The 54,622-nt window shown below is 33.8% G+C and carries 54 protein-coding genes, 1 pseudogene and 1 riboswitch (1 of these 56 running past the window's edge); of the genes and pseudogenes, 14 read left to right on the top strand and 41 right to left on the bottom strand.

Translation table 11 applies throughout. The annotated features are described in order from the left end of the window. The 18 genes and pseudogenes from QZN33_RS01115 to rfbD all read right to left on the bottom strand — a co-directional run. Positions 1–319: pseudogene (locus tag QZN33_RS01115) on the bottom strand (disulfide reductase); the annotation flags it as partial. A gap of 298 nt (positions 320–617) precedes the next feature. After that, positions 618–1,523: an AEC family transporter gene (locus QZN33_RS01110; protein ID WP_296788640.1), complete on the bottom strand. Its 906-nt coding sequence runs from the start codon at positions 1,521–1,523 to the stop codon at positions 618–620. An 83-nt stretch (positions 1,524–1,606) separates the two neighbouring features. Next, the gene (locus QZN33_RS01105) at positions 1,607–3,103 is read right to left on the bottom strand and encodes a transposase (protein WP_296788636.1); all 1,497 of its coding nucleotides are present in this window, start codon (positions 3,101–3,103) and stop codon (positions 1,607–1,609) included. A gap of 304 nt (positions 3,104–3,407) precedes the next feature. Next, positions 3,408–4,343, bottom strand: coding sequence for a DNA repair and recombination protein RadA (gene radA / locus QZN33_RS01100; protein ID WP_292738638.1), 936 nt, complete (start codon positions 4,341–4,343; stop codon positions 3,408–3,410). Between the two features lie 26 nt (positions 4,344–4,369). Then, entirely contained in the window at positions 4,370–7,030 is a 2,661-nt protein-coding gene (locus QZN33_RS01095) for an OB-fold nucleic acid binding domain-containing protein (protein ID WP_296788633.1), read from the bottom strand. A 146-nt stretch (positions 7,031–7,176) separates the two neighbouring features. Next, the gene (locus QZN33_RS01090) at positions 7,177–8,580 is read right to left on the bottom strand and encodes an undecaprenyl-phosphate glucose phosphotransferase (protein WP_296788630.1); all 1,404 of its coding nucleotides are present in this window, start codon (positions 8,578–8,580) and stop codon (positions 7,177–7,179) included. A gap of 57 nt (positions 8,581–8,637) precedes the next feature. Next, a complete protein-coding gene (locus tag QZN33_RS01085; protein ID WP_296788627.1) occupies positions 8,638–9,489 on the bottom strand; it encodes a glycosyltransferase family 2 protein in 852 nt (283 codons plus the stop codon). Between the two features lie 3 nt (positions 9,490–9,492). Continuing rightward, entirely contained in the window at positions 9,493–10,452 is a 960-nt protein-coding gene (locus QZN33_RS01080) for a glycosyltransferase family 2 protein (protein WP_296788624.1), read from the bottom strand. Position 10,453: 1 nt separating this feature from the next. Next, a complete protein-coding gene (locus QZN33_RS01075; RefSeq protein WP_296788623.1) occupies positions 10,454–11,413 on the bottom strand; it encodes a glycosyltransferase family 2 protein in 960 nt (319 codons plus the stop codon). 7 nt (positions 11,414–11,420) lie between these two features. Continuing rightward, a complete protein-coding gene (locus QZN33_RS01070; protein ID WP_296788620.1) occupies positions 11,421–12,503 on the bottom strand; it encodes a CDP-glycerol glycerophosphotransferase family protein in 1,083 nt (360 codons plus the stop codon). A gap of 21 nt (positions 12,504–12,524) precedes the next feature. Beyond that, on the bottom strand, positions 12,525–12,809 hold the full coding sequence (locus QZN33_RS01065; RefSeq protein WP_296788616.1) for a hypothetical protein: 285 nt from the start codon (positions 12,807–12,809) through the stop codon (positions 12,525–12,527). Position 12,810: 1 nt separating this feature from the next. Continuing rightward, positions 12,811–13,077: a hypothetical protein gene (locus QZN33_RS01060; RefSeq protein WP_296788614.1), complete on the bottom strand. Its 267-nt coding sequence runs from the start codon at positions 13,075–13,077 to the stop codon at positions 12,811–12,813. A 219-nt stretch (positions 13,078–13,296) separates the two neighbouring features. Next, positions 13,297–14,304, bottom strand: coding sequence for a dTDP-glucose 4,6-dehydratase (gene rfbB, locus QZN33_RS01055; protein ID WP_296788612.1), 1,008 nt, complete (start codon positions 14,302–14,304; stop codon positions 13,297–13,299). Positions 14,305–14,308: 4 nt separating this feature from the next. Further along, entirely contained in the window at positions 14,309–14,869 is a 561-nt protein-coding gene (gene rfbC, locus QZN33_RS01050) for a dTDP-4-dehydrorhamnose 3,5-epimerase (protein ID WP_296788609.1), read from the bottom strand. Positions 14,870–14,873: 4 nt separating this feature from the next. Then, positions 14,874–15,740, bottom strand: coding sequence for a glucose-1-phosphate thymidylyltransferase RfbA (gene rfbA / locus QZN33_RS01045; protein ID WP_296788606.1), 867 nt, complete (start codon positions 15,738–15,740; stop codon positions 14,874–14,876). 67 nt (positions 15,741–15,807) lie between these two features. Then, complete coding sequence (locus QZN33_RS01040) at positions 15,808–16,038, bottom strand: barstar family protein (RefSeq protein WP_296788603.1); 231 nt, start codon at positions 16,036–16,038, stop codon at positions 15,808–15,810. A 1-nt stretch (position 16,039) separates the two neighbouring features. Beyond that, positions 16,040–16,489, bottom strand: a complete 450-nt coding sequence (locus tag QZN33_RS01035) for a ribonuclease domain-containing protein (RefSeq protein ID WP_296788600.1) — start codon at positions 16,487–16,489, stop codon at positions 16,040–16,042. Then, positions 16,486–17,325, bottom strand: coding sequence for a dTDP-4-dehydrorhamnose reductase (rfbD, locus tag QZN33_RS01030; RefSeq protein ID WP_296788598.1), 840 nt, complete (start codon positions 17,323–17,325; stop codon positions 16,486–16,488). Before rfbD ends, QZN33_RS01035 begins: the two co-directional genes overlap by 4 nt. A gap of 71 nt (positions 17,326–17,396) precedes the next feature. Here rfbD and QZN33_RS01025 point away from each other — a divergent pair, with 71 nt between their 5' ends. Further along, entirely contained in the window at positions 17,397–18,635 is a 1,239-nt protein-coding gene (locus QZN33_RS01025) for a nucleotide sugar dehydrogenase (RefSeq protein ID WP_296788596.1), read from the top strand. A 65-nt stretch (positions 18,636–18,700) separates the two neighbouring features. Here the strand turns inward: QZN33_RS01025 and QZN33_RS01020 are convergent, their stop codons facing one another. The 3 genes from QZN33_RS01020 to QZN33_RS01010 all read right to left on the bottom strand — a co-directional run bounded on the left by QZN33_RS01020 (position 18,701) and on the right by QZN33_RS01010 (position 23,216). Continuing rightward, on the bottom strand, positions 18,701–19,954 hold the full coding sequence (locus tag QZN33_RS01020; RefSeq protein WP_296788594.1) for a UbiD family decarboxylase: 1,254 nt from the start codon (positions 19,952–19,954) through the stop codon (positions 18,701–18,703). Between the two features lie 11 nt (positions 19,955–19,965). Continuing rightward, complete coding sequence (purE, locus tag QZN33_RS01015) at positions 19,966–20,991, bottom strand: 5-(carboxyamino)imidazole ribonucleotide mutase (protein WP_296788580.1); 1,026 nt, start codon at positions 20,989–20,991, stop codon at positions 19,966–19,968. Positions 20,992–21,062: 71 nt separating this feature from the next. Further along, entirely contained in the window at positions 21,063–23,216 is a 2,154-nt protein-coding gene (locus QZN33_RS01010) for a Tex family protein (RefSeq protein WP_296788578.1), read from the bottom strand. Between the two features lie 269 nt (positions 23,217–23,485). Here QZN33_RS01010 and QZN33_RS01005 point away from each other — a divergent pair, with 269 nt between their 5' ends. Beyond that, the gene (locus tag QZN33_RS01005; protein ID WP_296788576.1) at positions 23,486–25,198 is read left to right on the top strand and encodes a glycosyltransferase; all 1,713 of its coding nucleotides are present in this window, start codon (positions 23,486–23,488) and stop codon (positions 25,196–25,198) included. Between the two features lie 37 nt (positions 25,199–25,235). Here the strand turns inward: QZN33_RS01005 and mmp11 are convergent, their stop codons facing one another. The 5 genes from mmp11 to hacA form a co-directional block, all read right to left on the bottom strand. After that, on the bottom strand, positions 25,236–26,174 hold the full coding sequence (mmp11, locus tag QZN33_RS01000; protein WP_296788574.1) for a methanogenesis marker protein 11: 939 nt from the start codon (positions 26,172–26,174) through the stop codon (positions 25,236–25,238). Between the two features lie 8 nt (positions 26,175–26,182). Beyond that, the gene (gene ribH / locus QZN33_RS00995) at positions 26,183–26,599 is read right to left on the bottom strand and encodes a 6,7-dimethyl-8-ribityllumazine synthase (protein ID WP_296788572.1); all 417 of its coding nucleotides are present in this window, start codon (positions 26,597–26,599) and stop codon (positions 26,183–26,185) included. Between the two features lie 147 nt (positions 26,600–26,746). After that, the gene (locus QZN33_RS00990; RefSeq protein ID WP_296788568.1) at positions 26,747–27,754 is read right to left on the bottom strand and encodes an isocitrate/isopropylmalate family dehydrogenase; all 1,008 of its coding nucleotides are present in this window, start codon (positions 27,752–27,754) and stop codon (positions 26,747–26,749) included. Further along, complete coding sequence (locus tag QZN33_RS00985) at positions 27,729–28,208, bottom strand: 3-isopropylmalate dehydratase small subunit (protein WP_296788565.1); 480 nt, start codon at positions 28,206–28,208, stop codon at positions 27,729–27,731. The genes QZN33_RS00990 and QZN33_RS00985 overlap by 26 nt, the downstream gene beginning before the upstream one ends. 4 nt (positions 28,209–28,212) lie before the next feature. Then, entirely contained in the window at positions 28,213–29,457 is a 1,245-nt protein-coding gene (hacA, locus tag QZN33_RS00980; RefSeq protein ID WP_296788563.1) for a homoaconitase large subunit, read from the bottom strand. A 98-nt stretch (positions 29,458–29,555) separates the two neighbouring features. Between hacA and QZN33_RS00975 the strand changes: the two genes are divergently transcribed. Beyond that, positions 29,556–30,788 carry a DUF2264 domain-containing protein gene (locus tag QZN33_RS00975; RefSeq protein ID WP_296788648.1) on the top strand — a complete coding sequence of 411 codons (1,233 nt, stop codon included), beginning with the start codon at positions 29,556–29,558 and terminating at the stop codon, positions 30,786–30,788. Between the two features lie 547 nt (positions 30,789–31,335). On the opposite strand, the gene amrS is transcribed toward QZN33_RS00975, so the two are convergent. The 5 genes from amrS to QZN33_RS00950 form a co-directional block, all read right to left on the bottom strand. Further along, the gene (amrS, locus tag QZN33_RS00970) at positions 31,336–32,208 is read right to left on the bottom strand and encodes an AmmeMemoRadiSam system radical SAM enzyme (protein WP_296788645.1); all 873 of its coding nucleotides are present in this window, start codon (positions 32,206–32,208) and stop codon (positions 31,336–31,338) included. Then, positions 32,195–33,118: a thiamine-phosphate kinase gene (thiL, locus tag QZN33_RS00965; RefSeq protein ID WP_296788560.1), complete on the bottom strand. Its 924-nt coding sequence runs from the start codon at positions 33,116–33,118 to the stop codon at positions 32,195–32,197. Before thiL ends, amrS begins: the two co-directional genes overlap by 14 nt. A gap of 63 nt (positions 33,119–33,181) precedes the next feature. After that, positions 33,182–33,691 carry a sirohydrochlorin nickelochelatase gene (gene cfbA / locus QZN33_RS00960; protein ID WP_394347038.1) on the bottom strand — a complete coding sequence of 170 codons (510 nt, stop codon included), beginning with the start codon at positions 33,689–33,691 and terminating at the stop codon, positions 33,182–33,184. A 93-nt stretch (positions 33,692–33,784) separates the two neighbouring features. Further along, on the bottom strand, positions 33,785–34,705 hold the full coding sequence (gene cfbA, locus QZN33_RS00955) for a sirohydrochlorin nickelochelatase (RefSeq protein ID WP_296788557.1): 921 nt from the start codon (positions 34,703–34,705) through the stop codon (positions 33,785–33,787). After that, positions 34,677–35,075, bottom strand: a complete 399-nt coding sequence (locus QZN33_RS00950) for a Zn-ribbon domain-containing OB-fold protein (RefSeq protein ID WP_296788554.1) — start codon at positions 35,073–35,075, stop codon at positions 34,677–34,679. Before QZN33_RS00950 ends, cfbA (QZN33_RS00955) begins: the two co-directional genes overlap by 29 nt. Before the next feature lie 170 nt (positions 35,076–35,245). Here QZN33_RS00950 and QZN33_RS00945 point away from each other — a divergent pair, with 170 nt between their 5' ends. Continuing rightward, positions 35,246–36,190 (top strand): hypothetical protein, encoded by a 945-nt coding sequence (locus QZN33_RS00945; RefSeq protein ID WP_296788551.1) that lies wholly within the window; start codon positions 35,246–35,248, stop codon positions 36,188–36,190. Next, entirely contained in the window at positions 36,183–37,049 is an 867-nt protein-coding gene (locus tag QZN33_RS00940) for a hypothetical protein (RefSeq protein ID WP_296788548.1), read from the top strand. Before QZN33_RS00945 ends, QZN33_RS00940 begins: the two co-directional genes overlap by 8 nt. Here QZN33_RS00940 and QZN33_RS00935 read toward each other — a convergent pair. The 4 genes from QZN33_RS00935 to QZN33_RS00920 are packed head-to-tail and all read right to left on the bottom strand — an operon-like array spanning position 37,046 to position 40,528. Beyond that, complete coding sequence (locus QZN33_RS00935) at positions 37,046–38,308, bottom strand: magnesium transporter (RefSeq protein ID WP_296788545.1); 1,263 nt, start codon at positions 38,306–38,308, stop codon at positions 37,046–37,048. The genes QZN33_RS00940 and QZN33_RS00935 overlap by 4 nt on opposite strands. A 31-nt stretch (positions 38,309–38,339) precedes the next feature. Further along, positions 38,340–38,939, bottom strand: coding sequence for a potassium channel family protein (locus tag QZN33_RS00930; protein ID WP_296788542.1), 600 nt, complete (start codon positions 38,937–38,939; stop codon positions 38,340–38,342). Between the two features lie 10 nt (positions 38,940–38,949). Further along, a complete protein-coding gene (cobJ, locus tag QZN33_RS00925) occupies positions 38,950–40,023 on the bottom strand; it encodes a precorrin-3B C(17)-methyltransferase (RefSeq protein ID WP_296788538.1) in 1,074 nt (357 codons plus the stop codon). Positions 40,024–40,030: 7 nt separating this feature from the next. Beyond that, positions 40,031–40,528, bottom strand: coding sequence for a hypothetical protein (locus QZN33_RS00920; protein ID WP_296788536.1), 498 nt, complete (start codon positions 40,526–40,528; stop codon positions 40,031–40,033). Between the two features lie 172 nt (positions 40,529–40,700). On the opposite strand from QZN33_RS00920, the gene QZN33_RS00915 reads away from it, so the two are divergent. Both QZN33_RS00915 and QZN33_RS00910 read left to right on the top strand, forming a co-directional pair. Beyond that, positions 40,701–42,446 (top strand): DNA-directed DNA polymerase II small subunit, encoded by a 1,746-nt coding sequence (locus QZN33_RS00915; RefSeq protein ID WP_296788532.1) that lies wholly within the window; start codon positions 40,701–40,703, stop codon positions 42,444–42,446. A 9-nt stretch (positions 42,447–42,455) separates the two neighbouring features. Further along, the gene (locus QZN33_RS00910) at positions 42,456–43,040 is read left to right on the top strand and encodes a class II aldolase/adducin family protein (RefSeq protein WP_296788530.1); all 585 of its coding nucleotides are present in this window, start codon (positions 42,456–42,458) and stop codon (positions 43,038–43,040) included. Here QZN33_RS00910 and QZN33_RS00905 read toward each other — a convergent pair whose 3' ends face one another. Beyond that, complete coding sequence (locus QZN33_RS00905) at positions 43,041–43,208, bottom strand: Met repressor (protein ID WP_296788527.1); 168 nt, start codon at positions 43,206–43,208, stop codon at positions 43,041–43,043. It lies immediately after the preceding gene. 144 nt (positions 43,209–43,352) lie between these two features. Here QZN33_RS00905 and QZN33_RS00900 point away from each other — a divergent pair, with 144 nt between their 5' ends. Further along, entirely contained in the window at positions 43,353–43,598 is a 246-nt protein-coding gene (locus tag QZN33_RS00900) for a UPF0147 family protein (protein ID WP_296788524.1), read from the top strand. 21 nt (positions 43,599–43,619) lie between these two features. Here QZN33_RS00900 and QZN33_RS00895 read toward each other — a convergent pair whose 3' ends face one another. Together QZN33_RS00895 and QZN33_RS00890 are read right to left on the bottom strand one after the other, a co-directional pair. Continuing rightward, positions 43,620–44,633, bottom strand: a complete 1,014-nt coding sequence (locus QZN33_RS00895) for a cobalt-precorrin 5A hydrolase (RefSeq protein ID WP_296788522.1) — start codon at positions 44,631–44,633, stop codon at positions 43,620–43,622. Beyond that, entirely contained in the window at positions 44,630–45,604 is a 975-nt protein-coding gene (locus QZN33_RS00890) for a cobalamin biosynthesis protein (RefSeq protein WP_296788519.1), read from the bottom strand. The genes QZN33_RS00895 and QZN33_RS00890 overlap by 4 nt, the downstream gene beginning before the upstream one ends. A gap of 98 nt (positions 45,605–45,702) precedes the next feature. On the opposite strand from QZN33_RS00890, the gene QZN33_RS00885 reads away from it, so the two are divergent. Then, positions 45,703–46,185 (top strand): DUF2299 domain-containing protein, encoded by a 483-nt coding sequence (locus tag QZN33_RS00885; protein WP_296788516.1) that lies wholly within the window; start codon positions 45,703–45,705, stop codon positions 46,183–46,185. A gap of 623 nt (positions 46,186–46,808) precedes the next feature. Next, on the top strand, positions 46,809–47,978 hold the full coding sequence (locus tag QZN33_RS00880; protein ID WP_296788506.1) for an orc1/cdc6 family replication initiation protein: 1,170 nt from the start codon (positions 46,809–46,811) through the stop codon (positions 47,976–47,978). Here the strand turns inward: QZN33_RS00880 and pyrB are convergent. Both pyrB and hisG read right to left on the bottom strand, forming a co-directional pair. Beyond that, entirely contained in the window at positions 47,971–48,906 is a 936-nt protein-coding gene (gene pyrB / locus QZN33_RS00875) for an aspartate carbamoyltransferase (protein WP_296788503.1), read from the bottom strand. The genes QZN33_RS00880 and pyrB overlap by 8 nt on opposite strands. Before the next feature lie 12 nt (positions 48,907–48,918). Continuing rightward, positions 48,919–49,779 (bottom strand): ATP phosphoribosyltransferase, encoded by an 861-nt coding sequence (gene hisG, locus QZN33_RS00870; RefSeq protein ID WP_296788501.1) that lies wholly within the window; start codon positions 49,777–49,779, stop codon positions 48,919–48,921. Positions 49,780–49,977: 198 nt separating this feature from the next. Between hisG and QZN33_RS00865 the strand changes: the two genes are divergently transcribed. Together QZN33_RS00865 and QZN33_RS00860 are read left to right on the top strand one after the other, a co-directional pair. Further along, positions 49,978–50,184, top strand: a complete 207-nt coding sequence (locus tag QZN33_RS00865) for a histone family protein (RefSeq protein ID WP_296788499.1) — start codon at positions 49,978–49,980, stop codon at positions 50,182–50,184. 41 nt (positions 50,185–50,225) lie between these two features. Beyond that, the gene (locus tag QZN33_RS00860; RefSeq protein ID WP_296788496.1) at positions 50,226–51,530 is read left to right on the top strand and encodes an amidohydrolase family protein; all 1,305 of its coding nucleotides are present in this window, start codon (positions 50,226–50,228) and stop codon (positions 51,528–51,530) included. On the opposite strand, the gene tfrA is transcribed toward QZN33_RS00860, so the two are convergent. Then, positions 51,523–53,166, bottom strand: a complete 1,644-nt coding sequence (tfrA, locus tag QZN33_RS00855; protein WP_296788493.1) for a fumarate reductase (CoM/CoB) subunit TfrA — start codon at positions 53,164–53,166, stop codon at positions 51,523–51,525. The genes QZN33_RS00860 and tfrA overlap by 8 nt on opposite strands. Positions 53,167–53,393: 227 nt before the next feature. Between tfrA and QZN33_RS00850 the strand changes: the two genes are divergently transcribed. Both QZN33_RS00850 and ribB read left to right on the top strand, forming a co-directional pair. After that, positions 53,394–53,768, top strand: a complete 375-nt coding sequence (locus QZN33_RS00850) for a DUF120 domain-containing protein (protein WP_296788490.1) — start codon at positions 53,394–53,396, stop codon at positions 53,766–53,768. Positions 53,769–54,023: 255 nt separating this feature from the next. Further along, positions 54,024–54,155: riboswitch (FMN riboswitch) on the top strand. Positions 54,156–54,206: 51 nt separating this feature from the next. Beyond that, a protein-coding gene (gene ribB / locus QZN33_RS00845) for a 3,4-dihydroxy-2-butanone-4-phosphate synthase (RefSeq protein ID WP_296788487.1) crosses the window boundary here: on the top strand, positions 54,207–54,622 show its 5' portion. The gene runs 268 nt beyond the window's last position; the window shows 416 of its 684 coding nt (coding positions 1–416); its start codon is at positions 54,207–54,209; its stop codon lies off the right edge, out of view.

The following is a 54,622-nucleotide window of genomic DNA, read 5'->3' as shown; positions in this document are numbered from 1 at the left end:
AGTTAGCAAATTCAAATAAGAATTTGTTTAATCCTGCTTCTTCTACACATCTACGGAAAGTAGGTTCGTGAAGACGAGGGGAACAAGCTGCTACAACAATTCTGTTTAAGTTTTTCTCTTTAATGTCTTCTTGGATCATTGCTTGACCTGGGTCAGAACACATGTATTTATAGTCGGTTGCGTATACAACATTTGGTAATGTCTTAGCATATTCTGCTACTTCAGGACAGTCGACTACTCCACCAATGTTAACACCACAGTGACAGACGTAAACACCTATCCTTAATTCTTCATTATTATCTCTATTTTCTTCTGCCATATTATTCACCTTGTACAAGTCGTGAAAAATATCTAATATATATAAAATTGCAATTTTTAAAAAAAGTATATAAAAATTTTTACATAATATTAGATATACATATGTAGTAAATACACATATATAAAGCTTTCTTATGACATGTTGGAGTAAAGTTTATATATGATGAAATAAAATATTGATTAAAATGGCTTTAAAAGGCATAAAACAACAGATTATTGATATTTATTTCAAATAAAGATAAATAAATGTCTTTTTAAAAAATAAAAAATTTAGGTTTGTTAAAAAATTGCAAATTTTACTACAAAATCATGATAATTATCGGGAGTGTAATCAAAGAGATTACAGTGTTGATTAATATGCAGTCAGAGGTCATTTCATAATCCAGTTTATATGTGATTACTAAAAGAAGTGACATCATTCCTGACGGCATTGCGGCTTCAATGACAGATACTGTGTGTTCAAGATTAACAAGTCCTAAATAAGTAGCTAATAGAAATGCTATGAATGGAAAGAAAGCCAATTTCATAATTGATGTAAATGCAATCATTACTCTTGATCTTTTCAATGCAGAAAAGTCAATTGATAAACCTAAAGTAACCATAATTAAAGGAATTGCACCCTGACCAAGATAGTTTACAGTATTATCCAAAACCGGTCCTATTGGGACATTGATGAAATTCAAAATCAGACCCAAAATAACTGCCCATAGTGGTGGGAAAAATGCTATTTTTTTGACTGCGGTTTTGACAGTTCCCCCAAATTTTAAAATCAGAACAAATGAAAGCAATAGAAATGTGCTTAAAGTAGCAATATCACAAAAGATTGCCCTTAAAAATCCGTCTTGGCCATAAATTCCTAAATTGACAGGATATCCCATAAATGCAGTGTTTGCAATCATTACAGTGACAAGAACAGACCATAATGTCTTATCATCCAACTTAAATTGCTTTAAAATGATAAATGAAACTGCACCTGTGGCTAGAGAAGAACCTAAAATAACGATAGGCAATATTCCCATATTTGAAATGGAATTCAAATCTGCCGTATAAATTGCATGAAAAATCATGCATGGCATCAGAATATACATTACTATTTTATTGAAAGGGTCAATGTCCTTTTCGCTTAAAAAATCGATCCGTTTAAGAACATATCCCAAACCAATCATTAAAACAATAGCTATAATAGTATTTTCAATCGCGCTCATACAACTAATTAGTTTGGATTTTATATTATATAATAATTAGGGTGTCCGCCAAAATTAGTTTTTGGCAGACTTGTTGATTTTTTTTAAAATATTGTTACATCGAGTTTTAATTGGTGTATTATTGATTCTCGTTCGCAGAAATTTTCTAAATCTTCTTTTGTATTTTTAATTTCATGAGTAATGTTGTATAATCTGATTAAGTTGTATGCCAGTGCGTCTAGATAGAGTCTTTCTTCTGTTCGTACCATTCCGATGACTACTTCTTTTTCTATTTGGAATTGTTCTTTTAATATTCCAAATGGTCCTTCAACACTTGATCTTTTGGCATATTCGTCTTTATATTCTTGTTTTTCCATTTTATGGTTCATTGCTTTTTGCATTTCCGAACCGTATTCTGTGATGGTTCTGTGTGTTTGTGAGTCGGAATAGCATTTGTTTCGTGCAATACAGTGTTTACATGCTTCATAATTGTTATAGAGTCTTTTTATTTTGTCCGGTTTTTCTGGGTCTTCGTGTGATTCTATGTATTTTGCAAAAAAGTGCAGGTAGTTTCCTTCGGGGCATTTGAATGCGTCTAATTCGTAATTGTATTCAAAATGGTCTTTATGGTATGGATTTTCGTTTAATTTTCCGATTTTTTCTTTGGATTGTTTTCTTGTTGGAATTAAACCATCTATTTTTTTATCTGCTAAGTATGATAAGCTTATTTGATTTAAATAAATTGTATCTGCACTTATATACTTTGGCATGGTTTGTATGTTTTGTATTGCTCTTTCTGCGATTGGTGGTAATTCATAATGGTCTGTAGGGTTTTGTGTGACGTTTATTGCGCAGATTAATTTGGTATCGTAATCGACTGCAGATTGAATATTATATGCAACCATGAAGTTTCCTTTCTTGCCTTTCATAAATCTAGCTTCTATATCGTTCACTGGTATTTTATCTTGTCCTGTGAATGTAAATTGTGTTTCAATGTCATATAATAGTTCTATTTTATCTTCAGTACTCATGTCTTTATTTTCTAATATTTTTTGAGCTGGTTTGTGGAGTTTTTCAAGTGTTTCAGGACTAATTGATAGTCCATTGAAGTAATCGAGCAATATTTGTGTTTCTTTTTTTGTGATGACATTGTTGTTGGAATTGAATGCTTTTTTGATGGTTCCATCAACTGCAACATGATTAAATTTAGTTAATTTTAAATTTGAAGCCTTTTTTAATGTCATTTGAACCAATACTTCAAAATAACAACCATATTCTCTCCTATACCTTTGAACTGAGCGTTCTGATGGTCGTATGTCATCAGAAACAAATTTATACACTTCATGATACCTTGCCATGTCTGCAATATACTTCGCACTCTCTACATGCTCTATTTTTGCATAAACAAGCAATTTTAACATGGAATCAATAGGTAAAGAGGCCCTTCCTTTCTTCTTTTTAGGTTCTTTGATGTTTAACATCGGATAAACTTCATCAATAAAATCCACAACAAAACGAGAAATATGATCTTCTGGAATATTACTATCTAAAGTTACAATGCCCAATTTACTCTGATTCTTATTAATTTTTCTTTTAACCATAAACTACAACTCCAAAGTAATTTATACTTAATATTAAGTATGTATAATAAAGTATATAAAGTTAACTATTATAAAAATACTTTAAATTAAATATAACAATTAATTACATAATTAATGAATAAATAAAAAAATAATAAGGGAATAAACTAAAAATGAAAAAAGTATATGTCCAATTATACGAAAATAAGAAAAAATAGGTCAAAAATTTTTCGGCCAAAAATCAAAAAATTAATTTTGGCGAACACCCATTATTAGAAAAAAAGAAAAGGTTAAAATTTTATTAGAAAAAAAGAAAAGGGTAAAATTAACTAACGATACCTTCGCTAGTAATTTTAAATACACATTCACCTTCAGGCAAATGAGGAGAATCGACTAAACGTGCAATTCTTTTACCTGCAAGACCTTTTTTAAGCCAAATTCTATAAGTGGATGCGTGACCTAAAACGTGTCCACCAATTGCTTTTGTAGGACTTCCAAAGAAAGAATCAGGTTTAGCCTGAACCTGGTTGGTTAAGAATACTGCAACATTGTAGGTATTTGCAATTTGCTGAAGTGAATGTAAATGCTGATTTAATTTTTGCTGCCTTACAGCCAGAGATTCCCTTCCAACATATTCTGCTCTGAAGTGAGCCATTAAAGAGTCAACAATAACTAATTTAATGTTAGCACCACTTTGTATAAGCTCATTGATTTTATCAACCATCAAAATTTGGTGAGCAGAGTTGAATGCACGTGCAACATGGATTCTGCTTAAGACCTGTTCTACATCCAAATCAAATCCTTCAGCGATTTGTCTGACCCTTTCAGGACGGAAAGTGTTTTCTGTATCAACAAATACGCATTCACCATCAAGACCTCCAAGTTCTTCTGGTAACTGAACTGTTACAGCAAGTTCATGAGAAATTTGACTTTTACCAGACCCGAATTCACCGAATACTTCAGTAATGGACTGAGTTTCAATTCCACCACCAATTAAATCATTGAATTCTTGGCTTCCAACAGTAATGTGACCTACATCTTTTCTTCTTTCATCAACTTCCAATGCAGTTTCGAAATCAATGTTTTCAGCTCTACGAGCAGCTTCAATAACTTTTTCAGCGACTCCTTCACCGATTTCTGCTTTAACTGATAATTCTTTTGGAGTAGCGGTTGCTAATCTCATCATATCAGCAAAACCTGCATCTCTTAATTTTTCTGCTGTTTTTTCACCAACACCTGGTAAATCTGCTAATTCTACCATAATAATCATTCCTTTTGTTTATTCATTTAAAAATATTTGTTTAAGAGTTTTTTAGGACGTAGCCTATTTTCTTCATTAAATTCATCAAAACTAACATTAGCTATAATCTCAATAGTTAAACCGTTCAGGTCTTCAAGTTTATCTTCAATTCCATAACCGTCATCTACAAGGCCAATGATTTCATCTTTTTTCATTCCGATAAGCTCTTCAGCTAATTTGTCAAAGAAGGTAACCTGGATATCACCTGTGTCATCTTCAATTCTTGTAGGAACCATAAGAAGATAATCCGGATTATCAAAAGTGTATCCGCAATTGTCACAAATGTATTCATCAATTGATTCCTCTACAGTTGAACCACAGTTAGGACATTTTTTGCGAAGAACCCTTTCTGTATTAACGTCAATGATTGTACCGGTAACGCAAATATTGGTATCATCTTCAAGTAATGATTCAATTGTTTTTGGAACATAGATTGCTTCCATTAACTCATCGATTGAAGGCAATTCTGCCAGTTCACTTTCACTAGGTTCTAAAAGAGTAGTTGCTCTTGATACATTAGCTTCAAGACGATTATCCATATTTAAAGCTAAACGAGGATTTTGTAATTTGATTCCATCACCGATTTGTCTTTCTTTTAAAGCATCTTTGTCCCATAATGCAACCCTTATAGTTCCAGTGTCGTCAGCTATTTCAATATTTCTTACATGACCGCTTTCACCAGTGTCCCTGTCGAATTCACGTACATCATACATTTCAATTATTCTACCGATGATAATTGTATCTTCTTCATCCTCATCAAGGTCTTCGATCTTTTTAGGATTGTATATTGCTTTTTCCAATGTGGATAATTCTGGAATAAACATTGCTGAAGCCTGTTCTTCTGATAATTTTATTACTCTGGAACCGCTTCCGATATTCAAGTCGACACTCATCATACCCATTCTTGTTCGGGCATTTTCAATCTGATATGCATCGCCGACAACATATTCTTCCTGAGCTCTTTCATTCCAGAAAGAAAGCTGCACTTTACCTGATTCATCAGCAAGCATTACTGAACGTACGATCCCAACAGAACCGTCATCACGCTGGAATTCGTTAACATCATTAACAGAAAGTACTCTACCAATAACATCAATTTCTTTGCCCTCATCATCAATTTCCTGTACCTGACCGATTGGTACAGGTCTTAACTGCTCTCTAATTCCTTCGAATTCATCCAATTCTTCAGTTGTTAAATTTTCAGGATTGATTGTGATTTGAGTATTGAAGTTGGTATTCATTGAATAACCGCTTTCAGTATAATCATCAAAACGAACATCTCCACCGATAATTTTGATAATATCTCCCTTATTTATAGGTAAAGCTGTATCATCACCCCAGACAGTTACTCTGATAAATCCTGTTGAATCTCCAACATCGAAGTTTCTTAATCTTCCTTCGGTGTTGTCTTTTTTTCGCAAGAATGTTCTGATATCCTGAAGTCTTATAACAACACCTTTAATAGAAACATCTTTTTCCTCACTTAAATCACCAATTTGGGAGAATTCCTGTTCTATTTCAGGAACGTCAAATTCACCTTTCACAATTCTACCATCCCAATGGCTTAAAGATATTTCCGGATTACCATCCCTGTCTGTTCTTTCACGAGCTTGAGCTGAAAGGATTTTTACAGTATCTCCATCTTCTAATTTTAAATCTTCAATTAATTCAACATTTTTATTCCATAAGGTGTAGGTGATTTTTCCTGTTGCATCCTGTAATTCCAAAGATGCAACTTTTCCTTGTTTTCCATTTTTCTCATAGCTTCTAATGGTAGGGATTCTCAATATTCTTGCAATTATATTCACTTTGGTATCAGGTTCTATGTCTGCGATATCTGTAATTGTTTCCTCATAAACAGGATATTTAGAAGGATCGTCATCCAAATGCGCAATGGTTGATCTAGGTATCAGATTAGCTTCAAGACCTGAATAACCTTCTTTAATATCGACATTCTTAATCTGGATAATATCTCCTTCATGGAACTTGTTTAAAAGAGGCATATTCTGAGTCCAGAAGACACATCTCATTGTACCGGTATTGTCCTGAAGTTCAACATTGCAAACTTCTCCGCTCTTACCTTTACGAGTTTTAAAAGATCTTTTATTGGAAATTGAAATAACTCTGCCTGAAACATTAGCTCCTCTGCTATCCTTTTCCAAATCAGATATAGATTTATTGGAGTATTCAGGTCTGTCAGATATTGTTTCAACTTCTTCTTCCTTATCTTCAAACTCACTGACAACCATTCCAGCAAATGTATCATCAGTGTAAAATGAGATATCTGCATTTTCATTTTTGAGTTCGTTCATACGTGATAAGAATTTTTCTTCTGAAACTTTATCCTTTACCTTATCATAATATTCTTTAAGTTCTTCAGTCATTGTAAATCCGACATCCTCCTGGGAGGTTTCATCATCTGAAGAGATGTCGAACGGCATTTCTTCTGAATCATCATTTGAAGGTTTTGAAAAAATTGATGTGTCAACACCGTTATAGTTCTGAACAACCATTTGGGCTGCCTCAAAATCATCTATAAAGTCAACACCACTGTTATCTTCTTTCATTTTTTCTATTTCTTCTAAAAACTCTTCTTCAGAAAGTTGATCTTTGATTTTTTCATATAATTGTAAAATTTCTTCTTGCATACCAAACCCCTCATAGAAAAGTTAATTATAATTTTATAATTATACTCTATATAAAGTATTAGAGAGAGCATTTGAAAAGTAATATTTTAAAAAAAATTTGATATAAATATAGTTAAAGTGTGACAAAGTGCATTTGTGAAAAAGCATCAATATGCATTTGGATTTTTCTTTAAAGCTGTTTTAATCATTATAGCCAAATCTAAACCCATGTGCCAGTTTTCTACGTATTCAATGTCAAATTCAATACGTTTTTTGATGGAAGTATCTCCACGACATCCATGAATCTGAGCCCAGCCTGTTATGCCCGGGCGCACCTGATGCTTAACCATATATTTTGGAACATCTTTTTTAAATTGCTCAACAAAGTAAGGTCTTTCCGGTCTTGGACCTACAACGCTCATATCTCCTTTCAAAACATTGAAAAATTGAGGTAATTCATCAATACTAGTTCTTCTAATAAAGTTTCCGACAACTGTTTTACGCGGATCATCTTTAGTGGTCCATTCAGATTTTTCATCACTAGGAGCCTGAACCCTCATACTTCTGAACTTATACATGTTGAAAGGCTTTCCGTTGTGGCCTATCCTTTCCTGCTTGAATATAATTGGACCCGGAGAAGTTATCTTAACGGCAATTGCTGTAATTAACATGATTGGAGATGTTATAATTATAGCTATGACTGATATAATCAAATCAGATGAATATTTGAGAAACTTATTGAACTCATCATCCAGCGGAACGTAACGGATGTTGATTATAGGAATATCCTCTATCATATCCACTGACGGCTGGGCAGGGAAATAGCGGATATAATCCGGAATAATTTCTGCCTTGATTCCTACCTTTTCACAGCTTTCCACAAGCTCGTTGATACGATAATAATATCTTAAAGGAATTGCCAAAACCACTCTATCATACCTGTTTTTTTCCAGAATCTTGTCCAGATCTTTAAAGGAACCTATAATCTCAGTTCCTGCAATTTTAGTTCCGACATGAGTTGAACGGCCCAAAATACCGCCGACAGCAAATCCAAGATAAGGATTATCCTTAATTTTAGTAGCAAATGTAAATGCCAAATCATTATCTCCGACAATCAGAATATGTTTGAGATTTCTGTTGTTTACCCTGATTCTCATCAGGAAGCTTCTGACAATGAAACGTTCGACAATGCCTAAAAATGAAGCAGTGACAGCCATAAGGAACAGCATGATTCTTGAAAAGTCCGGTTCGTTAATGATAAATAATATAGACACCAGAACAAAGAATGCAACAATATTAACCTTTAATATTTGAGTTGCTTCGGAAAATATATTTTTATAGGTTCTGCGAGGCTTATACAATCCAAATGCAAAATATAAAATCAGATAAGTTGGAATAACTGCAAAAACCAAAAACAAAACATAACTATGCAACGGTAAATGACCCCCAATAGGGCCAAATATTGTAGTATGGAATCTCAACAAAAATGAACCAAATAAAGATGATACAATGACCAGAACGTCAATTAATACCAAAACTATATTCAATAATCGCTGATTTTCCTTTATCATATTAATTACCAAAAAAACTAGTTACAATTATAATATAGTATATCAACATATTTAACTTTATTTTTTAAACAAATTTAGAAACAGCTTTAAAATGCATAAAAGAGCAATTCCTAAATATACAACTATATTAATGAGGAAAAACGATTCGTGTGCATGATGTTTTTTATAATAGATATACATGGCACGGTAAAATTCATATATTAACTTGTTTTTTTGTTTTTTACTGCTGGCTCCCTTTAAATGGGTGATTGATGATTTGCCGTAATATACTATCTTCCATCCGGCATGCTTAATGCGGTAGCACAAATCAATGTCCTCACCGTACATAAAAAAGGTTTCATCCAGAAGACCTGCCTGTTTTAAAGCGTCATTTCTCATGAACATGAATGCTCCTGTAAGGCAATCTATTTCATAGACCTCATCATCCGGCAGATTTGTCAGATTGTAATTGTCATCTTTGCTTTTGGTCGGGATATGGAATAATCTGAAAAAGGAATTTTTAACATTTGGAAAAGTTCTTTTACAGGCTTTATCAAGCTTGCCGCTCTCAAGTCTTACCCTGCAGCCGCATGCCCCTACATCAGGATGATTTTCCATATAGTTATAGATATTTTCCAGCGTATTTTCCCAGACAATGGTATCTGAGTTTAAAAGAAGCACATAATCAGAGCTTAAATCTTTCAGTGCAAGGTTGTTTCCTGCTGCAAAACCTCTGTTTTCGCCGGAAGCAATGAAGGTTACATCATCCTTGAAATAATCTTTAAGTCTGGCAAGGCTGTCGTCACCGGAAGCATTGTCAACAACAACGACTTCAACGCTGAAAGGATAATCATATCCCAAAACAGAATTGACTGTATCCCTTGTCAGCTCAAATGTCTGATAATTTACTATAACGACTGAAAGATTCATAATTTACCTTTTAATAAATTTGATAGTGTTAATAATTAATCTATATTCCAATTTTAAATAGTTTTTTGTATTTTTTGATTTGAAATCTGTCTTTTTAATTTTACCCCTTGTTTTAAGGCCTTCTTTAATTCCTGACAGATAAACCGGACCAAAGCCTTTCCTTACAAAGAAAATGTACTTAATTAGAAATCCGAAAAATAGAAATATGAAATTTATGATTTTTAAAGGAATCGGAATGTTTTTATATACTACCCAAACATTGTTTCGGGCGGCCAGACGTACCTTAAACTCATTGTAACGGCTGCCACTTGTAGCACTTCCGATATGATAGACAATTGCCTGAGGACAAAGCAAATTATGATAGCCGTTTATCTTTGAGCGTATAGCAAGGTCCACATCCTCCATATATGCAAAAAAGTTATCGTCAAACATGCCAATCTCTTCAAGAAGAGATTTTCTGTAAAGTGCTGCGCCCGCACAGGATGAAAAGATCTCCCTTACCTCAACGTATTCGTCTGAGTGATGATTTTCACCTGTCTTTTTTGTCCATGCAAGCAGATTGTACTCATCTCCAACATCGTCAATCAGGTCTTTGCTGTCATAGCGAAGCATCTTTGCCTGAACTGAAAATATATCATCTCTTGATGAAATCAAATCTACCATATGCCTTATAGAACCTTTTTTAACTTCAGTATCGTTATTTAAAGAAAATATGTACTCGTATTTTGCATTGGAAATTCCCTGATTTACTGCAGGAGCAAATCCAAGGTTTTCGGAGTTTTCAATTATCCTGACCGGGAAATTGAATGAACCTCCTTTTATAAATTCAACGCTGTTATCGGCGGACCCGTTATCTACGATAATGACTTCCCCAATGCATTCACTGTCATTGTTAAGTGATTCGAAGAAAGCTTTCAAAAAGCGTTCCCCATTATAATTTGGTGTTACAACAGAAACCTTCATATCAATCAATTGAATTTTTAAATCTAAACCACATTTTATAATATAATTTCGGATTTAATAAAAATAGCTGCACTTTTATCTTAAACTTTAAATTTCCTCGGAATCTGGCCAGCTTTGAAAAGAGATTCTTTTTCTTCATTACATACATAACCTCTTCAAAACCATAGCAGCTATAAAAGAAATAGTTCATATTTCCAAATATTGCTCTAGGTATTCTTGAATAAATGATTAAATCCGCCTGTTTGTTCTTTCCGTGAATCCTATAGTAAGTGGAGAGATTTTCAAATATCTCAACAACATCAAAGCGCCTGTATTCCGTAGTTCTGATTGCAGAGTCATACCTTTGAATATAATAGTAGGTCACTTCATTGCTGACATGTATCCTGTCTCCGTGAATCAGCGCCTTAAGTGCAAATTCTATGTCTTCACCATAGACAACGCCAGGCGTAAAAAAGATATTGTTGCCCTTAATTATATCTGCCTTATATGCAAGCTGGAAAAAATTAAACAAAATTTCCATATTCAGTTCCTTTTTAATAAACTCGTCAGTTAATATCGATTCAAAATCAAAATTATTATAGTTTGAAAGCCTATCGTCATGCTTTTTCGCAAACTGTGTTAATGTAAAGTCATAACCTTCAACATACAATTCTGAGAGATGATTTTCCAGTATATAGTCATCACCATCAACAAAAACTAAAAATTCTCCTTCAGATGCTAAAATTCCCTGATTTCTGGCAACACTGACACCTGCATTTTTCTGATGGATTATCTTGTACTTTATGCCGCAGCCTTTTAATGTTAATTTAATGATTTCAAGACTGTTGTCGGTTGAACCGTCATCAATTACTATAATCTCATAATCTTTAAAATTTTGATTGATTACTGATTTTAGTGTAGTACCTATATATTCCTCACAATTATAAACTGGAATTATAACACTGATTTTAATATTGCTCATAATGACCTCATAATTTCATAAGATAATCAACAACTCTTTTTGATGATTGACCGTCCATTTCATTAAATTGTGTTTTAACAAATTCGGATATTTTATTTTCATCGAAGCTATTGCTTTTGATGACATCTATCAGCTGATTTGAATCATAGACTACGGGCCCCGGAACTGTAGATTTAAAGTCAAAGTAAAACCCTCTTTCTTCTGTCATGTAACTTTCAAAATCATAGGTGAAAAATATAATCGGCTTGTTTAAAAGAGCAAATTCTATCATGATGGATGAATAGTCAGTTATCAGAATGTCACTTATAAGCAGCAGTTCCTGCTCTGAAGGATAATCGCTGCAGTCTATATACTGCTCTTCTGATGAAATTTCGCCGCTGTAAAATTTTTTGATTTTTGGATGGAGTCTTAAAGCCAAAATGTATTCATCACCCAAAGACTGGTTGAATTTCTCCAAATCAAGGTAATCGAAAACATTATTGTATTTTTCCTCATCTCTGAAAGTAGGCGCATAAAGAACTATCTTTTTATCGCTCGGCAAATCATATTTTTCAAAGAACTTGGACTTTAACTCATCAATATCATGGTTTTCAAAGTAGTAGTCTGCTCTTGGAAGACCTAACGGCTTGATTTTAGTTTTGGAAATCTGAAAAGCTTCCCTATAGCAATCCTGTATATTGCTGGATGAGACAATCAGGTAATCTGTGTTCTTGCTTGCTTTTTCGAGTATTTTTCTGCTTTTAAAATCAACAGATCCTCCGAATTTCTTAAATGCTCCAGGAGCATGCCATAACTGGACTACAATATTTTTCGGACTGAACTGCATGAAAGCCAAAGGGAAAAAGTTATCATTTAAAAATATGAATCTGGATCCTGCCAAAAGCTTGAAGCTTTTAAAAGACAGCTTATCCTTATAGAAAAAATAAAATTCAAAATTTCCTCTTTTTTCAAATTCTTTTTTAATATAGTCCAAATTTCCTTTAAAGGATTCATTGGAATCTATGATAAATGAAACCCTATTTTTTTCAACATAAGTGTACTTAAATAACTTAAATAGAGCTCCATAAATCCTATGCTTAAAATACCTCATAAAAATCAATGTTAAGATAAATTAATGAAAGAAAAATGCTAAAATTCCAGGGATTGACTCTAACATTGCCTGAACACCTAAGATGAATATTGCAAGTCCTCCAATGAAATTAATATATCTTGCATATTTCATAGCCACTTTTGTACCGAATGTTCCTATAAAAAACCAGCAGATAACTGCAATCAAACTTAAAATAGCTAAACCTAAAGGGTCAACACATGCTGAAACTCCCTGAGCGGCAAGAATTAGATTTTCAATGTTTCCAAAAACTATTAGAGCTGAAAAAGGTTTTAAATCTGATAACACATTATTCACCCCTTACGGAAACAATCATAGCCTGCAGACCTAAAATAAAGATTGCCAGTCCGCCTATGAAATTAATAAAATCAACATAATCAATAAATAACTGTGTTGCAAATGTTCCAATCATCAGCCAGCATGAAACAACAATAAGACTTACAATACCTAATTTTAAAGGGTTTACACCTGCAACAACGCCTTGTGAAGAAAGTACAAGGTTTTCAATATTACCAAAAATAATCAAGCCCACAAACGGTAAATATTGTTCCAACATCCAAATCACCATTTCCCTAAAAACTTAATGTCACTGAATAATATTAAAGAATAATAATATATAAAATTATCTTTATTTGTTTAAAATTTTTTAAAAGATTTAATAGATAAATTATAATTAAAATAAACATTTTATAAAAAAATAATGAATAAAAATAAAAAAATTAAAAGAAAAAAATAAAAAATGTATAATTAATAAGGGTATATTTCAAGTGTAAAATTACCTGTTGCCATACATTTTCTCATAATATTTCTGATAATCTCCACTTTTAACCTGACTGGTCCAGTCCTGATTGTCCAAATACCATTGGATTGTTTCAACAATACCTGTTTCAAAAGTATATGAAGGACTCCATCCCAAATCATTTTGGATTTTTGTTGAATCTATAGCATAACGTCTGTCGTGGCCTAACCTGTCTGTGACAAATTCTATCAATGACTCATCCTTACCCAATTCTTTTAAAATCAGTTTGACGATTTCGATGTTTTGCTTTTCGTTGTTTCCGCCAATGTTGTAGACTTCTCCAAGTTTACCTTCATGCATTACCAAATCAATTGCTACACAGTGGTCATGGACATGGAGCCAGTCCCTGATATTTTTACCGTCACCGTAAATCGGGAGTTTTTTGTCTTCCAGCGCATTTGAAATCATCAGAGGAATCAGTTTTTCTGGAAACTGATAAGGACCGTAATTATTTGAGCATCGAGTAATGTTAATCGGCAAATCAAATGTTTCACCATATGCCCTTGTAATCAAATCCCCTCCTGCTTTTGAAGCAGAATATGGACTGTTAGGCTGAAGAGGAGTTGTTTCTGTAAAATAGCCTTCAGGACCTAATGTTCCGTAGACCTCGTCGGTTGAAATCTGGATGTATTTTTCAACACCGAATTCCTTTGCCGCATTCAAAAGTGTCTGTGTGCCCAAAACATTGGATTTAATAAAGATTTCAGGATCTTCTATGCTTCTGTCGACATGGCTTTCAGCGGCAAAATTTATCACATAGTCACACTGCCTAACCAAATCATCAACAACTTCCTTATCCCTGATATCTCCTTTGACAAATGAATAGTTGTCATGATTTTCAATATCCTTTAAGTTTTCAAGGTTTCCGCAGTAAGTGAGTGCATCCAGATTAACAATCTCGTATTCTGAATACTTATTAACCATGTACCTTACGAAATTGCTTCCTATAAACCCTGCTCCTCCAGTAACAAGTATTTTTGTCATGTTATCACTCATATTTAATTTGAGATTCCTTAAGGGTTTTCCACTGCTTGTCCTTATCTGAAAGAATTATTTCATCAATATCATCAATCGGCCAGTCAATTGCAATATCCTCGTCATTCCACATTATGCCGCTTTCATCTTCACCATGGTAGAATTCTGTGCATTTGTACTGGAATTCCGCTTCATCGGATAAAACTACAAAACCATGAGCAAATTTTGGAGGGATGTACAATTGCTTTTTATTCTCTTCAGATAAAATAGCTCCTGCCCATTTTCCGTATGTAGGTGAATCTGCCCTTAAATCAACACCCACATCAAAGACTTCGCCTTTTATAACACGAACAAGTTTGCCCTGAGGATAATTTACCTGCAGATGAAGGCCTCTCAGGACTCCTTTTGAAGATTTTGATTGATTATCCTGAACAAAGGTCAAATCATGGCCTGCTTCTTTAAAATCATTTTCATTATAAGATTCCATAAAGTATCCCCTGTTGTCCTCAAAGACAGTAGGTTCAACTGTAAACATTCCTTCGATTTCCAAATCAGTAAATTTAAATTTTCCCATAAAATCACTTTTTAACTAGATTAAACAAGTATTGCCCATAATCAGTTTTTTTAAGTTCATTAGCTGTATTAAGCAGCTCTTCATCATTGATGTATCCTTTAAGATAAGCTATCTCTTCAAGACAGGCAATATATAATCCTTGTCTTTTTTGAATAGTTTCTATGAAGTTTGAAGCTTCCAAAAGTCCTTCATGAGTACCTGTATCAAGCCAAGCCATACCTCTTCCCAGAAGTTCAACTTTAAGCTTTCCACGTTTCAGATACTCTTCATTGACTGATGTAATCTCAAGTTCGCCCCTGTCTGAAGGCTTTACATTTTTAGCTATCTCAATCACATCATTATCATAAAAATAAAGGCCAGGTACAATATAATTTGATTTAGGTTTTTCCGGTTTTTCCTCAATTGATAAAACGTTCCATTCATCATCGAATTCAACTACTCCAAAAGCTTCAGGATTATTGGTGTAGTATCCGAAAATGACAGCACCTTCTTTCAAGTCTTTAGCCCTTTTAAGGATTTCAGTAAATCTGTGACCGTGGAAGATGTTGTCTCCTAAAATCAAAGCAACATTGTCATCGCCAATGAATTCTTCACCAACAATGAATGCTTCTGCAAGGCCATTAGGATTTTCCTGAACTTCATATGAAAATTCAACACCGAAACTGCTTCCGTCACCCAGCAAATCCTTAAACATCGGTAAATCACGGGGAGTTGATATGATTAAAATTTCCCTGATACCCGCAAGCATAAGAACGGATATTGGATAATAAATCATAGGTTTATCATATAAAGGCAATAACTGCTTTGAAACCGCTTTTGTAATAGGATAAAGACGGGTCCCAGAACCACCTGCAAGTACTATACCTTTCATAACAATCACTAAAATAGAATTTTGTTGTTAATGATTAATAAAAATTATTTAAAAAAAGAGTTGAAAGTTATGGAAAACTTTCAAATTTCAAAAATTCATTTTCAATGGCCGCATCCTTGAATGTGTCAACAATATCCTTATCAACGGCACCGGCATTGACAAGTTGGATTTCACATTCGATTTCGGTAAGACAGTCATATAACGCATCCAGGTTTTTTCCATAGTAATCCGGAAAATTCAGCACTTCAGCAATATAGTCATGCCCCTTTTCTTTAATCATTTCGCCATCAAGCTGCATTTTAAACCTCTTTGAATGTGTTGTAGTGGTCTGAAGTGTAGTAGACCTTAAAATCACCGGAATTGTAAACAATTCTTTCGGCTCCGCGAGCGGTTCCATTTGCGTTAATGTCGCATTCAATGTATTTTGCATCACTGTCGGGAAGCACATGCTGGCGGTTGGTAAATGTATCCCCACCTATACTTTTTCCGGGAGCATAATCTTTAAGAGGTCCGCCATGCCATCCGAGAGCCTGTGCCTCTTTTTTGGTTATATAGTTGCTTGGAAGCTTATGATACTGCTTAATGTATGCAGCAACCTCATCTACAGTACAGTATTGGCCATTTTCATCAACTTTAACGGAAGATGAATCATCGCCGAACTTAAAAAAATCAAAAAATCCCGCACTTACGCTGCCTATTGTAAACAATGCAATGACAAGTGCGATGATTAATACCAGTTTCTTGTTCATTTAATCAACTCAATATATTCTTTAATAGCTTCTTTATAATCCCTTAAAGGTTCAAATCCGTTTTCAACCCATTTTTCATTTTTCAATACTGAATAACTTGGCCTTGGAGCAGGTCTTGAAAACTCAGATGCTGTAACGGGAATTACTTTAACATCCCTTTCGGCAATTTCAAAAATGTATCTTGCAAATTCACACCATGAACAGCTTCCGGAATTAGTTAAATGATAAATACCGTAATAATCAGTTTCAATCAGCTGGGAAATACCATAAGCCAAATCCGGAGTGTAAGTCGGTGTTCCGACCTCATCATAGACAACTGTAATTTCCGGATGGTTTTCAGCCAGTTCCAGCATTGTTTTCGGGAAGTTCTTTCCGTTTATTCCATATAGCCATGCGGTTCTCACAATGAAATACTTGTCCAGTATTTCCTGGATGGCCTCTTCCCCTTTAAGTTTGCTTTTGCCGTAAATGCTGATAGGCCCTATTTCGCCGTCTTCAGCTATTGGCTCTCTTGCTGTTCCATCAAATACGTAATCTGTACTTACATGAACAAGCGGACAGTCAATCTGCTTGCATGCAAGGGCAAGGTTTCTGACACCATCCCCATTGACTGCATAGGCAAGATCCTGATTGGTTTCACATCCGTCCACATCGGTATATGCTGCAGAGTTGATTACAACATCAGGTTTGCATTCAACTATAAAATCTATAGTCTTATCCTTATCTGTGATATCCAATGTTTTTGAAGTAGTTAAAACCAATTCATGATTGTCCTTTAAAACTTTCTCCAGGTCGTGGCCCAACATTCCATTGGAACCTGTAATTAAAATCTTCATAATAATCCCTTAAAATTTAATATATAGTTTAAATATATATTATATTTAATATTTAAAGAGGAGTTAAAATCATGAAAGTATGTATTATGGGTCAAGGATATATCGGGCTTCCAACAGCCGCTCTTTTCAGCAGAAGCCATTGCGAAGTTGTTGGAGTAGATATAAACGAGGAAATTGTAAACAACCTGAATAAGGGAATTATTCATATAGAAGAACCGGGAATATCAGACATTATCAGACAATCCGTTAAGAAAAATACATACAAAGCTTCACTAACTCCTGAAAAAGCTGACGCTTTTATCATCACTGTTCCTACACCATATATTGTTGAAAACTACAGCTGCGATTTAAGCTATGTTATCACAGCATGCGAAACTATTGTTCCACTTTTGGAAAAGGGAAATACAGTAATTATTGAATCTACAATAGCTCCAATGTCAACTGATGAGGTAATAAAACCTATTTTTGAAAATGCAGGTTTTGAAATTGGAAAAGACCTATATCTTGCACATTGTCCTGAAAGAGTGCTTCCAGGTAAAATTTTAGAGGAACTGGTTCACAATGACCGTATTATCGGTGGAGTAACACCGGAGTGCAGCGTTAAAGCAAGTGAAGTTTACGGACAATTCGTTGAAGGCTATCTGATGCTTACAGAAGCAAAAACTGCAGAGCTTTCAAAATGTATGGAAAATACATTCAGAGACGTCAATATTGCACTTGCAAATGAACTTGCAAAAATCTGTGCAGAAATCGGAGTAAACGCACTGGACGTTATCAAAATGGCAAACAAGCATCCTAGAGTTAACCTGCATTCACCAGGACCTGGTGTTGGCGGACACTGCCTTGCAATTGATCCGTATTTCATATATGCAAAGGCACCTGAAACCGCTAAAATAATAAAACTGGCCCGTGATACCAACAATTCCATGCCAGCATTTGTCTGCAAATACGTAAGAAAAATTATTCCTGACGGCAAAATTGCAGTACTCGGAGTTTCTTACAAAGGAAATACAGGTGATGACAGGGAAAGTCCTGCTTATGAAATAATCGCTGAGCTTGAAGAAAACGGTTATGAACTTTCAATTCACGACCCTCACATTGAAAGGGATAATTTTGTAAGTTTTGCTGAAGCTGTAGACGGTGCAAAATTAATACTCATCTTATGTGACCACAAAGAGTTCAAACATCCGGATTATAAGTTAATCAGCGAAAAAATGGAAAATCCTATTATTTTTGATACAAAAGATATTATCCATAAAGTGCCTGATGATGTGAAGCTTTACAACTATGGCAATCTGTACACACTTTAATTAAAATACTTAAAAAAAGATATGAAGCGGTAAATCCGCTTAAAATTAAAAAAAAATAGAGTAGTTTATTCTCCAAAACTTACTCTTTCGAATTTTTCTAATGCTTTTAGTGATTTTGTTGCATCTACACCTATTTTTGTAGTTGTTCCATCACTTTCAGCTACAGGATCAAGAGATGAACCTCTGACATTAGGAACAATCATAATGTCCCTGTCACCTTTGATACGTGTTGATATTGCATATTCAACATCTTCAGCATCAAATACATTGACATCTGTGTCAACTACAACACAGTGCTTGAGTGAAGGGTGAGCGGACAATGCTGCCATAATTGCATTTTTTCCATCTCCTTCTGTCTGTTTTCTAATAGATACAACTGCATGCAACCAGCAGCAGCCACCTTCAGTTAAAACTACATTTTCAACAGTAGGAACAGCATTTTTAACAGCTTTGAATATTCTTGGTTCCTGTGGAAGACCTTGCAATAGCTTATGTTCAAAACCTGCAGGAATGATTGCATGATAAACAGCATCATTTTTGATATGCATGGTTTCAAGGTTTATGATTGGCTGGTCACGAATGATATCATAAGTGTCGGTCAAATCAACGAAAGGACCTTCAGGAACTGTTTCGCTGACAGATATTTTACCTTCTAGAATTATATCTGCCTGAGGAACGTTCAAATCACCGCATTTGATTAGCTCCAAATCACCGCCTTTAAATGCGTTGGCCACATCCATCTCATCATAGTCAATAGGAATTGAGGTTGTACTTGCAAGCAATATTGCCGGGTCCATTCCGATAGCTATGGCAATTTCCAAATCTTTTCCTAATTTTTGAGCTTTTTGGAAATATGTGTAGAGATTTCTAGGAACAATCCTTATAACGAGCCTTTTGTTATCGAGAACCATCATCCTGTGAATTGATGCATTCTGAATGCCAGTTTCAGGGTCACGTGCAAAGACTACACCCGCAGTGATATATGCTCCGCCGTCTCTTTTATAATGAGTTAAAATAGGTATTTTATCCAAATCCACTTCGCAAGTCTCATAATCAGAAAAGTCTGTGAATTTATCTACTTTAACTGGTTTTTCCATAGCTTCAATTATTTTTTCAGTAATCTCTGAAACTTCACAGTTGATAGATTTTGCTATTTTTTCACGAGTGTTGCAGATTCCTGAAATAACCGGCAGGTCAAAACCTTTAACATTTTTAATAATAACAGTGTCTTTCGGATATTGTCTTAAGACCTTTGCAACTTCATATTCACTTGAAAGCTCTTCGGTAATTTCAATTATATTATCATCTTCAATTTTCATGATATCCCTTTTTATAAATTTATTTTCTTATCTTTCAATTTGTCTAAAAGTCCTGTAATGTTTGGATTGTCAATAGCAAATATCTCACCTGCTATAACTGCGGCATTTTTACCATTGTTAATTCCTACTGTTGCAACCGGCACGCCTGGAGGCATGCTGACAGTAGTAAGCATGTAATCATTTCCGTGTTCATTAGTACATGGAACTCCAATTACAGGTCTGTCAGTGAGTCCTACAAGTCCTCCTGTAACTTGTGATGAGTTGGAGCTGATTCCAATGAAAATTTTAGCATTTTTCATTGCCTTTACATAATTTGTGAATTTTTTATTTGATCTGATTGGACAGATAACTTTTATATCATGTGAAATCTTTAACCTCTCTAGAATTGCCCCTGCCTTTTTAGCAACAGGCAAATCAGTCTGCCTTCCCACAATGATTGATACTTCCGCATCAAAATTTTTACAGTTCTTTAAAGAACTTTCATCGACTTTAACATCATTGATTTCAAGGTTTTTAATTCTTAAAAATTCATTTTCGATAAATGGTCTGTCAATCTGCTGGACAATGCTTTCATTGCTGTCATATACCTTTTTAGCATAGTCCTTTCTAAGTTCAATTATCTTTTGGCGCACTTCATCATCATGAATTCCAATGTATTGGGCAGCCAATATTGCGGCATTATCTCCTCTGTCTATACCGACTGTTGAAATAGGGGAAGGATAAGGCATTTGAATAACTGACTCAAGTGCATCCCTACCACTAGTTTTAACATCAACTGGAACTCCAATAACTGGCCTTGGAGTATATGCAGCAATAACTCCCGGCAAATGTGCCGCTAAACCTGCAATTCCAATAAATACTTCAATTCCAGCATCAGTTCCTTGAGTTACAATTTCACGAACAAGATTCGGAGTCCTATGAGCTGAAGCTATCTTCAAACTGTAAGGTATTTCAAGTTTATCCAATATGTCCATAGCTTTCTCAGCAATAGCAATATCCGAACCGCTTCCAAGAATAATCATTATTTTTGGTGTCAATAAAATCCCTTCTAAAATAAATTTTAATATAAATATTTTATTCAAAGTCATTAATAAAAATTACAATATTTTCACAAAATCATTGACAGATTTATCCTATTTCTGGACAAATCAACATCGAGAACTTTAACATCCACAATCTCCCCAACACTGACAATGTCCAAAGGATGTTTCACATATTGATTTTCAACCAACTGTGAAATATGTACCAGTCCGTCCTGATGAACTCCAATATCTACAAAAGCTCCAAAATCAACAATGTTTCTGACTGTTCCCTGCATTATCATGCCAATTTCCAAATCTTCAATTGACAGGACATTTTTTCTAAGTATAGGTTTTGGCATGTCCTCACGAGGATCACGGCCTGGCTTTTTAAGCTCTGAGATAATATCCTTCAATGTTTCCTGACCTATATCAAGCTCTTCAGAAATGGCCTTTAAATCCAGATTATCAAGTTTAAGACTGTCAGAACCTATATCATTGACTGTATAGTTAAGCTTATCCAGAAGCTTTTCAGTAGCGCTATAGGATTCCGGATGAATTGTAGTGTTGTCCAGAGGATAGTCAGGATTATCAATTTTAACAAATCCTGCACACTGCTCAAATGTTTTTTTACCCAACTTTTTAACGTTCAGAAGTTCTTTTCTATTGGTGAAACTTCCGTTTTCATCCCTATACTCTATAATATTTTTTGCAGTTGATTTTCCAATACCAGATACGTGATTTAAAAGACTGTAAGAAGCAGTGTTCAAATCAACGCCAACTTCATTTACAACCTTCTCTACAACACCGTCCAAAGACTCTGAAAGCTGTTTCTGGTTCATGTCATGCTGATACTGTCCGACACCAATCGATTTAGGGTCAATCTTTACAAGTTCAGCAAGAGGATCCTGAAGCCTTCTTGCAATTGAAACCGCACTCCTTTCACCTTCTGAAAAATCCGGAAATTCCTCATCCGCCAATTTTGATGCTGAATATACTGACGCTCCCGCTTCATTAACAATTATGTATTCTACATTTGTTCCCCTGATTATTTTGGCTACAATCTCTTCGGATTCCCTTGATGCAGTTCCGTTTCCGATAGCTATAACGTTGATGTCATACTTATCAATCAAATCACGGACAGTTTCAATAGATTCCTTAACCTTTTTTTGAGGTTCTGTAGGATAAATCAATGCAGTATCTAGGACTTTACCTGTTTCGTCGATGATTGCCAGTTTGCATCCTGTTCTGAATGCAGGGTCCCAGCCTAAAATAGTTTTGCCGACAAGAGGAGATTCCATCAATACCTGATTCAAATTCTGTGCAAATACTTCAATTGACTTTTCCTCTGCCTTTTCTGTGAGATAGTTTCTGATTTCCCTTTCGATAGCCGGAGAAATCAGCCTTTTATATGAATCTTCAATAGCCTCTCTGATAACAGGAGTAGTGTAGGGATTGTATTCTATCTTTTCAGGAATTTTGGAGATATTTTTTAAGGTATGCCTTTCAAGATAACTTAAAACATCACTGACGTCACATTCCAGCTTTACCCTGATTACACCTTCATTTTCAGCCCTGTTTATAGCCAGAATCCTGTGTGGAGGAATTTTTTTGATATTTTCAGAGTAGTTATGATAAACGTCATATTCATTTGAAATTTCCTTGTCCTTAACTTTTGAGGTAATCTGGCCTGTAAAGTAAGTATTTTTCCTGATTTTTCTACGGAAGTCAGAATTGTCAGAAATTATCTCAGCGATAATATCCTGAGCACCCTGAATTGCTTCTTCTGGAGTGTTTACATCTTTTTTGGGATTAACATAATCTTTAGCGATTTTTTTAATTGATTGTTTAACATCCTGAGCAAGTATGACCTGAGCCAATGGTTCCAATCCTTTTTCACGGGCTTTGGTTGCTCTTGTTTGCTTTTTGGACTTGTATGGCCTGTAAATGTCTTCAAGTTCAACCAGAGTAGATGCATCTGAAATCTGCTTTTTTAAATCATCCTCCAATTTTCCAAGCTCATCAATCCTTTTGATAACCTTTTCCTTTTTATCCTCAAGATTCCTGAGATATCTTAAACGTTCATCGAATTTCCTTAATGTTTCATCATTCAGAGAACCTGTTACATCTTTTCTGTATCTTGCTATAAATGGGATGGTATTTCCATCATCTATCAATTTGATTACTCTTTTTACTTGCCAATCAGACAAATTCAATTCTTTTTCCAATGTTTGAGTTATCATCAATCTCTCAATCCTGTAATTTACAATATAATAATGTTAGTGTGAAAATGATTTAAGCATTTCGCTGGAAACCATAAGGGGAAATTTAGGATTTTGTATTGAAATTAGATAAAAACCTATACAAACTTATAATCACACTACAAGAAAAATAAATCTGTGAAAAAATTTGAATAGTTATTTTTAATAATTATATTGCCTTAAAAAAGCCATTATTTAAATAAGATTTATAATATACCTATAAATGAATTAAAAAAAGTATGGTGAATTTAGTGTATTGGTTTTTAGTTATTCTGACTTTTCTTTTAGCCAGTGTAAAATCTGCAAAACCTAAAAAATATCAGAAGGTTTCAGTTATTATACCGGCATACAATGAGGAAGAAACTGTTGCCAAAGTCGTTGAAGTAATCAAAAAGGTGTCGTTTGTAGATGAAATCGTTGTTGTCAATGACGGATCAAGCGACAATACCGAAGGCGAAGCTTTAAAGGCAGGCGCAAAAGTAATCAACCATGAAGTTAACAAGGGAAAGGGTGAAGCATTATTTACAGGTTATAAGAAGGTAGACTGTGATATTATAGCCTTTATAGATGCAGATATCTATAACCTGACTTCCAATAAGGTTGAAGCCATGATTAGGCCTATCCTTGAAGGTAAAACCGATATTACAAAAACTAAATTTGCCCGTGAAAGCGGACGTGTAACTGAACTAACTGCAAAACCGCTTCTTAATTTCTTTTTCCCGGAAATTTCATTTGAACAGCCTTTAAGCGGTCAGTTTGCAGCAAAAAAAGAAGTTTTAAAAAGAATTAATTTTGAAAAGGACTATGGTGTTGACGTAGGAATCGTTATTGATGCTGATGTGCTGGGAATTTCAATTATGGAAGTGGACATTGGTGCAATTCAGCATGACATGTCTCCATTGGCCGATTTGCATTTGATGGCTAATGAGGTTGTAAGAACAATTATCAACCGTGCAAACAAGTACGGTAGAGTGACAATGATAGATGACATCGGATACTACATTCGAATGGCAATTGTGGGACTTTCCCTAATCATTCTCGGACTGTTCACAATATTCTATGTCAGATACATCCCATTGATTGTTGCAATACTTCTTAGTATAATCGGAATTATAATAGCCGTTTTCTATACTGTCAAAGTTATTATACAGTCAATCGTCATATTCAGAAAGACTTCGAAGACCAATCTGTTCAGGTCTTTTATCAGAATCCATTTTCCAATGATTATTTCAGTAATCATCCTTCTTTTAATGATTTCAACATTTATAGGTTCCGCTCATTTTGACAATGGTGTTCTGTCAGTTGAACCAAACTCAAGAAACCTGATTATTTATGCTGACAATACCGCCAGAGACAATGCAATTACCGCAAGAGGACCGTTTACAATTGATGTTGCTATTGAAAATGAATCTTCGCAAATAAGGCTTCCTTCAGATGCCATGATGACGCTTGGTATAAAATCCAACGATACGCTGGTAATCAACAATGAAATTTACACTGTAAACGATACCCGTAGCGGTGAACCTGACGTTATCAGATTACCTAATGAAGTGAAAAAAGCATTGGATGTTCAAACAGGTTCTGTTATTCAAAATAGCCGTTTAAATCAAATATTTGAAGGAGTAGGAGTGCTTCACCATTTAGAAAGCAGCAATGAGAATGCAACTCTTATTGAAAAGCTGACAATTTCCTCAAGGGATAAGGAAGCATGCAACTTTGAAGTATTCATAGATAACGAATCTGTAGCAAATTCATTTGGAATATTCAGGGACGAATCAACCTATGACATTGCAGTTAACGATGAGGTAGTCCAAACAGTAACATACTACAACAATACATTTAGTGACTGTAATTTCACATACAACGGCCACAACATATACATAGATTTTGTTGATAGAAACAATACTGCCATAAAACAATTCGTAAGATCAGAACAGGGCAATTTCCTTAATTTATACATTTAAAAAAAAATAGTAAAGAATCTAAGAAAATATTCTTAGATTATTTTTTATCATAAGCTTTTACAGCTTCTTCAACATCATTATAAAGACCTAAAGCTGCAAGAGCTCCTACTTTTCCTTGCTCACCGGTAACGGCAATCAAAGGAATATTTAATTCTTCAGCAACACTTTCTGCAGTTTCAACATCTATCATTCCTGATTTTGTAGCAATTGAATATTCCCTTAATTTTTCAGGAATGTCCAGACCTTCCAAAATAGCTATTGCTGTTTTATCAGATAAGGTATCCCTTTTAAGAATTTCAATGACTCTGTCAATCAGAACTTGTTTTTTAGACTCTTCAACTGCAAAAGTCAATGCAATGGAAACACAGTTTTGAGTTTTATGAGGATTATGAGGATACAATTGAACTATAATATGGTCAAGATATTCAAATCCTTCACCTGCAAGTTCAACACCTAAATTATGAGCCATAGTCCATGTAGCACCGGCGTCTTTTGTATCAGTATCATCAACACCAATGACCACTTTTTCAAGTTTAGGAGTGACTACAGTAGCTTTTCCTGCTTTTGAACCGCCACCAACTTCTATAAGCTCAACGTATTTAACTCCTTCACCCATACCTCTGCACATTCCGGCTCCAACACCTGCGCCTGCAAGACCTGCGTGAGTTACCTTAACTTCATCGCCGTCGACAACGATTTCATCAATTCCAGCAGCATTGAAACTTGCTTTAAGGTCAAGCGGAGCACAGCCTGTGTGACATAAGTAAACATGCTTGTTTCCGTCACGGTATGCTGAATCTATTAATTCTGAGTTGTTTCTGTATTGATTCAATAACCAATGAGACCCTGAAATGCATGGATGATATTCTACAATTTCAACCTTATCGCCATCGACCATGGTCAAAACTTTTTCATATGGTGCAATCCATGGATCCTGAAATTTTTCTCTTAATTCATTTGGTTTTAAGATTTCCATGTAATCATCTAAATTTCTTTTAATCTGTCGCACATTTTAATAGCTGCTTCAACTGCACTTTTTGCGTTTTTGACACGTCTGTGAGCATCCATTCTGGTCATTCCAGGACCGGTAATACCGAGTGCTACTGGAGTATCATATTCAAGTGCTAAATCAGCGATTTTACGGGAAGCGTGCTGTGCTACAATTTGATCGTGGTCTGTTGCACCTTCAATAACTGCACCTAAAGTGATTATTGCATCGTATTCATCTTTCTGCAATAATTTTTTAATTACAAGAGGCATGTCAAATACTCCTGGTACAGCTACCACTTTGGTAATTTCACATCCTCTGTTTTTAGCTTCTGCTTTAGCCAATTCCAACATCATTTGGGTTATGTCATAATTAAATTCTGCAACTACTGCTGCAATTTCATATCTTGCCATTTTATCTACCTCTTTATTTGTTTAACCGAATATGATAAGTAAAAATCCTGCTACCCCACTAACTACCATAATGAATATGATAAAAAGTGCTGCCATTTGCATTCTGGTTAATTTTTTGAAATCCATATTTATTTCTCCATTACTTTTTTATAAATTATTTTTAACCGCTTCGGCAACTTCCATAGTGGAAGCATTGCCTCCTAAATCACCGGTTAAAATATTAGCATCATTTAATACTTTTAAAATTGCCGCATCAAATCTGTCTGCAGCATCATTCTCGCCAATGTATCTCAGCATCATAACGGCTGAAAGCATCATTGCTATCGGATTTGCAATACCTTGACCTGCAATATCCGGTGCTGAACCGTGTACAGGTTCAAACAATGCAGCATCCTCACCGATATTTGCAGAAGGAATCAGACCTAATCCTCCAACAAGACCTGCTCCCTCATCGGACAATATGTCTCCGAAAAGGTTTGTAGTAACTATTACTTCAAAGGTTTCCGGCTGAGTTATAAGATACATTGCGGTTGCATCAACATAGAAATCCTCGGTTTCGATATCGGGATAATTCTTGGCAACTTCGTAAAATATCTCCTTGAACAGACCGTCACTTTTCTTTAATACATTAGCTTTATGAACAGCTGTAACTTTAGTCTTATTGTTTTTAAGTGCATAGTTAAATGCATAATCAATAATACGTTGTTCAGCTTTTCTTGTAATGATACGCCTTGCCACTGCGCCTTCATCAGTATATTCCTCTTCATCGGCTATATACATTCCTTCTGTATTTTCACGCACAATCATAAAGTCAATATCATCTGACAGGGCATCTGTATTCGGATATGCCTTAACAGGCCTTAAGTTTGCAAACATTTTCATTTCCTGACGTATCTTAACAATAACGTCAGCTGCAGTTTCGCCTGCCGCTCCGAATAAGCATGCATCGGCATTGCGTATAATATCTAAGGTTTCACCAGGCAGTGCTGTGCCTGTTTTTTCAAGGCATTCGTCACCGGCTTCACCATAAGCATAATCAAAATCTATACCTAAACTATCCAAAACAAAAAGTGTAGCTTCCATTACTTCTTTTCCTATTCCATCACCTGGAACTACAGCTATCTGATATTTATCTTTTGTTTTTGAGGTACTCAATCAAACCACCTTGCTCTAAAATCTCTAACATGAACGGAGGTAACTTTTTAAATGTAATTGATTCTCCATTTTTATTAGTTATCAAGCCTTTATCCATGTCCACTTCTATTTCTTCCTGGTCTTCAACCAGTTCACTTATTCCCGGAGCTTCAAGAAGCGGAACTCCAACATTTGTAGCGTTTCTGTAAAATATTCTTGCAAAGGACTCGGCAATGACAGCCGCTACTCCAACACCTTTAAGTGCAATTGGAGCATGTTCACGTGAAGATCCGCAACCGAAATTCCTTCCGGCTACAATGAAATCCCCTTTTTTGCATTTTTTATCAAATTCAGCATCCAATCCTTCCATACAATGCTGGGCTAATCTTTCTTCATCAGTGTAAATCAAATATCGTCCAGGAACGATTATATCTGTGTCTATATCATTTCCAAATTTCCATGCTGTTCCTTTCACAATATCACTCCGGTGCAACAATTTTTCCTTCAATAGCTGAAGCTGCAGCAACAGCCGCTGAAGATAAGAATACTTTACCGTCAGGAGAACCCTGTCTGCCTTTAAAATTCCTGTTTGAAGTGGAAAGACTTACTTCTCCAGGACCTATTATACCAGTGTGGCCTCCAAGACACGGACCGCAACAAGGAGCAGAAACAAGGGCTCCTGCTTCGACAAATATCTTTATCAGTCCTTCATCAAGAGCATTTGTATAAACTTCCCGTGATGCAGGAATCACCAGCATTCTGGTATCTTTAGCTACTTTTTTGCCTTTCAATATTTTTGCAGCATCCCTGAGGTCAGATAATCTGCCGTTTGTACAGGATCCTAAAAATACCTGATCTATTTCCTGGTCGACTTCACTTACAGGCTTTACATTATCAACATTATGAGGGCAAGCCACCTGAGGTTCCAAATCACTTACATCAACGTCAATTATATTAAGAGAAGAGGAATTCAAATCTGTCTTGAATACTTTATATGGCTTGTTGGAACGTTTTTCAACATATTCAATAGTTTTTTTATCAGGTTCCACCAAACCGGTTTTTCCTCCCATTTCAATAGCCATATTACATAAAACCATCCTGTCTGAAATGCTCATATCAGAGACTGTTTCACCTGCAAATTCACAGGCCTTATATGTTGAACCGTCAGCACCCATCTGGCCAATGATATGTAAAATGACATCTTTTGCATAAACATTATCCTTTAACTTGCCTGTTATCTCAAATCTGTTTGTTTCAGGCACTTTAAACCATAAGTTTCCTTCAGCAAATACCATTGCCATGTCAGTTGAACCTATACCGGTGGAAAATGCACCTAAAGCTCCATGAGTACATGTATGAGAATCTGCACCTACAATTACCTCACCAGGCACAACATGACCCAATTCAGGAAGAATCTGATGACATACACCTGCATTGACATCATAAAAATGTTCAATGCCCTGATTTTTAACGAACTCTCTCATGACAATATGATTGTTTGCTGAATCAATTGAGTCTGCTGGAACTTGATGGTCAAACGGAATGACAATTTTTGATGAATCCCAGACTTTTTCAGCTCCTATTTTTTCAAAAGATTCTACTGAAAGAGGTCCGGTTAGATCATGAGTCATTGCTACATCAATATCAGCTATAACTATATCACCAGCTTCAACATTATCCTTACAGGATGCTCTAGCTAATATTTTTTCAGACATTGTTGGCATATTTTTAACCTCTTAATAATGATAAATATATATATTTTTTAAAATATATAAGTTCGTTTTATTTCGAAAATTCAGATTTTTTTCAATATTTTAAATTTATATATAATGTATTCCAAAATAATATTATGAGCTCATTTTTGAATAAACTAAGAAAAAAGGAAGAACCTATTATTGAAGAGGAAGGCCCTGTTTGGGATGATAGGATTTTCTGGGTTTCAACATTACAAAAGATAACTTTTCCAGTCTTAAGTAACCTGGCAAAAGGTTCATTAAGGAAAAATATGCCTTATGAATCTCCTAGCCTTGAAGGACAGAAATTCTCATATCTTGAGGCTTTTGCACGGGTATTCAATGGAATTGCTCCATGGTTGGAGTTAGGACCAGATAGCTCAGAAGAAGGAATTGTCCGTGAAAAATATATTCAGGTGACAAAAAAGGCTATCTCAAATGCAGTTAACCCTAACAATAACGATTACATTTTTATTGTTGAACCTAAACAGTCTTTAGTTGATGTTGCTTTATTTGCTCAAGGATTACTCAGAGCTAAAAATCAAATTTGGCTCAATTTACAAATGGATGATCAGGCAAGAATTATCCGTGAACTTAAAAATACAAGAATAATTGCTCCATATGAAAATCATTGGCTGTTGTTTACTTCAATGATTGAAGCTGCTCTTTTGGAATTTACCGGAGAATGTGATAAAGAACGTTTAAGCTACGGTGTTCGTAAATTCAGAGACGAATTATATATAGGAGACGGAATATACTCTGACGGTGAAGAGTTTGCATCAGGATACTTCAACAGTATGGTAATACATCCTATGCTTAATGATATTTTAAAAGTAATGAGGAAATACGGAATAAACGACGGTGAGTTCTTGGACGTACAGCTGATGAGGTCATCAAGATTATCATCACAATTGGAAAGAACCATCTCACCTGAAGGAACTTATCCTCTTATAGGAAGCTGCATGGGTTACCGTTGTGGAGTTTTCCATTTACTTTCACAGGCTGCACTATTGAAAATACTGCCGAGAAATATTAATCCGGCACAGGTAAGGTCTGCACTGACAGAAGTCCTCAAAAAGCAGTTTGCTGAAAATCAGAACTTTTCAAGCAGCGGATGGTTGCTTCTTGGATTGAACGGTTCACAGACCGACATTGCAGAAAACGATATCAACACAGGAAGTCTTTATTTCTGCTGTACAATATTTGCAGCATTAGGCCTTGATGCCAGTGATGCATTCTGGACAGCTCCATTTGCCGAATGGACAAGCATGCAGGCATGGAACGGACATCCTCTACAAAAAGATCAATCAATTGATTTTTAAATTCTTTTTTTATTTTTTATTATAATCTTATTTTGAAAAAAAGTACTTTAATAAAAGTAGGGTTAAAATTGAACCCTAACAATTATTAATTGGAAACCAAATTGAATTTCCATACACAACTATTATTAAATATATTTTTTTAATATAAATAATTTAATATTAAATTAAAAAGTAATACTTTATATAGAATAAGTAATAATTATATAATGCTGGAACTTATAAAAATTCACTAAAATTAGGAGAGATTCCAAATTGATAAAATACACAACTAAATTTTATCCTCCTAAAGGAGGTGAATTGATGGTAGAAATGCTTTTGGACAGCATTATTTTTTTAGCAGTCACTTATATTCAATGTTGCTATCAGCTTTGGATATAAAAGCATTTCTGATTAATCTTTGAAAATGAATCAAAGCCAGCTTATAGTTTTCAAAGTGATGGCTTATTTTTACAAAAAAAAAATAAGTTTAGCTGGAATTTTAATGTGTTGCATTCTTTGTGCAATTGAAAACATTAATCTGGGCAAACACCATTTGCCTAACCATCACCTAAATATTTCCAAGATAAACATTCTTAATTCCTTTTTCCAGCGCAATATCCCTAGCCTTAAAAAGTATCTCAGGTCGTGTAGGTGAAATGTCATTCATCTTGTAGTATGGAAAAGCCCTTGAAAAATGTAAAGGCACTTCCGGACCCAATTCATCAACAACAAAATCACATAGCTCAATAATCTCATCAAGTGAATCATTATAATCATTGATAATCAGATTGGTAATTTCAAGATGCTTGCCTTCAAGATAAATCCTTCTTATATTATCCAGAACAATATCCAAATCCGCACCGCAGACTTTTTTGTAGAAATCGCAAGACATGGATTTCAAGTCTATATTGAATGCATCAACAAATGTCAGAACCTCTTCAAGGGATCTGTCGGAAAAATACCCGTTGCTTACATAGATTACTTTGAGGTTTTCACGCTTTGCCATAAGTGAAGTTTTCTTGTTGAATGGCAAGTGTATCGTAGGTTCATTATAGGTCCAAGCAATTGACTCACAATTATATTTAAGTGCATTTTCCACAATCGCTTCTGAAGTTATCTTAATGCCTCTTTGATTTTTATCATATTCCTGTGATATCATATAGTTCTGGCAGTGCAAACATGTCATGTTGCATCCAAAACCTCCAATAGAATATGTAAAAGTTCCGGGTAAAAATTTGTTTAAAGGCTTTTTTTCAATAGGATCAGGACTTAAAGATGATACTATACCGTATGATTCATCAAATAGCTCCCCGTTAATGTTTTTATGCTGTTTACAAATACCTACTTTACCATCCGCTATTTTACAGTAATTTGCACAAATTTCACATCTTATCTTTTGTGTTTTAGAACTTTTTTTATATAACTCATTACTCACTAACATAATGTTCATAGCCTTTATTTTTTATTTTTTCAACAAATCCGTTTTCAAGTGTCAGTTCAATAACATCAGAATCAGTTACCTCACCAATTACCATACAATCAATCGGCAGTTTCTCAAAATTCTCTTTAGATATGGTAAACAGCAATTCAAAATCTTCCCCTACATGTAAAATCAAATCCAGGTAATCCAAATCATGTTCATCTGCAATCTGTTTATATTCATCTGAGATATCAAAAAGCTCTTCATGAATCATGAATCCAAATCCGTCCTTTTTAATTTCATATAACTCGCTAGCAAGTCCATCGGTAATGTCAGTTGCAGATGATGCATAATCCTTTAAAATTAAACCTTCATTAATGCGAGCTTCAGGCTTTAAAGCCTTTTTTACATATATATTATCGAACCCATCAATTTCAAAACCCAAAGCGGCAAGACCTATTTTACCTGTTAACGCAATTAAATCACCATGACTGTAGGTATCTTTCATTAATGGCCTGTCACATGTTCCAAGAGCTGTTCCGGTTATAATAATTTCTGATGCCTCATTGGTATCTCCGCCAATCAGTGGAATTTGATAATAATCACAGGCTTTGAAAACCCCTTCCATAATCTCTTTAAAGTTATCCAGTTCCAAATCTTTAGGAAGTGCAATAGCTAAAAGAAATCCCAATGGTTTAGCTCCCATTGCAGCCAAATCGCTTACATTAACAGTGACTGATTTAAATCCCATTTCAAAATAAGGCATACTGGCCGGAAAGTGTCTTGACTGGATAAGCATGTCACATGTTGAAATTAAATTTCCGGAGTCTATATTAGTAATTGCAGTATCGTCAGGAGTAATATCACGAGAATTGGCAATTATATATCTGACCAATTCCTTTTCACCAATATCTGAGACTAATAGAGTCATGAATATAAATATTGATTTTAAAATAAATAAATTTTAACAAAAAAAGTAAAAATATGTTTCAGACTATAAAGCGTCTGAAACTCTGTCTTTAATAATCTCGTATAAACGTGTATCAATTCCTAATGGATCGGTTAAAACGATTTCACCATCAAATTCGAATGTTTCTTCATCGTGGTCATGATGGTGGTGATGATGATGTCCGTGATGGTGGTCATCATGATCATGTCCGTGGTCGTGGTCGTGATGGTGGTGATGATGATGTCCGTGTCCACCGATTGATTCAGGGTCAAAATCACTTTCAATACCTAATAATCCAGGTATGTCCCTTTTGGTATGTAAACCGTGTGCTACAAATACAGGCACTACAATAATTCTGTCCAAATCGTTTTCTGAAGTTAATTTGTTAATGGTTTCTGGAATACCTGGTTTTCTGATTTCCATAAATCCGTATTCTACAGGCATGTCCGGAAATTCTTCTACATACATTTCTTTATAAGCTTTAATAACTTCTTCACCATCGTCCAATCTGGAACCGTGGCTTAAAAGTAAAATTCCTGTTTTTTTATCAGCCATAATTATCTTCCGTTAAGTAAATTATTATTAAATTTTAAGTTAAATTCATTTAAGTTATCTTGATTGAAAAATTTTTCAAAAAAATATACGAAGCTATTCCGCCTCGTTTATCATCTTAATTAAAATATCAATTAGTATATCATCCGCTTTGATAGGCTCAGGATATAATATTTCCCCGTCAAAGTCAACAGGAGTCAAATCATGAGTGTGGTCATGACCATGTCCGTGTCCGTGACTGTGAGAGTGGTCATGTGAATGTTCATGTTCCTCTAAAAATCCAAGTATGTGTGGAATATCATGAGTTGTGTGCATTCCCGGAGCAATGAATACCGGAACGACGACCAGTCTTTCCAAATCGTTTTCATCAACTAATTTGTTGATTGATTCAGGGATGCTAGGTCCGCACAATTCCATAAATCCGAAACTGGACGGCAGCTCACAGGTTTTTTCAAACTTGTTGTATAAAGCTGTTGCAAACTCCTTGTTGTAGTTTAATCTGGAACCGTGAGTTACAAGTAAAATTCCGGTTTTTGCATCGTCTTCCAATTTGGACTCTGACAATGCCTCATTTATTCTTTTATCAATTATGTCTAAAAGTTCATCCCTTGGACCGATTGAGCTTAACAGCTTAATTTCACCATCAAAGTCAACATCGTCTGCAATTGACAAGTAATGTTCCGGCGGATAATTTCCATCAGGACATCTTGGGTCGACTTCAAGAGGTTCTAAACCCAGTAATTGCGGAATGTCAATGTTAGTGTGAATTCCCGGAGCCAAAAATACAGGAAGAGCAATGATTTTATCCAAATCTTTGACTTCATCCTTTAAAATTTCAACTGCTCCTGCAATGGTTGGCTCGGATACTTTCATGTAACCAATTTCAGCTGCAATTCCTGATTTTTTGATAAATTTTTCTTTGATTTCTGTAAATACCTCTTCAGCAAATGGTAGAGTACTACCGTGGCTTACTAGTATTACAGCAGAATTATTTGATAACTTTGAATTTGTATCCATAGGAGATTACTCCGTCTTTTCCATCCTCTCTGATTCTTCTAAATACCATCTCTACATCGTCACCGATTTCAAGACTGTCAACATCACAATCAACAAGTTGAGTTGTTAATTTTGCACCTTCTTCAAGTTCAATTACAGCTACAGCATAAGGAGCTGATTTTTTAAAGTCATCAGGTGCTGATCTGATTACTGAATAAGTATATATTTTTCCTTTTCCTGAAAATTGGAAAGGTTCAAGATCTCCTTTTCTTCTACAATTAGGACAAACTACACGAGATGGGAAGAAAACTTCACCACAGGTGTTACATTTAGAACCTATAAGATTGTATCTTTGTTGTATATGACGCCATGTTCTTACAGTATCTGACATGTAAATCCTCCATATATTTTCAATAAGTATAATTTATCTTAAATAATATAAATAAGTATTTTTTTTATTACTTATTTTCGAAAAAATTAAAAAAATTAATACATAATAACACAAAATCATACAGTCGCACTTCAACAATAAATTTATAATTTCAACCCATATTTAAAATAATGAAAATCGATTCAAACGGAAATTTAATATTAGGAACAACAGTTATTCTGATAACAACATTGTTATTGCTTTCTATTTTTGTTTTTACTTCATTAAATTACATTGAAAATCAAAATATTGATTCTCAGGAAAATGACAATTTCAAATATATTGTTGACGACTATGCTAACAATATCGAAGTTCTGGGAAGAGACTCAATGGCAGATGCATGCGATAAAGTTTATCACACTTTCAAGCTGTTTGACAGTGAAGACCAGATTAAAAAGAACTTAAATAAAAAGCTGGAAGCAAAAAACGAAGAATTTGAACAGAAATACGATGTGGTGATACAGTCCGAGCCTGTATCGGTTGAAAGTACGGATACGCCATGGAAAGTTCTGTTTAAGGTAAAGCTGAATATAAAAAAGAATTCAAACAGGTATTTTAAGATTGTTGAAAAGAATGTTTCTATAGAAGGGCTTAGAGACCCTTTGCCTCCTGCAATACTAACTGCGGCCTCTGGAATATATGTACAGGGTGATAAAATCCATTACAAGAACGCCCTTGCAAGGTACCTGAAGCTGAGAAATCTTGACTCTCCATTTTCATATCTTTTTGCAACTTCTCCTTTGAAAATCCAGAAATGTCCTTATGATCCTTACATTCACCACGGAGATCCAGGAGTCTTAAAGGATTGTCTTGATAAGGGATATTATCATGAAAGTGCAGACGGAAGCTGTTATCTTTGCCGTCTTGAAGGGAAAGGAAAATGTCCTCACTATGGTATGGAAACGTTTATACAGACCCATACGCCCCTATTAAATGATTCAATTTCCTGTTCTGACCATGTTGTTTTTCATGATCACTATACTGGCCAGAAAATGGACAAAACCGACATCAACAGTCTGATTTTAGACAGTTCGCACAGGAAAAAATACGGATTAAGCGGTGAAGACAATGGATAACAGAGGAAATATAGTCATTGAAGTTGCAATTGTTTTAATAGTCATATTAATGATTGCAGGAATCGTTTTGAATTTATCTGAAAACATAACTCAAAAGGCTGTTAAAGCAACTGAAAGAGAAAATACAGAACTGATGATTTCAGAAGTTATCGACAATTTAATTAACAATCCTGGAGTTCCGCAAAACTGGAATGAATATAAAAAGGGAACACCTGGTCTTGCAATTGTTAATGAACACGACGAAATCATTCCAAACAGCGTTTCATATGAAAAATTCAGCACTCTTGGTAAAAACTATAAAAAGCTGGTATCTGAAAAAATATTCGGCTCAAAAGTTAAAACATCTATGGAACTGATTCCGAAGTCCAGTGGCATTTCAAGTGTAAAAATTGGCGATGACAGTGAAAGCGAAAATATATACTCGGTAAACAGGCTTGTTAAATGTGACTTTTTCAAAAAGTTTGTTATAAAAGACTTTCAGAATGAAGGAAAATGCAATCATGGCCACAAACAGAACTCTCACAGCTGCAATTACTTCAAAATATTCAAGGGAAATCTGAAAAAGACAAACTATTATCTTATAATAGATAAGGATGAAAAAAGCAATCTGAAATATATGGTCGACACAACAAGGGTCGTTAAGGCCAGATTTTGGGAAAGTCCAAGCTCTGAGATTATTTATCTAAACGATAAAATCAATTTTTATGACGATACAAGTGCTGTTGTATTTGTTCACTTTAACAAGGCCAACGCCAAGGCTGTACTGATTTCAACACCAAAAACGTTTAAGATAAATGACTTGAATTATGACTATTTCACGACAAACGAATGCAATTTAATATTAAAGGCATGGTACTAAATAAGTACGCCTAAAAGCAGTAATGAAACTGATATCAGAATCAGGCTTGAAATGGAATCAGTAACACTTGTTGAAATTGGTATTACAATATTATCAGGGTCCAGATTATTGTTATATGATATTGTTGATATGTAATAGACAACAAATACCATAACAGTTACTAAAATAATCCCTGATAATGTACTGATTTCAATAATCTTATCAAAGCCTACCCCAGCCACCTTAAATAATACTGAAGACACTTCTGCTAGAATACCAATTACAGGGAAAATCATTATTGCTAAAATATAGGATATAATGAAATTATGTACTGCTTCACCTTGCGGTCTTTTAAACGGTTCCACCAGACCGGAGTGAAGTCCTGAAGATAATCTGGCACCTAAAATACTTATCAGACTGCCGCTTTCTCCTGAAAATAGCGGGATTAATGTAAGTAAACTAGGATTTGTCAGCAATGTTTCAACTGAACTGTTCAGGATTCCACCTGCTGAACCTCCTAAAAAGGAACATAAAAGCAGAATCGGAGTAGACTGCTTCAGTATGGTTTTTGTCTCATAAGACAGTCTGTAGCAGTATATGAAACTGACTAAAACGGCGATTAGCATTATTACAAGAACAATATCCTTTACAATAAAATTAAAATTCAAAGCCACTAAAACATAGGTTGATAATATTATAGCCGGTAATGTAAACAGATCACCGAAAGCTGCAATAATCGGACTTGTAATATTGTCCGGGTCCCATCCATGTTCAAAGCTTTTAAATGAAACGAACATGGTAATCGGAAGCATAATCACATTTGAAATCAGACCTGCAATTGTACAAATCAGTATAAAATCAATCAGTTCCATTGAAGGTGAATGCATAAGCATGCAGAATATTTTTCCAACAATTCCTAAAAAGATGGATAAAACCAATGTTAAAACAAAAGAGGAAAATATATTATGATTTAAATCTTTTGAAAATTCGAACTGGGGAGATATTAAACCTATGTGCAGGTTAGTTGAAAGTCTTGAAGCGAATGAACCGAAAATATTTCCCCTCATACCGATAGCTCCCGGAACAATAACTAAAAGGCCAGGAAATGTTTCAAGGAAAAAGGTCATTCTGCCTAAGATTACACCTGCGCACAAATCTCCTATAGCACAGATTAAAAGGGCGATCAATCCTTCTTTTATAATGGATTTATGTTCATTATAAAAATCAGCGAACGCTGAAGTAGATAGTGAACTGCGAATCTTCTTCTGTTTTTCTCTCACAAATATCACTACCTATTATCATTTAATCACCTTAATCTTCATCTTCTAATTCTTCTGGAATATCTTCTAGAGAACAGGCTCCTGCAGCCAATTTTTCCAATAAGTCTGCTCCAGCTTCTGTTCCTTTTAAAATTAATGTATCATTTGGTAAAATGGTTGTGTGTTTATCCGGACCGTAAATCCAGGATGTTCCTCTCCTAATAGCAATAACTCTCATTCCTGTACGATTTACAAGCAGTAAATCTCCTAAACTGTTATTTGCAAGGTCGGAGGTATCATCGACTACAACTCTAACTATGCTTTTGTCGGATTCTTCCATGACCATTTTGAATACTGGGTGCGGTTTAAAACCGGTAATCACTAAATCAGCCAAATCTTTAGCTGCATTTGCAATACTTTCAGCAGCTTCTGCAATTTCTAAAAGTGCTGTTAATTTTTCAGCATCTTCATAAGACCTGGCTGCCACCAGTGACTCTTTTTTGATTTCATAATTCATTGCATTAACTTCATTTTCTAGAGCAATAACTTCTTCTGCTGCTGCTTTACTGTTGAATAAAATTGCTGAGTAAGCTAAATCAACCATAAGTTCTGACAGATTTTTCATTTCAATTAATAAATTTTTGATTGACAATTAAATTCACCTAAAGATCTTTTGGATTAGTTTTTAACAAACATGCTCTTCTTAGTTTTAATAAAGTCTTTTTCTTAGTTTTTAAATCTTCAACTTCTTCTAAAATATCTTCCAAAGGCTCTCTTAAATATTCAACGCTTTCTTTTTCATGTAACCACATGCAATCTTTACAGTTCCAAACATCTTTGCCTTTAATCCATTCACCGCCTGTTGAAGAGTCTCCGCAAGGATAAAATGGACAATAACAGAAATCACAGTATTGGCCTTCATAGTGACATGGATAATAATCGCATTCCCTATTAGGTCCGTGAGCGATTTCACCATTCAAGAATTTTTCGTAATGATTTTGTGACAACGGATGAATTTTAGACCTTATAACATAGCCTCTTGGAGTAATAAGTTTTCCTTCCTGAATATAAGTTAGGTCATTGCCGACAATTAATGTGCATGACATGTTGACAATGTCTTCTGTTAAATCCTTTACTTTAACAATTGTCTCTTTTGCAGGTTCATATGTACTGTCAACGATTCCAATTAATGCATCTTCTCCTTTAATCTCTAATACACACTGTTTAAAGCGTCTGAACGGTTCTTTACGTGTTTTGCTTATAGGATTATATATCGCTACAATCAAATTGGCCTCAAGCGCATATCTTAATTTTTTTTCAATTTCAGACAAAGGGGTTAAAATGTTACTTAAACTGATTGCAGCAAAATCATGCAGAGGCGCTCCAAGTTTGGATGAAGCGTAATTAAGTGCAGAAACGCCGGGATAAACCTTGATTTCCACATTGTCATATTTGCTTACAATCTGATACAATACATTTGCCATTCCAAAAACGCCGGGATCTCCGGAACTAATTAATGATACGGTCTGGCCGTCTAAACTTTTCTGAATTGCCATTTCAGCTCTAGCTATTTCATCGCCCATTCCTTTTTTAATAATCTCTTTACCGACTATTAAATCATCAATTTGGTTAATATATTTTTTATAACCAATAATTACATCGGACTCTTCTATAGCTTTAACAGCTCCCAAAGTCATATTTTCTCTATTTTGACCAATACCTATAACATTAATCATATAATCACTAGTAAAGTTTTAATACTGAATTTATTGTAACGGAATCTCTATCAACCAATAATCCGGTTCCCTTATAAGAAGCAGTACCCTTAGCTATAATCTTAAATGAAGGGTCCTGACTTATAACAATTTGACCAGAAGTTGAGTTAGGTGAAGCATAACCTAAAGCTTCAATAGTAACATTAAACTCGGAATTATCAGGATCTTCAGTTGTAGATACATTGATAGATTCATAATTCACTCCATCTACCTTCGACAGTTCCTCCAGCTTCAGAGCAACATCTTTTTTATTTGAAATAGATACAGGAGTAGGATCTTTAACTAATATCTGATTGACATTATCAGGACTGAAAATACCTGTTATCTTTGATATTTGCATATCTATCAATCCCTGAATATTAGGTGCTTCGGAAGTAACTATAGTATATGAACCGAATAGCCCTAACTCAAAGAATACAATAAATAGTACAACAATTAAAATAATTCTAACTATTTTATTCGCCATTTTATCACAATCATTACTTAATTATAATAACAATATACTATAATAATTTAAATTTTATTTTTAATATATAATAAATATACCTATGAAAAAACAATATTACATGTCTTAACTTGAAATTAAAAATATAAATTCTCAAAGTTTATTAACATAGAAAATTAAAAATTTGATTAATATGTCAACTAATAAAATTCTATTAAAATTTGCAAAGAAAGGAATAAACCTATCACCAGAAGCTTATAATATTGTTGTTAATGCTGAAAATCCTTTAGATTTTGCATCTTCATTAATAGTTAAGTTAAAAGGTGATAAGTTTACATCAAAAGATTTAGTATCTGTAAGCGGTGAAACTATCAATGAACTTTTAGGAAATACTACAAAAACTGACAATACAAATCAAAAAACATTGACAAACGATAATGCAGTTGATAAATCTCAAGAAGTTAAACCGGAGATTAAAAAACCTATAAAACAAACACCACAAAACGTTAAACCAAAAAAAGAAATAAAACCTTCAACTGAACAACCAAAGACCGTTGAACAAAAAGAACAACCGAAAACAGTTAAACCAACATCAATTGATAATCTTAAAAAAGAAAGTGACAAACCTGAAAAATATGTTAATCAAACTATTGTAGAGGCTAGTGAAACAGTTAAAGATGAAAAAATCAAATTTAAAAGAAATGAGCAAAAAATCAATGCAACATATGACTTTAAGATTATCCAGGATATGAGTAAGAAATCATACACCAGCGGAGAGCTTGAAAACCTTATTGCTTACTTTAAAAGCAGATATGAAAAATTGGAAAAGATTCTATCCAAAAGGCCTGAGCTTAGAAATTATACAAAAATCGCCGATATCGATGATTCTATGGACAGTTTAAGTCTGATTGTAATGGTTCGTGAAATAAGATCAAGTAAAAATGGTCATAAGATTGTCGAGTTTGAAGACGATACAGGAAGCATGTCCATTTTATTTTCACAAAATAATGAAGAGCTCTTTGCAGAAGCCGAAAAGCTTGTCAGAGATGAAGTTATAGGAGTTATCGCTAACAAGAGTGATGACAGACACTTCGGATTTGGTCAGCAGATCATAAATCCTGGTGTTTTAAGGGTTCCGGATAAAGAAATGGACTTTGGTATTGTATTCCTATCAGATATTCACATTGGAAGTCTTACATTCCAGGAAGATGCATTCCTAAGATTTATTGACTGGATTAATTGTGATTTCGGTACCGAAGAACAGAGAAGAGTAGCTGAAGACGTTAAATATCTCATTATCGGTGGAGATATTGTAGACGGTATCGGAGTTTATCCAAATCAGGAACAGGAACTTGCTATTAAAGACATTACACAGCAGTATAATGAAGCAGCTAAATTTTTAGGAAATATCAGAAGCGATATTAAAATTATCATTGCTCCTGGAAACCACGACGCATCAAGAGTTGCAGAACCGCAGCCAGCTGTTCCTGAAGAATATGCTAAGGCATTGTATGAACTGGATAATGTTGAATTCATTTCCAATCCTGGTGTAGTATCATTAGATGGAATCAACGTTTTAATTTATCACGGACGTAGTTTTGACGATCTTGTTATGGCTGTTAAGGAATTTACATACGAAAAAAGTGATCTTTTAATGGAAGAACTTCTCCAAAAAAGACATCTTGCACCTATATATGGTGAAAGAACACCGTTAGCATCAGAACTTGAAGATTATCTTGTTATCGAGGAAGTGCCTGATATTCTTCATACAGGACATATTCACGTTAACTCATACAGAAAATTCAATGGAATTCATTTAATCAATTCAGGAACTTTTCAGACTCAGACAAGCTTTCAGAAGATTCACAATATTGAACCGACTCCTGCTGAAGTTCCGGTTATTCATAAAGGAAAATATAAGCATTTCAAATTCTTATAGAGGTATAATATGAAAAAATATATTCAGGAAATAATTGATACTGGTAATAATATTTATAATAAAAATTTAATTTCAGGAAAATCTGGAAACATCAGTTCCAGAATTAATGCTGCCAGCGGAGACATCATTGCTATTACTCCAACATTAAAATCACTGGCAGGTTTGAAAGCGGAAGATATCGTGCTGATTGATCTTGACGGAAACATATTATCTGACGGAAAACCTTCATCTGAAGTGAATATGCATCTTGAAATATATAAAAAAAGAGATGATGTCAATGCTATAGTGCATACACATTCTCCATATGCAACAGGATTTGCTTTTTCAGATAAAAAAATCAAAAGATTAGAAGGTTTTGGAGAAATAAAAAAACCTTACCTGCCATCAATTGAATATGAAAAACCTGGAAGCAGTGAACTTGCTGAAAGTGCAAGTAAAGGAATTGGAGACAGTGATGTTTTAGTTTTAAAAAATCATGGTGTGATTTGCGTTGGTGAAAACTTAAAAGAAGCTGAATCTCTTGCAGTTTTTGTTGAAGAGTCTGCAAAAACTCAATTTATTACATTTATGTTAAATTCAGTTGAAGATATATAATTAATCTTCATCTGAAATTACATCACTTTTATTTCTGTTAGCTAATCCTTCTTCAATCATTTTTAAGATTAAACCGGATAAAGAAGTATCTTCATCAATAGCTATTTTTTTTAATTCTTTTTTCAAATCCTTAGGTAAATTTATAGTTGTTTTGCTTATGTCTGACATGTATAATAATTCAATTTAATTTAATATAAATTTTTCTACTAAAAAATTGTTCGAATTACCACAAAATATTTAAAGAGATAGTGTACAAATATCATATATAATTAACTAATTTTTATTTATTTAATTTATTTTGGAGGGAGTTGTATGAGTAATCAAATTGATGAAGTATGTGAAATTCTTGAATATATCGCAGATAACAACACTGTTCCTCGTAATATCAGAGAAGCTGCTAGTGATTCTAGCGCATTATTAAAAGACGACGAACAGGATCAATCTGTAAGAATAAGTACTGTCTTAGGAAAATTAGATGAAATCAGTAATGATCCTAATATACCAGTACACGCAAGAACTTTAATTTGGGAAGTTCTATCTAAATTAGAATCTATCTAATTTTACTTTTTTTATTTTTAACTATTTTTCACAGGCAATTGCTATTGTAACGCCATTGTATGAAGTTTTTTTATAAATTAATTTTGAATCAAAACCTGCTGTTATCAATGCTGACGGCTCGCAGACACCATAAATTCCGAATTTTGATTTGACGAATTCTGACTTTTGAATGTCTCTTGATTCAAACAGTTTCAGTTTATCCAATTCAACAAAATTAATAGGAATTGATAATTTTTTTGATAAATCAATCATACCTTTCTCATCCTTTTTAATTTCTGCTGAGGATAACATGTTAATGCGTGAAATATCAATATTTAAATAATTTATTGATTTTTTAAGCCCATTATAAATGTCACTGCACTTCTTTCCACGTTTGCAGCCCAGTCCTGCAACAAGTTTTTTTTCCTTTAAAACAATTTTATGTTTATCCAATTCGACATGAATTTCATCTGTATTAACATTTGAAGAATAATTGAATGAAACATGTATTTCAAGTGTATTTTTTGACAGATAATCCTTTAAATAAACATAATCTTTTTCAGGATTTAATGTAAATGTGATTTTTTCATTTTCAAGAATTGCCTTGTTAAAATATAAAATTTCTTTTGTATCATCAATTGAAAGATAAAGATCTTTTGCCAAAACATCTATTCCCAGCTTTCTGTTAACATCAGTTGAAGTAGTAATTACAGGTGTTGCATCAATAAGATCTGCTATTTTATCAGCCAGTGCATTTGCTCCTCCCAAATGTCCGGACAGTGTTGATATTACAAAATTACCATTGTCATCAATGTTTAATACTGCAGGATCACTGACTTTTGATTCAATGTATGGTGCAACTGACCTGATTAAGATTCCTGAAGCCATAATGGCAATTATAGCATCATATTCAAAAAATGCTATTTTAATATATTTTTTAACATTTTTATGGAATAAATCACATTTAATTACAGTTGAATCTTTATCCAATTTCTCTTTTAATGTCAATGCTAACTCTAGACCTTTGTTTGAAACAGATATAATGGCTATTTTCATATTATCACATAGATTAATGTTAATAAAATCAATACTGTTAAAGTAAATAAAATAATTGTTAATTTAGACAGACTGACTGCCTTTGAAATATCTTCTTTTTCAATATTTTTGTTGGCATCACCTAAAATGTAGGTATCTTTTTTTATCAGCTGAATATTAAGAGCTCCTGCAGTTGTTGCCATGGTATAACCTGAATTTGGTGAAGGACAGTTTCTTGCATCTCTTCTCATTATTTTATAGCTGTTTTTACCATCCAATTTAAGCAGATATGCAGAAATGACAACATAGATTCCTGCAATTCTTGAAGGAATATAATTGAGAACATCATCTATTTTTGCAGGGAAAAAACCGATATTGATCAATTCATCAGTTTTATATCCAAGCATTGCATCCATTGTATTGAACATTCTATAGAGCATTGGAATTAACAGCAAATAAAATAACTGATTATTAACAGGTTTAATCATAATAACAACAGCAAATATAGCATAATAAAATATCGGAGCAACATATGAATCTGTTATGTTTTCAGTGAGACTTTCAATCACAGCAGATACAATAAAGCTTTCAGTCAGCTCATCAGTGCTTCTGCTTACCAGATATGAAACAGACTTTCTTGCTTTATCAATACTAACATCCAAATCTGCTTTAACATCACTAGCTGTTTTTAAAAGCATATTTATCGAATATGTTGATGAAAGCAAGATAAAAAATACTATAAACAACAATAACACATTTACTTTACATATTAAATATATAATATATAATACTATATTAACAACTAATATAGTGCATATTATCAGTAATAATCCTGATAATCTATTTTTTATTTTTATAAATATTTTTTTGAAAAATGATATTGCTGAACCAATAATTACAACAGGATGTATTTTTGTAGGCAGTTCACCTATTATGACATCTATTGCAAGTGAAAACAGCAGTCCTAATATAATAAATAAAAATAATTCCATAGAATTTATATTATTAATTATATTATAATAATTAATCATACTTTATTATATATTATAAAAAAATAAATAATTTATTATAAAATTTAAAAGATGATAATATGAATATTGAAGAACAAATCGAAAGATGGTTGCTCGATGAAGATTGTCTTAGAGAAATGAAATATGATGAAAATGCTGATTTTCATTTCATTGTCGAGTTTCCTAAAGAAAATATTATGGATGTTGTAAAACCAAAAGATAAAGATTGTATTATTATTGCATGTGCTACCCAGGTTGCTCCTCAGCATCTGGATTTGATGAGATCTGCCGATTCAAAAACTCAAAGAGATTTCATTTTGGATTTGAATTTTGGTCTGAATAATTTTTTAGTTGATTTTGAGCTTCAGGTAAACCAGAACATATTGCAGCAATTTGTTATCACTGAACAAATATTTGAAGATGGTCTTACAAAAAATGAATTTATCAGAACTTTGAAAAGAGTTTTCAAATCCAAATTACATTGTATCTGGTTAATTGACAAAAAATTTGGAAGTTTGAATGATATTCCTCTTCGCTCCAACGAAAATGATATGTTCGTCTAGAGAGGGAGAGGTCCATTTCAACTGTAACGTTTTCGAAGGTTTTGTAAGAGTGAAGAGGTATATTTCAACTGTAAACATTTGAAATACATCTCTCATATTTTTCATTTTCATGGCATTATTTAGTTGTGTGTAAAATGTTATATTTTCATGACAATTTCACACGTTCGTTACACTTGCAATACATCTCTTCAATTTTGCCTTGCGGATGAAATCGGTTACACTTGCAATACACCTCTCTCTGTCTGTGTAAAATCGTTATAATTTTTTCAAAAATGATATTGTTTGAACCATCTGAGGCCTTATTTTTCCTGTTTATCCTTAATTTTTACACTTGAAATCATTATTTTATATTTGAAATAGTTTTGTTTCATGTTTTATTTTTTATTGTTTTAAAATTAGTTATTTTGTTATATATTGATTTTAACATAATTGATTTAATAATTAAGCTTTATTAGTTTGTTTTTTTAATTTTAACACATTTTTATCTATTTAATTTTTTCAATTTTTCAAAGATATATCAATTTTGCAATAAAAAAGTTTATTTATGAGGTTTTTAATATTATTAACACTGGAAATTATACTAAATTTTTTTCATGATTTTATAATATAATTGTGGTGTAATAATGTCAAATGTTTTTGAAGATTTGGAGAAAGATATGAGCAATTCTGATTATGCAAATATATTTAAGGATAAGCTTCCTTTAGATCACAGATATTTGCCTGAAAAACTTGTTCACAGGGAAGATCAAATCAGACAGATTGCTAAATATTGGGTAGATGTATTAAATAATGTAACACCATCAAATGTCACTCTTTATGGAAAAACTGGTACTGGAAAAACTGCTGCATCTAAATTTGCACGTGAACAGCTTATAGAAATAGCCAGTAAGAAAAATATTTTCGTTAAAGTTGAATATATCAGATGCACTGATTACAATACAGAATATCAGGTTTTAGCCAGATTATGTAATAAGTTGGGCCGTGATGTTCCAAACCGTGGCTGGACAAAAGGTGAAGTGGTAAATACATTCAGAGATATTTTTAAAACCAATGCCTTTGGTAAAAAGTTACAGTTGATTGTTATTTTGGATGAAATAGATATTTTGCTTGAAAAAGACGGTGACGGTATTTTATACACTTTAACCAGAACTGATAATGTGTCAGTATTGTCTATAAGTAACTTTTTAGACTTTAAGAATTTAATCAAATCCAGAGTAAACAGTAGTTTAAATGATAAGGAAATTGTTTTCCCGCCTTATGGTGCTAACCAGTTATCTGATATTTTAACTGAAAGGGCTGAACTGTCATTTAATGAGGGTGTGCTTGATGATGATGTGATTCCTTTATGTTCAGCAATGGCTGCTAAGGAAGAAGGTGATGCAAGATATGCTCTTGATTTGCTTAAACATGCTGGTGAACTGGCTTTTGATGAAAATTCAGAAAATGTTACAAGCGAACATGTACGTAAAGCTAAAGATACAATAGAGCATAATAAAGTCATTGAAATTATTTCAACATTACCTCTACAGCAGCAAAGGGTTTTAGAAGCAATACTGAATTTAACCAAACAGGATGAAGAGATTTCTTCAGGTAAACTCTATGATGAATATAAATTGATTTCCAAAAAAGATGCAGTTACCTACAGAAGAATATTTGACTTTATCAATGAGCTTGAGCTATTAGGAATAATTTCTACAAACACCATTTCACGCGGACGTGGAAAAGGTAGAACTAACATTATTAAACTGCAATGCGATGAAACATTACTGGAAACAACCCTCCTTACTATTTAGGGTTGTTTTTTATCAATGTTTTTAATATTGCCATTCTTACAGGCACCGCATTGGCTGCCTGAGTGAAATATTTATTGTATTTGGTGTTGTCCACATCGGTAGATATTTCATCTATTCTTGGCAACGGGTGCATTACAATGAGGTCTTTGCCTTCCAGCATCTTTTTGTCAATGATATATGCACCTTTTATTTTCAGATAATCGTTTATATCACCAAAACGCTCTTTTTGAATTCTTGTTACGTATAACACGTCAACATCATCAATAATTTTTTCAATTGAATCTGTTTCAATCCATTTAACATTTGTTTTGTTGATATCATGGAAGACTTCCTGAGGCATTTTAAGCTCAGGAGGTGAGACAAGATAAATTGTAACGTTTTTATATAATCCCAATGCATTTGAAAGTGAATGAACGGTACGTCCATATTTCAAATCACCGATTAAAGCTATTTTCAGGTTGTCAATTTCACCTATTTCTTTTCTGATTGTATACAAATCAAGCAATGTCTGTGTAGGATGCTGACCTGCTCCGTCACCTGCATTTATTACAGGAACATCTACAATGTCAGATATGAATTTTGATACTCCTTCAAGTTCATGTCTTATTACCAGTGCATCGCTGTATCCTTCAAACATTTTGGCAGTATCTGCAATGCTTTCACCTTTTGAAACAGAACTGGATCCGCTGTTTTCAAAACCGATTCCTTCTCCACCTAAACGTTTCATAGCTGTTTCAAATGACATTCTTGTTCTTGTAGAAGGTTCAAAAAACATCAATCCTAGAATTTTTCCTTTAAGCTCTTCTGATATTTCTTTTGATTTTGCAATATCCTCTAATTTTTCAGCTTCATTGAGAATATAGTCCACATCTTCTCTTTCAAAATCTTTTATTGAAATAATATTTTTTAATTTAAAAATCTTAATCAACCCTTAATGTTTTTAAATGATTCTTTCAATCGGCATTACTAGTATATCCTTTGCACCTGCATTTCTTAAGTCGTTAACTAATTCAAATACCTGTTTTTCATCAATTACAGCTTGAACAGCAACAGTTTTTTCATCAGATAATACTTCTGAGATTGTCAAACCACCCATTGACGGCATAACTTCTTTAACTTTATCCAAATCTGCAGTTTTTACATTCATTGTAACAAGTTTTTTACGGTCAGCGTCCAGTACTCCCTTAATACTTGTACTTACAGCTTCAATCAATTCTTTTTTGGATTTTAAGCTGTCTTCATTAGCAATGAGTTTAATTGAGCTTTCAAGCAATACATCAATAATTTCAAGATGATTCATTTTTAATGTTGTTCCAGTACTTGTAAGGTCTGTTATCAAATCGGCAATTCCGATAAACGGTGCAGCTTCGGTAGATCCACTTAATTTTACTATTTTTAAATCCAGTCCTTTTTCATCCAAATATTTTTTTGTCAAAACAGGAAATTCTGTAGCTATTTTCATGTCATTTCTGATTTCATCCACAGAGTTTATATCGGATTCCTCAGGAGCTGCCAGCACAAGCTTTGTTTGACCGAACCTCAAGTCAAGCAGTTCAACTACGTCTGATTCACTTTCTTCAATTAAGTCCACGCCTGTAATTCCCATATCTGCAACTCCATCATTTACAAATTCAGGAATATCAGATGCTCTTGCAAACATTACTTCTATATTTTCATTAAATGTTTTTGAAATTAATTTACGGTTATTTTTATCAATTAATCCTAATCCTGCTTTTTCTAAAATGTTTATGGATGGTTCACTTATTCTTCCCTTGGATGGAACAGCAATTTTAATTTTCATCATATCTTCTCAATATTTTTATCTTATAATATATTTTAAATCTTATTATTTAATACTTTATCATGTGATAGATTATTTTTTGATTTAATCAATAATTTTGCAAAATATTTAAATATTAAGTTATGTAATATCTTATTTAGCTTATTATTAATTCTGTTAATAATAAGTTTTTCATTAAATTAGAGTGAGGTGAAAAACATGTCTGAAATACCAAAAGCTCCTATTGCTAGAATCATTAAAGAATCTGGTGCAGAAAGAGTAAGCGAAGATGCAAAAGAAGAATTAGCTGCATACTTAGAAGAAGTTGCTCGTGACGTTGCTAAAGAAGCTAATCAAGTTGCTAAAATCGCAAAACGTAAAACTGTAAAAGCTGATGATATTAAATTAGCTATTAAAAACTTATAAATAAGTTTTTAACTATTTTTTTTATTTTTTTAGGTGTTGCTATGACAGATAATACTATTTTAATTAAAAATGCATTAATTTTAAATCCTAATAATTTTGAAGAAAAAAAACAATCTCTTTTAATCAAAAATGATTTGATTGCTGAAATTTCTGATGAAATAGATGAAAGTAATGTTGATAAAATCATTGATGCTTCTGGAAAAATATTGCTTCCAGGACTTGTTAACACTCATACTCATTTATCCATGACTTTATTTAGAGGGTTAGCTGATGATTTAAGTTTAGACAGCTGGTTGAATGATCATATCTGGCCAATGGAAGCTAACCTTAATGGAGATTATTGTTATATAGGTGCTCTTTTGGGAGCTGTTGAACTCATCAAATCCGGAACAACAACATTTTCCGACATGTATTTTTACATGGAAGACGTTGCACGTGCTGTTGATGAAGCAGGTATCAGAGCTGTTTTATCATATGGGATGATTGATTTTGGCGATGCGGAAAGAAGAGAAGCTGAAATCAAAGAAAACCTGGATTTATTCAAAAATTGCAATGGAATGGCTGACGGAAGAATTAAAGTATTTTTCGGTCCTCATTCACCATATACAGCTTCTGAAGAATTGCTGATTAAGGTTCGCCAGTTAGCTGATGAATACAATATGGGTATTCATATACATGTTTCCGAAACCCAAAAAGAAATCAATGACATATCTGAAGAAAAAGGATTAAGGCCTTTTGAATACTTGGATAAGATAGGATTTTTAGGTCCTGACGTTCTTGCTGCTCATTGTGTATGGTTAAGTGATGAAGAAATTGATATTATTAAGAAAAATAATGTTAAAGTTTCTCACAATCCATGCAGTAACATGAAACTGGCTTCAGGAATCGCACCAATTTCCAAATTGCTTGAAAAAGATGTTTGCGTTTCAATAGGTACAGACGGAGCTTCTTCAAACAACAATCTTGATTTGATTGAAGAGTTAAAGACCGCAAGTCTGCTTCAGAAAGTTTCAACCCTTGATCCTAATGTATTGAATTCACATGAAGCTCTGGCAATGGGTACCATTAATGGTGCTGAAGCTTTAGGCTTAAGTGATGAGATAGGTTCTATTGAAGTCGGTAAAAAAGCGGATATTATTTTAATAGATAAAAATTCTGCCAATATGGTTCCGGACAGTACCACTTTAACATCCAACGTTATCTATTCAGCTAACGGTTCCAATGTGGATACCACTATCTGTAACGGTAAAATATTGATGGAAAATAAAAAATTGACTGTTCTTGATGAACAGGAAATCTATGAAAAGGCTCGCGAAGCTATTAAAAATTTAAAAGAAGCTATCTAGCTTCAAATTTTATTTCTTTTTCATTTACAACAATACTTTTTTTCCATTCATCATTAGTTTCAGGATAATCTGACCTGTAATGTGCTCCTCTGCTTTCTCTGCGCAATATTGCAGATTTAACTGTTAAAATACAGATTTCAACCATATTTATAACTTCAAGAGCAGTCACTAATTCTGTATTGTATTGTTTTATATTGCTGACATTCAAATCATCAAGCTCTTTTTTCATTTCAAGAAGTTCTTTCAGTGCTTCATTCAGGGTTTTTTCGTCACGCACAATTGATACTTTTTCCCACATCAGTTGCTTGATTCTGTTTTTGAATTCTTTAGGTTTAACAGAGCCTTCTTTAATAAGTCCTTCAATTCTTGAAGCTTCCATTTTTACCTGTTCGTCGTTTGTTTTAAGTTCTGTGTTTTTGGCAGCTTCAGATGCGCTTACTCCGGATATTTTTCCGAATACCTGTGTATCAGCCAGTGCATTTCCACCTAAACGGTTTGCACCATGGACTCCTCCGCAGACTTCTCCGGCTCCGAAAAGATTTTTGAGGGTAGTTGATCCGTCAGTATTTATTTTTAAACCGCCCATAAAGTGATGCGCTGTAGGTGCAACCTCAATCGGGCCATGTTTGATGTCTACACCGACGTTTTCAAACTGCAAAACCATTGTTTCAAGTTTTTCATCAATGTAATCGTCATCTAAATGGGAAATATCAAGGTATACTCCTCCGTTTTCGGTTCCTCTTCCTTCTATAATTTCTCTATAGATTGAACGTGCTACAACATCACGGGTTGCAAGTTCCATTTTTTCAGGAGCATATTTGCTCATAAATCTCTCCCCGTCCTTATTTATGAGTTTTCCTCCTTCAGCCCTTACTGCTTCTGTTACAAGGATTCCTTTTTTGGATTCAGGTGTTACCATTCCTGTCGGGTGGAACTGTATCTGTTCCATATCAACCAGATCGGCACCAGCTTTATATGCTATAGCAAATCCGTCTCCATTCTTTTGTGATGTATTGGATGTTACAGGGAATAATTGTCCAGCTCCTCCGCTGGCTAAAATAACAGATTTTGCTTTGAAATAAATCAGACTGGAATCTTTTAAGTCTAATCCGGTTGCTCCAATTACCTGGTCGTTGTCGCATACAAGTGAAGTAATCATTACTTCTTCGATACATTCTATGTCTCTTCTAATGATTTCTTCTTTTAGAGCATTTAACAGTTCTGCACCGGTTCTATCTCCCTGATAGCAGGTTCTTCTATAGGTCTGACCTCCAAATGGTCTTTGATCTATCTGTCCTGATTCCTGTCTGTCAAATAATGCTCCGTAGTTTTCAAGGTCAATGAGTCTTTTTGGTGATTCGTTAACTAGAATATTAACCAGTTTTTCATCATTTAGAAAACTTCCGCCTTTAAGTGTATCATGTTTGTGAGCCTCAATGGAGTCATCTTTATCAACTGTTTTAAAAACTGCGTTGTATCCACCTTCTGCCATTCCAGTACAGCCAGATCGGAATGATAGTCCTTTTGATACAATAATGGCTTTTAAACCAGCGTCATCCACTTCAATGGCAGCTCTTGAACCTGCTCCTCCGGAACCTATTATCAATACATCTGTTGAGATAGTTTTTATTTCCATTTCAATTACCCTGTAAAATTAATTTTTATATGTAATAGTTTAATTTTTGTGATTAAAATAATTTCTTGAAAATATTTATTAATTAAAATAGATTAATTAATAGTTAAGAATCTATATTTCACAATTCAAATTATTGTAAAAGATTCTTTAATTTTATTAAATTAAAATTATGATAAATATTTCTAACATTAATCTTGATATTAAGCAATTTAATTAGAGGGTATTTTATGAAAATTGATGGTGAAGTTACAACCGGTTTGGGCAAAGCGGCATATTTTTTGTCACAGGAATTTTACACTAAAGAATTTCAGAAAAATTTAGGATTCGTTCCATATCCTGGAACATTGAATGTTATTGTCGGTGATGATCATTTGGATGAAATTAACAGAATTAAGGATGAATGTGAAAATTTAATCAAACCTGATGAAGGATTTGGTGCTGTAAAATATATCAAAGCAAAATTAAATGATAAAGTGGATGGAGCTATTGTTTTTCCGGCAAAAACTACACATGAAGAAAATTACCTGGAATTCATTGCAGAAGATAAGCTAAGGGATAAACTGAATATTGTAGACGATGATGTAGTGACCCTAGAATTTTAGTTTTTTTCTTATTTTTTCTATTCTTCTTCACCAGCATCTTTGAAGAGTAAATCTTCTTGTTTTTAGCCATTAAATCACTATATTTTAATTATTTAGTTATTAATATTATTTAAATTACTTAGTTTTAAATAAAAACAATTTTACAGGCTTTAAACAATTATTTAGACTCAAAACAATTTTTCATTTTGAAAACAATTTAAATTTTAATATAAATATCACCGTAAAGTATTTTATATATGATTTATATATTTGATAATACGTTCTCAGGGCGGGGTGCAATTCCCCACCGGTGGTGATTTTGATAAAATAAGTCCACGAGCACAAATGAGTGTTGATTTGGTGAGATTCCAAAACCGACGGTAATAGTCCGGATGGAAGAGAAGAAATAAAATTGTAATTATTTTTAGCCCTGGTTCTAGTAAACAAGGAGATATTACTATGAATCAAGAAACAAATTTAGATGAAGCTCTAGAAGCTATTAGAAATGGTGAATTCGTACTCGTTTTCGATGATGATGACAGGGAAGGAGAAGTCGACATGATTATCGCTTCTGAATTTGTAACCCCTAAATCAATTGCAACCATGAGAAATGACGCAGGCGGATTAATCTGTAATTGTTTACATTCTGATTATTGTGACGCTATTCATTTACCATTTATGGTAGATATTATGAAAGCAGCTACTGAAAAATATCCGGAACTCGCTAAACTTGCACCAAATGACATTCCATATGATGAAAGATCATCATTTTCAATTTGGACTAATCACAGAAAATCTTTCACTGGTGTAACAGACCATGACAGAGCAATGACAATCAGCGAAATGGCTTTGATGATGAAAGAAGAAAGATTCGA

Origin of the sequence: uncultured Methanobrevibacter sp. (genome assembly GCF_900314615.1) — an archaeon.
Lineage (GTDB): Archaea > Methanobacteriota > Methanobacteria > Methanobacteriales > Methanobacteriaceae > Methanocatella.
The sequence above is the reverse complement of the archived record's forward strand: the minus strand, read 5'-3'. Positions and strand labels throughout refer to the sequence as shown.

What these genes read in the sequence shown, in the direction of transcription:
- QZN33_RS01110 (WP_296788640.1), bottom strand. Translation starts at nt 1,523, where the DNA reads ATGAGCGCGATTGAAAATACTATTATAGCTATTGTTTTAATGATTGGT.
- QZN33_RS01105 (WP_296788636.1), bottom strand. Translation starts at nt 3,103, where the DNA reads ATGGTTAAAAGAAAAATTAATAAGAATCAGAGTAAATTGGGCATTGTA.
- radA (WP_292738638.1), bottom strand. Translation starts at nt 4,343, where the DNA reads ATGGTAGAATTAGCAGATTTACCAGGTGTTGGTGAAAAAACAGCAGAA.
- QZN33_RS01095 (WP_296788633.1), bottom strand. Translation starts at nt 7,030, where the DNA reads ATGCAAGAAGAAATTTTACAATTATATGAAAAAATCAAAGATCAACTT.
- QZN33_RS01090 (WP_296788630.1), bottom strand. Translation starts at nt 8,580, where the DNA reads ATGATAAAGGAAAATCAGCGATTATTGAATATAGTTTTGGTATTAATT.
- QZN33_RS01085 (WP_296788627.1), bottom strand. Translation starts at nt 9,489, where the DNA reads ATGAATCTTTCAGTCGTTATAGTAAATTATCAGACATTTGAGCTGACA.
- QZN33_RS01080 (WP_296788624.1), bottom strand. Translation starts at nt 10,452, where the DNA reads ATGAAGGTTTCTGTTGTAACACCAAATTATAATGGGGAACGCTTTTTG.
- QZN33_RS01075 (WP_296788623.1), bottom strand. Translation starts at nt 11,413, where the DNA reads ATGAGCAATATTAAAATCAGTGTTATAATTCCAGTTTATAATTGTGAG.
- QZN33_RS01070 (WP_296788620.1), bottom strand. Translation starts at nt 12,503, where the DNA reads ATGAGGTATTTTAAGCATAGGATTTATGGAGCTCTATTTAAGTTATTT.
- QZN33_RS01060 (WP_296788614.1), bottom strand. Translation starts at nt 13,077, where the DNA reads ATGTTGGAACAATATTTACCGTTTGTGGGCTTGATTATTTTTGGTAAT.
- rfbB (WP_296788612.1), bottom strand. Translation starts at nt 14,304, where the DNA reads ATGACAAAAATACTTGTTACTGGAGGAGCAGGGTTTATAGGAAGCAAT.
- rfbC (WP_296788609.1), bottom strand. Translation starts at nt 14,869, where the DNA reads ATGGGAAAATTTAAATTTACTGATTTGGAAATCGAAGGAATGTTTACA.
- rfbA (WP_296788606.1), bottom strand. Translation starts at nt 15,740, where the DNA reads ATGAAAGGTATAGTACTTGCAGGTGGTTCTGGGACCCGTCTTTATCCT.
- QZN33_RS01040 (WP_296788603.1), bottom strand. Translation starts at nt 16,038, where the DNA reads ATGCAGCTTGATGGCGAAATGATTAAAGAAAAGGGGCATGACTATATT.
- QZN33_RS01035 (WP_296788600.1), bottom strand. Translation starts at nt 16,489, where the DNA reads ATGAACAAGAAACTGGTATTAATCATCGCACTTGTCATTGCATTGTTT.
- rfbD (WP_296788598.1), bottom strand. Translation starts at nt 17,325, where the DNA reads ATGAAGATTTTAATTACAGGTTCCAATGGAATGTTGGGCCACGACCTG.
- QZN33_RS01025 (WP_296788596.1), top strand. Translation starts at nt 17,397, where the DNA reads ATGAAAGTATGTATTATGGGTCAAGGATATATCGGGCTTCCAACAGCC.
- QZN33_RS01020 (WP_296788594.1), bottom strand. Translation starts at nt 19,954, where the DNA reads ATGAAAATTGAAGATGATAATATAATTGAAATTACCGAAGAGCTTTCA.
- QZN33_RS01010 (WP_296788578.1), bottom strand. Translation starts at nt 23,216, where the DNA reads ATGATAACTCAAACATTGGAAAAAGAATTGAATTTGTCTGATTGGCAA.
- mmp11 (WP_296788574.1), bottom strand. Translation starts at nt 26,174, where the DNA reads ATGGAAATCTTAAAACCAAATGAATTAAGAGAAAAATTTCAGGATCCA.
- ribH (WP_296788572.1), bottom strand. Translation starts at nt 26,599, where the DNA reads ATGGCAAGATATGAAATTGCAGCAGTAGTTGCAGAATTTAATTATGAC.
- hacA (WP_296788563.1), bottom strand. Translation starts at nt 29,457, where the DNA reads ATGCCAACAATGTCTGAAAAAATATTAGCTAGAGCATCCTGTAAGGAT.
- amrS (WP_296788645.1), bottom strand. Translation starts at nt 32,208, where the DNA reads ATGTTAGTGAGTAATGAGTTATATAAAAAAAGTTCTAAAACACAAAAG.
- thiL (WP_296788560.1), bottom strand. Translation starts at nt 33,118, where the DNA reads ATGACTCTATTAGTCTCAGATATTGGTGAAAAGGAATTGGTCAGATAT.
- cfbA (WP_394347038.1), bottom strand. Translation starts at nt 33,691, where the DNA reads ATGGCTGATAAAAAAACAGGAATTTTACTTTTAAGCCACGGTTCCAGA.
- cfbA (WP_296788557.1), bottom strand. Translation starts at nt 34,705, where the DNA reads ATGGATACAAATTCAAAGTTATCAAATAATTCTGCTGTAATACTAGTA.
- QZN33_RS00950 (WP_296788554.1), bottom strand. Translation starts at nt 35,075, where the DNA reads ATGTCAGATACTGTAAGAACATGGCGTCATATACAACAAAGATACAAT.
- QZN33_RS00945 (WP_296788551.1), top strand. Translation starts at nt 35,246, where the DNA reads ATGAAAATCGATTCAAACGGAAATTTAATATTAGGAACAACAGTTATT.
- QZN33_RS00940 (WP_296788548.1), top strand. Translation starts at nt 36,183, where the DNA reads ATGGATAACAGAGGAAATATAGTCATTGAAGTTGCAATTGTTTTAATA.
- cobJ (WP_296788538.1), bottom strand. Translation starts at nt 40,023, where the DNA reads ATGATTAATGTTATAGGTATTGGTCAAAATAGAGAAAATATGACTTTG.
- QZN33_RS00920 (WP_296788536.1), bottom strand. Translation starts at nt 40,528, where the DNA reads ATGGCGAATAAAATAGTTAGAATTATTTTAATTGTTGTACTATTTATT.
- QZN33_RS00915 (WP_296788532.1), top strand. Translation starts at nt 40,701, where the DNA reads ATGTCAACTAATAAAATTCTATTAAAATTTGCAAAGAAAGGAATAAAC.
- QZN33_RS00910 (WP_296788530.1), top strand. Translation starts at nt 42,456, where the DNA reads ATGAAAAAATATATTCAGGAAATAATTGATACTGGTAATAATATTTAT.
- QZN33_RS00905 (WP_296788527.1), bottom strand. Translation starts at nt 43,208, where the DNA reads ATGTCAGACATAAGCAAAACAACTATAAATTTACCTAAGGATTTGAAA.
- QZN33_RS00900 (WP_296788524.1), top strand. Translation starts at nt 43,353, where the DNA reads ATGAGTAATCAAATTGATGAAGTATGTGAAATTCTTGAATATATCGCA.
- QZN33_RS00895 (WP_296788522.1), bottom strand. Translation starts at nt 44,633, where the DNA reads ATGAAAATAGCCATTATATCTGTTTCAAACAAAGGTCTAGAGTTAGCA.
- QZN33_RS00890 (WP_296788519.1), bottom strand. Translation starts at nt 45,604, where the DNA reads ATGGAATTATTTTTATTTATTATATTAGGACTGCTGTTTTCACTTGCA.
- QZN33_RS00885 (WP_296788516.1), top strand. Translation starts at nt 45,703, where the DNA reads ATGAATATTGAAGAACAAATCGAAAGATGGTTGCTCGATGAAGATTGT.
- QZN33_RS00880 (WP_296788506.1), top strand. Translation starts at nt 46,809, where the DNA reads ATGTCAAATGTTTTTGAAGATTTGGAGAAAGATATGAGCAATTCTGAT.
- hisG (WP_296788501.1), bottom strand. Translation starts at nt 49,779, where the DNA reads ATGAAAATTAAAATTGCTGTTCCATCCAAGGGAAGAATAAGTGAACCA.
- QZN33_RS00865 (WP_296788499.1), top strand. Translation starts at nt 49,978, where the DNA reads ATGTCTGAAATACCAAAAGCTCCTATTGCTAGAATCATTAAAGAATCT.
- QZN33_RS00860 (WP_296788496.1), top strand. Translation starts at nt 50,226, where the DNA reads ATGACAGATAATACTATTTTAATTAAAAATGCATTAATTTTAAATCCT.
- tfrA (WP_296788493.1), bottom strand. Translation starts at nt 53,166, where the DNA reads ATGGAAATAAAAACTATCTCAACAGATGTATTGATAATAGGTTCCGGA.
- QZN33_RS00850 (WP_296788490.1), top strand. Translation starts at nt 53,394, where the DNA reads ATGAAAATTGATGGTGAAGTTACAACCGGTTTGGGCAAAGCGGCATAT.